51 protein-coding genes are annotated in these 57,671 nt (G+C 71.6%); 24 read left to right on the top strand and 27 right to left on the bottom strand.

What is annotated here, in order from left to right; translation table 11 throughout:
* The first annotated feature begins 23 nt into the window (after positions 1-23).
* The 3 genes from BU204_RS09545 to BU204_RS09535 all read left to right on the top strand — a co-directional run bounded on the left by BU204_RS09545 (position 24) and on the right by BU204_RS09535 (position 3,043).
* Positions 24-869: a metallophosphoesterase gene (locus BU204_RS09545; RefSeq protein WP_075125236.1), complete on the top strand. Its 846-nt coding sequence runs from the start codon at positions 24-26 to the stop codon at positions 867-869.
* A 7-nt stretch (positions 870-876) separates the two neighbouring features.
* Positions 877-2,526 carry an AMP-binding protein gene (locus tag BU204_RS09540; protein ID WP_075125235.1) on the top strand — a complete coding sequence of 550 codons (1,650 nt, stop codon included), beginning with the start codon at positions 877-879 and terminating at the stop codon, positions 2,524-2,526.
* 130 nt (positions 2,527-2,656) lie between these two features.
* Positions 2,657-3,043, top strand: a complete 387-nt coding sequence (locus tag BU204_RS09535) for a cold-shock protein (protein ID WP_075125341.1) — start codon at positions 2,657-2,659, stop codon at positions 3,041-3,043.
* 17 nt (positions 3,044-3,060) lie between these two features.
* Here the strand turns inward: BU204_RS09535 and BU204_RS09530 are convergent, their stop codons facing one another.
* The 3 genes from BU204_RS09530 to BU204_RS09520 form a co-directional block, all read right to left on the bottom strand.
* A complete protein-coding gene (locus tag BU204_RS09530) occupies positions 3,061-3,546 on the bottom strand; it encodes a DUF2771 family protein (RefSeq protein WP_083661149.1) in 486 nt (161 codons plus the stop codon).
* Between the two features lie 10 nt (positions 3,547-3,556).
* Complete coding sequence (locus BU204_RS09525) at positions 3,557-5,461, bottom strand: MFS transporter (protein ID WP_233159890.1); 1,905 nt, start codon at positions 5,459-5,461, stop codon at positions 3,557-3,559.
* 73 nt (positions 5,462-5,534) lie between these two features.
* Entirely contained in the window at positions 5,535-6,335 is an 801-nt protein-coding gene (locus BU204_RS09520; RefSeq protein ID WP_075125234.1) for a glutaminyl-peptide cyclotransferase, read from the bottom strand.
* Positions 6,336-6,374: 39 nt separating this feature from the next.
* Here BU204_RS09520 and BU204_RS38165 point away from each other — a divergent pair, with 39 nt between their 5' ends.
* Positions 6,375-7,931 (top strand): DUF3027 domain-containing protein, encoded by a 1,557-nt coding sequence (locus tag BU204_RS38165; RefSeq protein ID WP_083661148.1) that lies wholly within the window; start codon positions 6,375-6,377, stop codon positions 7,929-7,931.
* A complete protein-coding gene (locus BU204_RS09510) occupies positions 7,928-10,756 on the top strand; it encodes an ATP-binding protein (RefSeq protein ID WP_075125233.1) in 2,829 nt (942 codons plus the stop codon). Before BU204_RS38165 ends, BU204_RS09510 begins: the two co-directional genes overlap by 4 nt.
* Before the next feature lie 7 nt (positions 10,757-10,763).
* Here BU204_RS09510 and BU204_RS09505 read toward each other — a convergent pair whose 3' ends face one another.
* Complete coding sequence (locus BU204_RS09505) at positions 10,764-11,054, bottom strand: DUF2530 domain-containing protein (RefSeq protein WP_233159881.1); 291 nt, start codon at positions 11,052-11,054, stop codon at positions 10,764-10,766.
* Positions 11,055-11,074: 20 nt separating this feature from the next.
* Here BU204_RS09505 and BU204_RS09500 point away from each other — a divergent pair, with 20 nt between their 5' ends.
* The 3 genes from BU204_RS09500 to BU204_RS09490 all read left to right on the top strand — a co-directional run bounded on the left by BU204_RS09500 (position 11,075) and on the right by BU204_RS09490 (position 14,398).
* Entirely contained in the window at positions 11,075-12,529 is a 1,455-nt protein-coding gene (locus tag BU204_RS09500) for an NCS2 family permease (RefSeq protein WP_075125232.1), read from the top strand.
* Between the two features lie 31 nt (positions 12,530-12,560).
* Positions 12,561-13,010, top strand: coding sequence for a MarR family winged helix-turn-helix transcriptional regulator (locus BU204_RS09495; protein ID WP_075125231.1), 450 nt, complete (start codon positions 12,561-12,563; stop codon positions 13,008-13,010).
* A gap of 95 nt (positions 13,011-13,105) precedes the next feature.
* Positions 13,106-14,398: an MFS transporter gene (locus tag BU204_RS09490; RefSeq protein WP_083661147.1), complete on the top strand. Its 1,293-nt coding sequence runs from the start codon at positions 13,106-13,108 to the stop codon at positions 14,396-14,398.
* Positions 14,399-14,519: 121 nt separating this feature from the next.
* Here the strand turns inward: BU204_RS09490 and BU204_RS09485 are convergent, their stop codons facing one another.
* Complete coding sequence (locus tag BU204_RS09485) at positions 14,520-15,302, bottom strand: HAD-IIA family hydrolase (RefSeq protein ID WP_075125229.1); 783 nt, start codon at positions 15,300-15,302, stop codon at positions 14,520-14,522.
* A gap of 21 nt (positions 15,303-15,323) precedes the next feature.
* On the opposite strand from BU204_RS09485, the gene BU204_RS09480 reads away from it, so the two are divergent.
* On the top strand, positions 15,324-15,596 hold the full coding sequence (locus BU204_RS09480; RefSeq protein ID WP_143229409.1) for a MoaD/ThiS family protein: 273 nt from the start codon (positions 15,324-15,326) through the stop codon (positions 15,594-15,596).
* Between the two features lie 750 nt (positions 15,597-16,346).
* On the top strand, positions 16,347-17,009 hold the full coding sequence (locus BU204_RS09475) for a transglycosylase family protein (protein WP_075125227.1): 663 nt from the start codon (positions 16,347-16,349) through the stop codon (positions 17,007-17,009).
* 93 nt (positions 17,010-17,102) lie between these two features.
* Here the strand turns inward: BU204_RS09475 and BU204_RS09470 are convergent, their stop codons facing one another.
* From BU204_RS09470 to BU204_RS40670, 4 genes are read right to left on the bottom strand one after another with little or no spacing between them, the layout of a single operon-like run.
* The gene (locus tag BU204_RS09470; protein WP_075125226.1) at positions 17,103-18,017 is read right to left on the bottom strand and encodes a molybdenum cofactor biosynthesis protein MoaE; all 915 of its coding nucleotides are present in this window, start codon (positions 18,015-18,017) and stop codon (positions 17,103-17,105) included.
* Positions 18,014-18,493, bottom strand: coding sequence for a cyclic pyranopterin monophosphate synthase MoaC (gene moaC, locus BU204_RS09465; protein WP_075125225.1), 480 nt, complete (start codon positions 18,491-18,493; stop codon positions 18,014-18,016). Before moaC ends, BU204_RS09470 begins: the two co-directional genes overlap by 4 nt.
* 21 nt (positions 18,494-18,514) lie before the next feature.
* Positions 18,515-19,915, bottom strand: a complete 1,401-nt coding sequence (locus tag BU204_RS09460; protein ID WP_075125224.1) for an NAD-dependent malic enzyme — start codon at positions 19,913-19,915, stop codon at positions 18,515-18,517.
* Positions 19,916-19,917: 2 nt separating this feature from the next.
* Complete coding sequence (locus BU204_RS40670; protein ID WP_408607998.1) at positions 19,918-20,121, bottom strand: hypothetical protein; 204 nt, start codon at positions 20,119-20,121, stop codon at positions 19,918-19,920.
* 97 nt (positions 20,122-20,218) lie between these two features.
* On the opposite strand from BU204_RS40670, the gene BU204_RS09455 reads away from it, so the two are divergent.
* Positions 20,219-22,483, top strand: coding sequence for a helicase-associated domain-containing protein (locus BU204_RS09455; RefSeq protein WP_075125223.1), 2,265 nt, complete (start codon positions 20,219-20,221; stop codon positions 22,481-22,483).
* Positions 22,484-22,550: 67 nt separating this feature from the next.
* Positions 22,551-22,826, top strand: a complete 276-nt coding sequence (locus BU204_RS09450) for a hypothetical protein (protein ID WP_075125222.1) — start codon at positions 22,551-22,553, stop codon at positions 22,824-22,826.
* Positions 22,827-22,877: 51 nt separating this feature from the next.
* Here BU204_RS09450 and BU204_RS09445 read toward each other — a convergent pair whose 3' ends face one another.
* The 4 genes from BU204_RS09445 to BU204_RS09430 all read right to left on the bottom strand — a co-directional run bounded on the left by BU204_RS09445 (position 22,878) and on the right by BU204_RS09430 (position 27,675).
* Complete coding sequence (locus BU204_RS09445) at positions 22,878-23,486, bottom strand: GTP-binding protein (RefSeq protein WP_075125221.1); 609 nt, start codon at positions 23,484-23,486, stop codon at positions 22,878-22,880.
* Positions 23,467-24,084, bottom strand: a complete 618-nt coding sequence (locus tag BU204_RS09440; RefSeq protein ID WP_083661146.1) for a DUF742 domain-containing protein — start codon at positions 24,082-24,084, stop codon at positions 23,467-23,469. The genes BU204_RS09445 and BU204_RS09440 overlap by 20 nt, the downstream gene beginning before the upstream one ends.
* Positions 24,085-24,202: 118 nt before the next feature.
* Positions 24,203-24,628, bottom strand: coding sequence for a roadblock/LC7 domain-containing protein (locus tag BU204_RS09435; protein ID WP_075125220.1), 426 nt, complete (start codon positions 24,626-24,628; stop codon positions 24,203-24,205).
* Positions 24,625-27,675, bottom strand: a complete 3,051-nt coding sequence (locus BU204_RS09430) for a nitrate- and nitrite sensing domain-containing protein (RefSeq protein ID WP_233159878.1) — start codon at positions 27,673-27,675, stop codon at positions 24,625-24,627. The genes BU204_RS09435 and BU204_RS09430 overlap by 4 nt, the downstream gene beginning before the upstream one ends.
* A gap of 646 nt (positions 27,676-28,321) precedes the next feature.
* On the opposite strand from BU204_RS09430, the gene BU204_RS09425 reads away from it, so the two are divergent.
* From BU204_RS09425 to BU204_RS09410, 4 genes are read left to right on the top strand one after another with little or no spacing between them, the layout of a single operon-like run.
* A complete protein-coding gene (locus BU204_RS09425; RefSeq protein ID WP_075125219.1) occupies positions 28,322-29,359 on the top strand; it encodes an ABC transporter substrate-binding protein in 1,038 nt (345 codons plus the stop codon).
* Positions 29,360-29,363: 4 nt separating this feature from the next.
* Positions 29,364-30,137, top strand: coding sequence for an ABC transporter permease (locus tag BU204_RS09420; protein ID WP_075125218.1), 774 nt, complete (start codon positions 29,364-29,366; stop codon positions 30,135-30,137).
* Positions 30,134-30,955, top strand: coding sequence for an ABC transporter permease (locus tag BU204_RS09415; protein ID WP_075125217.1), 822 nt, complete (start codon positions 30,134-30,136; stop codon positions 30,953-30,955). Before BU204_RS09420 ends, BU204_RS09415 begins: the two co-directional genes overlap by 4 nt.
* 1 nt (position 30,956) lies before the next feature.
* A complete protein-coding gene (locus BU204_RS09410) occupies positions 30,957-31,832 on the top strand; it encodes an ABC transporter ATP-binding protein (RefSeq protein ID WP_075125216.1) in 876 nt (291 codons plus the stop codon).
* On the opposite strand, the gene mdlC is transcribed toward BU204_RS09410, so the two are convergent.
* Genes mdlC through BU204_RS09395 form a run of 3 tightly spaced genes read right to left on the bottom strand, consistent with a single transcriptional unit; the run spans position 31,829 to position 35,603 of the window.
* On the bottom strand, positions 31,829-33,409 hold the full coding sequence (gene mdlC, locus BU204_RS09405) for a benzoylformate decarboxylase (protein ID WP_075125215.1): 1,581 nt from the start codon (positions 33,407-33,409) through the stop codon (positions 31,829-31,831). The two genes, BU204_RS09410 and mdlC, sit on opposite strands and share 4 nt — an antisense overlap.
* Entirely contained in the window at positions 33,406-34,623 is a 1,218-nt protein-coding gene (locus BU204_RS09400; protein WP_075125214.1) for an acyl-CoA dehydrogenase family protein, read from the bottom strand. The genes mdlC and BU204_RS09400 overlap by 4 nt, the downstream gene beginning before the upstream one ends.
* 56 nt (positions 34,624-34,679) lie before the next feature.
* Positions 34,680-35,603, bottom strand: coding sequence for an LppU/SCO3897 family protein (locus BU204_RS09395; RefSeq protein WP_143229408.1), 924 nt, complete (start codon positions 35,601-35,603; stop codon positions 34,680-34,682).
* A 228-nt stretch (positions 35,604-35,831) separates the two neighbouring features.
* On the opposite strand from BU204_RS09395, the gene BU204_RS09390 reads away from it, so the two are divergent.
* Complete coding sequence (locus tag BU204_RS09390) at positions 35,832-37,472, top strand: DNA repair helicase XPB (RefSeq protein ID WP_075125212.1); 1,641 nt, start codon at positions 35,832-35,834, stop codon at positions 37,470-37,472.
* 169 nt (positions 37,473-37,641) lie between these two features.
* Here the strand turns inward: BU204_RS09390 and BU204_RS09385 are convergent, their stop codons facing one another.
* From BU204_RS09385 to BU204_RS09355, 7 genes are all read right to left on the bottom strand, one after another.
* Positions 37,642-38,070 (bottom strand): PPOX class F420-dependent oxidoreductase, encoded by a 429-nt coding sequence (locus BU204_RS09385; protein ID WP_075125336.1) that lies wholly within the window; start codon positions 38,068-38,070, stop codon positions 37,642-37,644.
* A gap of 2 nt (positions 38,071-38,072) precedes the next feature.
* Positions 38,073-38,903, bottom strand: coding sequence for a serine hydrolase domain-containing protein (locus BU204_RS09380; RefSeq protein ID WP_075125211.1), 831 nt, complete (start codon positions 38,901-38,903; stop codon positions 38,073-38,075).
* Positions 38,904-38,927: 24 nt separating this feature from the next.
* Complete coding sequence (locus BU204_RS09375) at positions 38,928-40,079, bottom strand: CapA family protein (protein ID WP_075125210.1); 1,152 nt, start codon at positions 40,077-40,079, stop codon at positions 38,928-38,930.
* Positions 40,080-40,116: 37 nt separating this feature from the next.
* Positions 40,117-40,866, bottom strand: coding sequence for an SRPBCC family protein (locus BU204_RS09370; protein WP_075125209.1), 750 nt, complete (start codon positions 40,864-40,866; stop codon positions 40,117-40,119).
* Between the two features lie 75 nt (positions 40,867-40,941).
* Positions 40,942-41,796, bottom strand: a complete 855-nt coding sequence (locus BU204_RS09365; RefSeq protein WP_075125208.1) for an FAD binding domain-containing protein — start codon at positions 41,794-41,796, stop codon at positions 40,942-40,944.
* Positions 41,793-44,237: a xanthine dehydrogenase family protein molybdopterin-binding subunit gene (locus BU204_RS09360; protein ID WP_075125207.1), complete on the bottom strand. Its 2,445-nt coding sequence runs from the start codon at positions 44,235-44,237 to the stop codon at positions 41,793-41,795. Before BU204_RS09360 ends, BU204_RS09365 begins: the two co-directional genes overlap by 4 nt.
* Positions 44,234-44,761: a (2Fe-2S)-binding protein gene (locus BU204_RS09355; RefSeq protein ID WP_075125206.1), complete on the bottom strand. Its 528-nt coding sequence runs from the start codon at positions 44,759-44,761 to the stop codon at positions 44,234-44,236. The genes BU204_RS09360 and BU204_RS09355 overlap by 4 nt, the downstream gene beginning before the upstream one ends.
* A 285-nt stretch (positions 44,762-45,046) precedes the next feature.
* Between BU204_RS09355 and rarD the strand changes: the two genes are divergently transcribed.
* The gene (gene rarD / locus BU204_RS09350; RefSeq protein ID WP_075125205.1) at positions 45,047-46,009 is read left to right on the top strand and encodes an EamA family transporter RarD; all 963 of its coding nucleotides are present in this window, start codon (positions 45,047-45,049) and stop codon (positions 46,007-46,009) included.
* 10 nt (positions 46,010-46,019) lie between these two features.
* Here rarD and BU204_RS09345 read toward each other — a convergent pair whose 3' ends face one another.
* Both BU204_RS09345 and BU204_RS09340 read right to left on the bottom strand, forming a co-directional pair.
* Positions 46,020-47,138, bottom strand: coding sequence for an XdhC family protein (locus BU204_RS09345; RefSeq protein ID WP_075125204.1), 1,119 nt, complete (start codon positions 47,136-47,138; stop codon positions 46,020-46,022).
* Positions 47,131-48,252 carry a vWA domain-containing protein gene (locus BU204_RS09340; protein WP_075125203.1) on the bottom strand — a complete coding sequence of 374 codons (1,122 nt, stop codon included), beginning with the start codon at positions 48,250-48,252 and terminating at the stop codon, positions 47,131-47,133. The genes BU204_RS09345 and BU204_RS09340 overlap by 8 nt, the downstream gene beginning before the upstream one ends.
* 49 nt (positions 48,253-48,301) lie before the next feature.
* Between BU204_RS09340 and BU204_RS09335 the strand changes: the two genes are divergently transcribed.
* Positions 48,302-49,252 (top strand): hypothetical protein, encoded by a 951-nt coding sequence (locus tag BU204_RS09335; protein WP_075125202.1) that lies wholly within the window; start codon positions 48,302-48,304, stop codon positions 49,250-49,252.
* Between the two features lie 432 nt (positions 49,253-49,684).
* Here the strand turns inward: BU204_RS09335 and BU204_RS09330 are convergent, their stop codons facing one another.
* Together BU204_RS09330 and BU204_RS09325 are read right to left on the bottom strand one after the other, a co-directional pair.
* The gene (locus tag BU204_RS09330) at positions 49,685-50,890 is read right to left on the bottom strand and encodes a hypothetical protein (RefSeq protein ID WP_075125201.1); all 1,206 of its coding nucleotides are present in this window, start codon (positions 50,888-50,890) and stop codon (positions 49,685-49,687) included.
* Positions 50,891-51,653: 763 nt separating this feature from the next.
* A complete protein-coding gene (locus BU204_RS09325) occupies positions 51,654-52,538 on the bottom strand; it encodes an AAA family ATPase (protein WP_075125335.1) in 885 nt (294 codons plus the stop codon).
* A gap of 91 nt (positions 52,539-52,629) precedes the next feature.
* Here BU204_RS09325 and BU204_RS38985 point away from each other — a divergent pair, with 91 nt between their 5' ends.
* From BU204_RS38985 to BU204_RS09300, 5 genes are all read left to right on the top strand, one after another.
* The gene (locus tag BU204_RS38985; protein WP_143229407.1) at positions 52,630-52,965 is read left to right on the top strand and encodes a hypothetical protein; all 336 of its coding nucleotides are present in this window, start codon (positions 52,630-52,632) and stop codon (positions 52,963-52,965) included.
* A 200-nt stretch (positions 52,966-53,165) separates the two neighbouring features.
* Positions 53,166-53,768 carry an RNA polymerase sigma factor gene (locus BU204_RS09315; protein ID WP_075125199.1) on the top strand — a complete coding sequence of 201 codons (603 nt, stop codon included), beginning with the start codon at positions 53,166-53,168 and terminating at the stop codon, positions 53,766-53,768.
* Positions 53,765-54,226: a hypothetical protein gene (locus BU204_RS09310; RefSeq protein WP_075125198.1), complete on the top strand. Its 462-nt coding sequence runs from the start codon at positions 53,765-53,767 to the stop codon at positions 54,224-54,226. Before BU204_RS09315 ends, BU204_RS09310 begins: the two co-directional genes overlap by 4 nt.
* A gap of 106 nt (positions 54,227-54,332) precedes the next feature.
* Positions 54,333-54,770 carry a hypothetical protein gene (locus BU204_RS41875; RefSeq protein ID WP_075125197.1) on the top strand — a complete coding sequence of 146 codons (438 nt, stop codon included), beginning with the start codon at positions 54,333-54,335 and terminating at the stop codon, positions 54,768-54,770.
* Between the two features lie 57 nt (positions 54,771-54,827).
* Positions 54,828-57,533, top strand: a complete 2,706-nt coding sequence (locus tag BU204_RS09300) for a CHAT domain-containing protein (RefSeq protein WP_233159871.1) — start codon at positions 54,828-54,830, stop codon at positions 57,531-57,533.
* Positions 57,534-57,671: the final 138 nt, after the last annotated feature.

Below are 57,671 nucleotides of genomic sequence, written 5' to 3'. Positions count from 1 at the left end.
CCCACCTGGCATATTGTCGCGTTGTGCAGGACGACGGACGCTCCACCTTCGTGGTCGGCGACGTGCACGGGCACCTGGACGAGTTGCTCGCCGCGCTGGCCGACGCCGGGCTGGTCGACGAGGAGGCGAACTGGTCCGGAGGTGACACGCACCTGTGGTTCCTCGGCGACTTCGTCGACCGCGGCCCGAACGGGATAGGCGTGATCGACCTGGTCATGCGGCTGTCCCGGGAGGCCGAGCAGGCCGGTGGGCAGGTACAGGCGCTGCTGGGCAACCACGAGATCCTGCTGCTCGGCATGCACCGCTTCGGTGACACGGAGGTGCCCTCCGACTTCGGTCCGCGCAGCTTCGCCCGGAGCTGGGAGATGAACGGCGGCCAGCCGGCCGACCAGGAGGCGGTCACCGACGACCACGTCGAGTGGCTGACCAACCGCCCGGCCGTCGCACTGGTCGGCTCCCACCTGCTGATGCACTCCGACACGGTCGAGTACCTGGTGTGGGGCGGGGACATCGAGGAGATCAACGAGGGCATCCAGGAGGTCCTCACGTCCGACGACCTGGTCGAGTGGTGGGAGGTCTGGCGCCGACTCACCACCCGGCACGCCTTCCGCGGCCCGCACGGCGCGGACATGGCCGGGCACCTGCTGGCCGTCCTGGGCGGCGAGCAGGTCGTCCACGGCCACAGCGTCATCGCCGACCAGCTCGGCATCGCGCCGGCGCTGGTCGAGGGCCCGTACGAGTACGCGGACGGCCGCGCCCTGGGGGTCGACGGCGGCGTCTTCGTCGGAGGGCCGTGCCTGGTCGTGCCGCTGCCCTGGCCGGGGAAACCAGACCTCTCCGCAGAAGAGGACAAGGAACTAGACATCTGAGGTAGGTATGACCCGCGTCCCCAGTTACGTCTCCGGTACCTCCGACACGCCGCTGCTCGGCGAGACCATCGGCGACAACCTCGACCGGACCGTCGCCGCCTTCGGGGAACGGGACGCGCTGGTCGAGCGGGCCAGCGGGCGGCGGTGGACCTACCGGCAGTTCGCCGAGGAGGTCAACGCGGTCGCGCTGGGGTTGGTCGACCTCGGCGTGGAGAAGGGCGACCGGGTCGGAATCTGGGCGCCGAACTGCGCGGAGTGGACGTTCACCCAGTACGCGACGGCCAAGATCGGGGCGATCCTGGTCAACATCAACCCCGCCTACCGGGTGCACGAGCTCGAGTACGTGCTCAACCAGTCCGGCATCCGCGTCCTGGTCGCCGCGGAGAGCTTCAGGACCTCCGACTACGCGGCCATGATCGACGAGGTCCGCCCGAGGTGCCCGGCGCTGGAGGAGGTCCTGCTGATCGGTCGAGAGGAGTGGACCGGCCTGGTCTCGATCGGTCGTGGGGGCTCGGTCGCGCTGCTCGAGGAGCTCCAGGCGGAGCTGTCGGCCGACGATCCGATCAACATCCAGTACACCTCGGGCACCACGGGCTTCCCCAAGGGCGCGACCCTCTCCCACCACAACATCCTCAACAACGGCTACTTCGTCGGCGAGCTGTGCGGCTACACCGAGCTGGACCGGATCTGCATCCCGGTGCCCTTCTACCACTGCTTCGGCATGGTCATGGGCAACCTCGCGGCGACCTCGCACGGGGCCTGCATGGTCGTGCCGGCGCCGGCGTTCGACCCGGCGCAGACCCTCGCCGCCGTCGCCGCCGAGCGCTGCACCTCGCTCTACGGCGTGCCGACGATGTTCATCGCCGAGCTCGCCGACCCCTCGTTCGGCGAGCACGACCTGTCCTCGCTGCGCACCGGGATCATGGCCGGCTCGCCCTGCCCGGTGGAGGTGATGCGGCAGGTGGTCGAGCGAATGGGGATGACCGAGGTGACCATCTGCTACGGCATGACCGAGACCTCGCCGGTCTCCACCCAGACCAGGGCGGACGACCCGCTCGAACGTCGAGTGTCCACAGTGGGCAGAGTGCACCCGCATCTCGAGGTGAAGGTGGTCGACCCCGAGACCGGCCGCACCGTCCCGCGCGGCACGCCCGGCGAGCTGTGCACCCGCGGCTACTCGGTGATGCTCGGCTACTGGGAGCAGCCGGACCGTACCGCCGAGGTGATCGACGCGGCACGCTGGATGCACACCGGCGACCTCGCGGTGCTCGACGAGGAGGGCTACCTCAACATCACCGGCAGGATCAAGGACATGGTCATCCGGGGCGGTGAGAACGTGTACCCGCGGGAGATCGAGGAGTTCCTCTACACCCACCCGGACGTGCTGGACGCCCAGGTGATCGGGGTGCCCGACGAGCGCTACGGCGAGGAGCTCATGGTGTGGCTGCGGATGCGGGAGGGCGCCGAGCCACTGACCGCCGAGGCCGTGCGGGAGTTCTGCCAGGGCCGGCTCGCCCACTTCAAGATCCCCCGCTACGTGCACGTCGTCGACGAGTTCCCGATGACGGTCACCGGCAAGGTGCGCAAGGTGGAGATGCGCGCCGCCGCGGTGGAGTTGCTCGGTCTCGGTGACGCCGCGACCACCCGGCACGCCTGAACGCCGCTCCGGGACGTTTCGCGCCCGACTGGGGGCCAACCCGCTACCCCTGGTGCCCCCGCGTGACATAGGCTGGACGGACGCGTCCTGGGTACGCCCCGGGGCGCGTTCGTATGTGGAGGTGACCGTTGTGCCGACCGGAAAGGTCAAGTGGTACGACTCGGAGAAGGGCTTCGGGTTCGTCACACAGGATGGCGGCGAGGACGTCTACGTCCGGTCGTCAGCCCTGCCGGCCGGGGTGCCGGGGCTGAAGGCTGGCCAACGAATCGAGTTCGGCGTCGCCGACGGGCGGCGTGGGCCGCAGGCGTTGTCGGTACGCCTGCTCGACCCGCCGCCGTCGGTGGTGGAGGCGCGGCGTCGGCCGGCGGAGGAGCTGCACGGTCTGATCGAGGACATGATCAAGCTGCTGGAGGCCAAGGTCCAGCCGGACCTGCGCCGAGGCCGCTACCCGGACCGCAAGGCCACCAAGCGGATCGCGGACGTGGTCCGCGCGGTGGCCCGCGAGCTCGATCCGTAGCGAAGCGTCAGGCGAGGTCAGGCCGGCGCCTCGATGCGGGCGGACCAGACACCGCGGCTGACCGCGGCCGGCTCCCCCGCCTCGTCCCGGACGAGCTTGGCGCCGGCCTGCTTCACCTCGACCGTCTGCAGCTGGTCCCCCTTGCCCGGGGGGAGCGCGTCGAACGTCGATGCCTTGTTCGGGGCGAACGTGGCGACGGTCTCCGGGGCCTTCTGCTCGCCGGCGGCGGTCCGGTACTGGATCACCACCGACCAGGGCGTCTCGGCGACCTCCTTCGGCACCCGCACCCGTACCGGCGTCCCCGGCGCGACGGTCAGGCGGACCTGGGCGGTGTTGTCCCGCTTGCAGGCGTTGACCTCGATGTCGCAGTAGAGGTACGGCTTGGCGCTGACCTTGGTGTCGGCGACCGAGAAGTCGATGCTGGGGTCCGCCGGCGGTGGTGGCGTGGACGAGCATCCGGCCAGCAGCAGGACCAGCGTCATCGGGACAGCCACGGTGCGCACGTCAGCGAGACTACGGGCGCTCGTCCGGCTGGCGCGGCGGGCCCTCCTGGAACGCGACGGCCGGCGTTCCCTGCGGGCCGGTACTCGTGCGCGGCGGGCGGACCGAGCGGTCCCCGCCGAACCACGGCAGTAGCGAGGCGCCCCGACGGGTCAGGATGGTCTGCACCATTCCGATCGCCAGCAGGACCGAGATCACGAGGAAGCCGAGCCAGAACGTCGGGGGGAGCAGGACGCCAAGCGCGCCGCCGAACACCCACGCGAGCTGGAGCACGGTCTCCGAACGGCCGAAGGCGGAGGCCCGCGACTCCTCGGGGAGGTCGTCCTGGATGACCGCGTCCAGGCTGTTCTTCGCGAGGGCACTGGCGGTGGCGCCGACGAGGCCGACGATCGCCGCGGTGAGCACGCCCTCCAGCACGATCGCGACGAGCGTCGAGGCCAGCGACCCGGCGATGCAGCCGAGCACCACCTGTTCCGGGTGCCCGAGGTGCATGCGCGCGCCGATGCCGTTGCCCACGAAGCTGCCGAGACCCGCCGCGCCGGCGATCACGCCGAGCAGCAGCAGCTGCTTGAACGCCTCGCCCTCGGTCTGGGCCCGCACGGCGAACGCGGCGAACATCATCAGGAAGCCGGTGAGCAGCCGGATCGTCGCGTTGCCGGACAGGGCGACGACCACCTGCCGCCCCATCGGTTGTCGTTTCGGCTTGTCCGGGCTGGCGGACAGCGACGCCGGAACCTCGCCCTCGGTCACCTCGACCCAGGCCGGGATCCGCATGGCCTGCACCGCACCGGCGACGCAGATGACCGCGGTGAACCAGAGCGCGCCCGGTGAGTCGAACAGCTGGAGGACCAGTGTCGCGACGGCGCCGAACGCCGCACCGCCCGCCAGGCCGAACACGGTCAGCCGGGCGTTGGTCTTGGCCAGGGTGATCTCCGGCGGCACGACCCTCGGCGTGACCGCCGCCTTGAGCACGGTGAACGACTTGGACAGCACCATCTTGCCGAGCGCGGCCGGGTAGAGCAGCCAGGAGTCGAAGTTCATCGCCATGATCACGCACATCAGCGCCTGACCGGCCGACGCCACGCCCATGGCGAGCCGTCGGCCGCGCTGGATGCGGTCGAGCGCCGGGCCGATCACCGGCGCCAGCAAGGCGAACGGCGCGACCGTGATCAGCAGGTAGAGCGCGACCTTGCCCTTGCTGGAGTCGGTGCTCGCGGCGGAGAAGAACAGGGTGTTGGCCAGCGCCACCGCCATCGCGGCGTCGCTGGCGTAGTTGAGCATCGTCGCGTAGGTCAGCGCGGTGAGACCGGACTTGTCGGCGCCGTCGGCGTTGGCCGCGCGGCGGAACGCCGTCACCGCCTTGCCGGTCAGCTCGCGGCCACGCAGCGCGGCGACCCGGGTGACCGTCAGCTTCTTGGGGAACTGCGGCGCGGCGGCCGGCCGCTCCGGCCGCTCCGGCTGGGGCGGCGGCGGGGTGGCCGGGACGTACCCGTCCGGGCCGTAGGTCTCCGGGTACTCCTCGCGCCGGGTGACCTGGCGGGTCTCGGGCAGGTGCCGGCGGGGCGGGGGGACGTCGCGCCAGTTGCGCCGCCCCGACGGGGGTTGGCGCTCGGGGTCCCATTCGGGGTCGCGGGGCGCGGGCGGCGGCTGCCGCTGGACCCGCTGGGTCCGCCGCTGGTCCTCGACCGGGTAGGGGTGAGCCGTCGGGATGGCGCTGGTCAGCGGCTCCTCCCGGGGCTGGTCCCAGTTCCCCATGGGAATCGCGTTGGTCGGCGGCTCCTCGCGGGGCTGTTCGACCGGGCGCCTGGGCTGGATCGACGGCTGCGGCTGGTCGGTCCAACGGCGACGCTTCCGGCCGGCGCCGAAGCGGCCACGGCGGCCACCCGACTGCTGGTCACCCGAACCGGAACGAATCACCCCCCCATCCTGCCGTACGGCGTGCCGGTCTGGCGCCACAACGGTGGACACGTCCCGGTGACGGGCGGGGAGGTCAGCCCTGGGCGGTGACGAACCTCACCCGGAACATCTTGGGCCAGAGCTTCCCGGTCACCAGGAACTCGTCGGTGTCGGGGATCGCGGCGATCCCGTTCAGCACGTCGGCGCCGACGCCGTCCTCCTCGGGCAGCAGCCCGGCGAGGTCGACGGTGGCGGTGACGTCGCCGGAGTCGGGGTCGATCCGGACGATGCTGTCGGTCAGCCAGACGTTCGCGTAGACCGAGCCGTCGACGCACTCGAGCTCGTTGAGCCGCTCGACCGGAGTGCCCTCGTCGTCGTGCACCTCCTGCCGGCCGGTCTCGGCGAAGGTCTCGGGGTCGCGGAAGGTCAGCTCGGCGCTGCCGTCGCTCATCACGAGGCGTTCGCCGTCGTGGCAGATCCCCCAGCCCTCGCCGGTGTAGCCGACCCGCTCCCGTTCGGCGAGGGTGGCCCGGTCGCGTCGAATGGCGACGCCGTTCTGCCAGGTCAACTGCCAGATGGTGTCGTCGACGACGGTGATGCCCTCGCCGAAGAACTCCGGCGGCAGGTCGACCTTCCGGGTGACGGCGCCGGTCTTCGGGTCGGTCGCACGCATAGTCGACTCGCCCTCGAGCCCGGTGCCCTCGTAGAGGACGCCGTCGGCGATCTCGAACCCCTGGGTGAAGGCCGTCCTGTCGTGCGGCCGCACCTCGAGCACCTCGGCCCGCATCACCTCGGCACCGTTGGACGGTGGGTCGGGGGCCGGTTCGGCCCCCCGGGCGGCGGCGGAGCAGGATGCGGTCGCCAGCACGGTGACGAGCACCAACGGAGCCCTCATGCGAACCAGTGTCACACGGGTACGGCACAATCGGTCACGATGAGTCTGCCGCAGTCCGACGAGCTGAAGGACCCCGCGCTGGTCGCGGAGGTCGATCTCGCGCGCGCCGCCGCCCAGCAGGAGGCCGGCGAGGAGGAGGTCGGTGCCCACGTCGGCACCCAGATCGAGGGTGAGGCCGCGGTCACCCACCTGTTCGAGGCGAGCAAACCCGGCTACCGCGGCTGGCGGTGGGCGGCGACCGTGGCCAGCGCGGGTCCGGAGACGGACGTGACCGTGAGCGAGGTCGTGCTGCTGCCCGGGCCGGAGGCCCTGGTGGCGCCGGACTGGGTGCCGTGGGAGAACCGCGTCCAGGCCGGCGACCTCGGTGTCGGTGACCTGCTGCCGACGGCGCCGGACGACCCGCGCCTGGTCCCGGCGTACGTGGAGTCGGACGACCCGGCGGTGGAGGAGGTCGCCCTCGAGGTGGGGTTGGGCCGGGTGCGGGTGATGGCCCGATCCGCGCGCGAGGACACCGCGGCCCGGTGGCAGGAGGGCGAGTTCGGCCCCAGGTCGGACATGGCCCGGAGCGCGCCGGCGCACTGCGGGACATGCGGCTTCTACCTCCCCCTGGCCGGCTCGCTGCGTGCGGCGTTCGGCACGTGCGCCAACGAGCTCTCCCCCGCCGACGCCCACGTCGTGCACGCCGAGTACGGCTGCGGTGCCCACTCCGAGGCAGAGGTGGAGCAGGTCTCCCCGGTCCTCGTGGCCAACCTCATCTACGACGACGCGCTGTTGGACGTGGAACCGCTGCCGGTGGCCCAGGAGCCGGCGGCCGAGCCGCCGCCGGTGAGCGACGCGGAGACCTACGCCCGCCCCGGGCCCGAGGTGGAGATCGCGGCGGACCCGGACCGGGCAGCGGACCTCACCACGCCCGGTCAGATCACCCCGCCCGCGCCGGTCGCCGACCCCGTCGAGTCCGGCGCCTTCACCGACCTGGCCCCGCTCACCGAGCCGGGCGTCCCGGAAGCGACACCCCCCGCGCCCCCGGCGGCCGCGGCGGCCGCGGCTCCTTCCGCGGAGGCTGGCGAGGCCGCCGAAACCGGCGATACCGCCGAGACCGCCGCTGTCGCCGCTGTCGTGCCGGAGCAGCCCACCTCCCCCGAAGTGGACGCATCCGCCGACCCCACCAGCCACGAACCCAGCGCCACCACCGGATCCGAAGAGGTGGGCAGCTCCTTCGACGTCGGCACCGCCACCCAGGCCTTCCCGGCCGCCAGCACCGAAACCGGCACCACGGCCGCCGAAGCCCCACCGGCCGACGCGACCAGCGCCTCGCCGGAACCCGAAGACGGCTCCTCCGTGACCGGCCCCGCCACCGACGCCGGAGTCACCGGCGAAGGCGCGGCCACCGAACCCGGCGCCGGGCTCGAGGCCGATGCGACCAGCGAGGCCGACTCCGCCCCCGGCGAAACGCACCCGTCCGAGGGCTTCTCCAGCGAGGCGCTTCAGGGCGCCGAGCCGATAGCGCCGTTGGAGCCGTTGGTCACCGCGGAGACCTCGGTCCCCGAGACGCGGCCGGGTCAGGACGAGGCGGACTCCCGCTCCTCGGACGCGTGAACGATCCCTTCGACACCGCTCGGCTTCGGGAGGCGGTGCTCACGGCGTGGCGGGGTTCCCCGACCCGGTTCCGGGAGGACGCCAACGCCGAGGAGGACCTCTACCTCGGCGGCTACCGGGACCGGCTGCTCGTCGAGCTGGCGCAGAACGCCGCCGACGCGGCCGGCTCGGACGGTCGACTTCGGGTGTCCTTTGTAGACCGCGAGTTACGGGTAGCCAACACCGGGCGGCCACTCGACGCGGCCGGGGTCGCCTCGCTCGCCTCGCTGCGTGCCTCGGCCAAGCGGGACGGCGTGGGGCAGTTCGGCGTCGGGTTCGCGGCAGTGCTCACGGTCTCGGACGCGCCCCGGGTCGTCTCGCGGACCGGGGGTGTCGCGTTCTCCGCGCAACGGAGCCGGGAGGCCGCCGGCGTCACGGGCCGGGTGCCGGTCCTGCGGCTGGTCTGGCCGGTCGACGACGCCGAGGACCCGGTGCCGGAGGGGTTCGACACCGAGGTGCGGTTGCCGCTCAAGGACGGCGTCGAGCCGGGGGCGCTGCTCGAGGAGTTCGGCGAGCAGGCGGTCGACCTGCTGCTCTCACTCGACGGGCTCACCCGCGTCGAGATAGGCGACCGGGTCTGGTGGCGCGAGGGCGAGCGACTCCACACCCCCGAGGGCGCCACGGACTGGGTCGTCGTGCGTGTCGCCGGCGAGCTGGATGAGGACCTCACCGCGGGGCTGGGTACCGAGCAGCGCGGGACCTGGACCGTGTGCTGGGCGCTCGAACGCGGCAGCCCTCACCGAGACCAGGTGCTGCACGCCCCGACCCCCACCGACGAGCGGCTGTCCCTGCCCGCCCGCCTGATCGCCACCCTCCCGATCGAGCCGTCGCGGCGACGGCTCATGCCAGGACCGGCGACCGACGCAGTGCTCGCCGCTGCGGCGCGCGCCTATCCACTCCTGCTCGACCGGCTCTCCCCCGCCGAGCGGACGGACCTCGTACCGCTCCCCGGGTTCCCGTTGTCCGAAGTAGACGATCAGCTGCGGCAGGGCGTGCTCGCCGAGCTGCGGACCACACCCTGGCTACCCCAGCCCAGCGGCGCGCTGGTGCCACCGAGCAAGGCCGCGCTCCTGCCGGTGGACAGCTCTCCGCTCGCCGAGCTGCTCGCCGACGTCGTCCCCGGGCTCGTGGACGCCGCGCTCGCCGCGCCCGAGCACGCGCCGGCGCTCGCCGCCCTGGACGTCACCCGGCTGCACGCGGCCGACGTCGTCGCCGCGGTGACCGGGATCGACCGGCCCCCGACCTGGTGGTACCGGCTCTACGACGCCCTCTCCCCGCTCGCCGAGGTGGACGCCGACGCGCGGGAGGCGCTCGGTGCACTGCCCGTGCCGTTGGCCGACGGGCGCACGATCCCCGGCCCACGCGGCACGCTGCTCGTCGAGGGGGAGCTCGCACTCGGCGGCGCGGTGCACCCGGACGCCGCACACCCGCTGCTCGAACGGCTCGGCGCCCGCCGCGGTGGGCCGGTGGACCTGCTCGAGTCGCTGCACGAGGACGTCGAGCGCAGCCTGGACGACGCCGAGTCCGGGATGGACGTCGACGGGCTCGCCGAGACGGTCCTCGGGCTCGTGGACCGGGCCGGGATCCGCCCCGGCGAGGTCCCCTGGCTCGCCGCTCTCGCCCTGCGGGACTCGTCCGGCGACTGGCGGCGGGCCGACGAGCTCGCACTACCCGGCGCCGCCTTCCTCGAGCTGCTCGCCGAGGACGCGCCGCTGGGCATCCTCGACGACGCCGTGGCGCGGGCGTGGCCGCCGACCGTGCTCACCGCTGTCGGCGTGCTCGAGACGTTCGCCGTCGTCGTCGACGAGGAGCCGACCGACCCCGACCACGACCTCGCCGACGAGCGGGACTGGTGGGAGTCGCTGCCCGAACCCCCCGCGCGGATGAGCGCCGTGCGGGACCTGGACCTCGTTGCAGACACTGCCTGGGACGCCGCAATCCGACTCCTGGTCTCGGATCCCCTTACCGCACAAGCACTTCGGGAGCCAGGTGGCTACACCGGCTGGTGGGTCGGGCATCACGGTCTGCTCGCCGGGCAGCCGCCCCGGGCGTTGCGCATGCCGGATGCGACGGAGCTCGTCGGCCTGTTCGACCCGGTGCCGCCGGTGGCCGTCGACCCCTCGGTGCTGCGGGCGATCGGCGTGCGGGACCGGTTGCATGTCGCGTCCGCCGACGACGTGGAGGACCTGGTCGAGCGCCTGGGTGACGAGCGGCGCACGATCTCGCTCGGCACGGCCATGCGTGCCTACACCGCGCTCGCGCGCGCCGTCCGCGACGGTGTGGTGCACACCGGGGACGTGCGGCCGCCGGTCGCGGTGCGGACGCTGACCGGTGAGGTGCTGCCGGCGGCGGAGGGCCTGGTGCTCGACGTGCCCTGGGTGCTCCAGGTGGTGGACCGCGAGCGGGTGGTCGCCGTCGGCGCGGAGTTCGAGCTGGCCGAGCCGCTGGCGGAGCTGCTGGACCTGCCGCTGGCCACCGAGGTCGTCGTCGGCACCCCAGCCGGCACGCCGTCCCCGGTCGCCTGGGCCGACCTCGGCGCCGTTGTGGACGCATGTGACCTGGTGGGAATCCCGGTCCCGGCAGGGGGGCCGATGGTGCACGAGGAGCTGACCGTGCGCATCGGACTGATCGACTACCGGGTGGCCTGGTGGGTCGTGGACGGCGTGGCCCACTGCACCGACACGACCGAGGGCATGTCCCGCGCGCTGGCCTGGGTCACCGACCGCTGGGCGGAACGCCACACGTTCGCCGCCCTGCTCGAGGACCCCGAGACCCTGCTCGACTAGAACGGCCCTACTGGACCTTCTGCGCTCCCCGTGACCCCCGCCGGCTGGCGCTGCTCTGCCACCACATGACCGGCACGCCGATCATTCCCAACACGAACCCGCACAGGGCCGTCCACATCCAGATCGGCGGCACCAGGTCGAGCACGTAGTGCCCCAGCGCGAGCAGGACGAACGCGAGCAGCCAGACCGCCGTCCCCACGTACACCACCGGCGCCAGCGCCAGCAGCCGGGGCGGCAGCGCGGGCGGAGGTGACTTCTGCGTTTCGATCCGCACGTCGGGTTCCGCTTCACCTGGCACGTTTGCGAGGCTACCGGCCCATGAGCACCAGGACAGCGCTGGACCGCTACTTCAAAATCTCCGAACGCGGCTCCACCCCCGCCCGGGAGATCCGCGGCGGGCTGGTCACCTTCGTCACGATGGCCTACATCGTGGTGCTGAACCCGCTGATCATCGGCAGCTTCTCCACCGATCCGGACAATCCGGCCACCCACGACGACGCCTTCGGCGACATCCTCCCGGCCGGACAGGTCGCGGCGGTCACAGCGCTGGTTGCCGGGGTCCTCACGATCCTCTTCGGACTCGTCGCGAACTACCCGTTCGCGATGGCCACCGGGCTGGGGATCAACGCGTTCGTCGCGGTCAGCATCGCGCCGCAGATGAGCTGGCCGGCGGCGATGGGACTGGTGCTGGTCAACGGGGTCGTCGTGCTCATCCTCGTCGTCACCGGGGTGCGGACGATGGTGTTCAACGCCGTCCCACCCTCGCTCAAGGCGGCGATCGCGGTGGGCATCGGGCTGTTCATCACGCTCATCGGGCTCGTCGACGCCGGGTTCGTCCGGCGCGTACCGGACGCGGCGAACACCACCGTCCCGGTCGGACTCGGGATCAACGGGTCGATCGCGTCCTGGCCGACGTTGGTGTTCGTCGTGGGGTTGGTCCTCACCGGGATCCTCGTCGCGAAGCGGGTCAAGGGCGCGATCCTGATCGGAGTGCTGGCCACCACGGTGCTGGCGATCCTCATCGAGGCCCTCGTGGACGCCGGCCCCTCGGCGGGGGTCGACCCGACCGGCTGGAACCTCGGCTACCCGGCGGTTCCCGAGGACGTCGTGGGGGTGCCCGACCTCTCGCTGCTCGGCCAGGTCAACTTCGACGCGTGGGTCCAGGTGCCGGTCGTCACCGCGTTCCTGCTCGTGTTCACGCTCGTACTGACCGACTTCTTCGACACCATCGGGACCATGACCGGTCTCGGCAAGGAGGCCGGGCTCGTCGACCAGGACGGCCGGCTCCCCGACGTCGGCAAGGCGCTGTTCGTCGACGGGCTCGGTGCGGTCGCCGGCGGGGCCGCGTCGTCCAGCTCCAACACCGTCTACATCGAGTCCGCCGCCGGGATCGCCGAGGGCGCCAGGACCGGGCTCGCGAACGTGGTGACCGGCCTGCTGTTCATCGCGGCCATGTTCCTCACCCCGCTCTACGCCTCGGTCCCGGTCGAGGCGGCAGCACCGGCGCTGGTGATCGTCGGCGTGCTGATGATGGGCCAGATCCGGGAGATCGACTTCGAGGACTTCACCGTCGCCCTCCCCGCCTTCCTCACGATCGTCGTCATGCCCTTCACCTACTCGATCGCCAACGGCATCGGCGCGGGCTTCATCAGCTACGTGCTCCTGCGCACGGCGACTGGCAGGGCACGCGGCATCCACCCGCTGCTGTGGGTCGTTGCCGCCTTGTTCGTGGTGTACTTCGCAATCGGGCCAATTCGGGCGGCGTTCGCCTGACTTCGCCGAATTCGTGAGGTAAGCTAACGATGTGTCGAAAAGTGAGCACGACGTAGCCCAACGCTCGCTCGCCAGCCGTCTGCGGCTGGCGACAGTGCGGCTCAACCGCAGGCTCCGGGTCCAGCGGACCAGCTCCTCGGTCACGCTCACCCAGCTCTCCGCCCTGTCCTGCCTGCACAAGTGCGGGCCGCTCACCCCTGGCGAGCTGGCGGCCAAGGAGGTCGTCCAACCTCCCTCCATGACCCGGGTGATCGCCGCGCTCGAGGAGTCGGGCTACGTCAGCCGTCGACCGCACCCCAGCGACGGCCGGCAGGCCATCGTCGAGATCACCGAGGAGGGGAGCGCGCTCATCCTGGCCGACATCTCCGCCCGCGAGGCCTGGCTGGACAAGCGGCTGGCCGAGCTGAGCCAGGCCGACCGGGACATCCTGTCCCAGGCGTCGGAGATCATCGACCGGTTGGCGAGCCAGCAGGATCCGTGACAGACAGTCGAAAAACGTGTGACCCCACCAGGACGAACGGTTCGCCTCGAGCCGCGCTCGTCGATCCGTCGAAGACCGAACGGAACCCTCGAGGCATGTTCGGATCACTGCGCGTGCGCAACTACCGGTTGTTCGCGTCGGGCCAGGTGATCTCGAACGTCGGCACGTGGATGCAGCGCATCGCCCAGGACTGGCTGGTGCTCGAGCTGTCCGGCTACGACCCGGTGGCGCTGGGCATCGCCGCGTCGCTCCAGTTCCTGCCCACCCTGCTGTTCACGCTGTGGGCCGGCGTGCTCGCCGACCGGCATGACAAGCGTCGGATGCTGGTCGTCGTGCAGGCGGGCATGGCGGCGTGCGCGCTGGTGCTCGGCACGCTCGACCTGACCGGGTTGGTGCAGCTCTGGCAGGTGTACGCGCTGTGCCTGGTGTTCGGCATGTTCACCGCCGTCGACCCGCCCGTGCGGCAGTCGTTCGTCGGCGAGATGGTCGGCAAGGAGCACCTGACCAACGCCGTCGCGCTGAACTCCTCGATGTTCAACCTCGCCCGGGTGGTCGGCCCCGCCATCGCCGGCGTGATGATCATCTGGACCGGCACCGGCTGGGTGTTCCTGGTCAACGCGCTCACCACGGTCGCGGTGATCGTGAACCTGGTCCGGATGAACCCGGCCGAGCTGTACCGCCAGCCACGACCCGCCTCGCGCCGGGGCCAGCTGCGGGAGGGCCTGCGCTACGTGCGGGGACGACCGGACATCCTGATCGTGCTGACCATGGTGCTGTTCGTCAGCACGTTCGCCTTCACGTTCTTCACCACGCTCGCCATCGCCGCGGCCAACGTCTTCCACCGCGACGCCGACGGCTACGGCCTGCTGTCCACGATGCTCGCGGTCGGCACGCTGTCCGGCGCCCTGCTCGCCGTACGCCGCAGCACGAAGAGCCGGCCGAGCATGGGTCTGCTGGTGGGTGCGGCCTTCACCTTCGGCGTGCTCGAGGTGGGGACCGGGCTGATGCCGACCTACCTCGCCTTCGGGCTGGCCCTGATCCCGACCGGGATCGCAATGATCACGTTCATGACCACCGCGAACAGCACGATCCAGCTCGCGACGGCGCCGGAGATGCGCGGGCGGGTGATGGCGCTGTACATGCTGGTGTTCGTCGGCGGGAACCCGATCGGCGCGCCGATGACCGGCTGGCTCGCCGCGGAGTTCGGCGGGCGGGCCCCGTTCGTGGTGGGCGGCGTCGTCGCGGCACTGAGCGCGGTGGTCTGCGGGGTCGTACTCGCCCGGCGGGGCGGTGTGACGGTGCGGGACCGGATGCGCACCGCGCGGTGGACCCGCGGCCGGGCCCGGCGGAACCAGGCACGGAACCTCGAACGAGCCGACGCCGCATAGCTTGCACAGATCCCTAAAGTTAGGCTAACCTTAGCGCGTCGCTTCGTGGTGGGAGCGGCAGTCAGTTCGGGAACATGCGGCACCCCGGCCGGTGGCTGGCACCACTGGCCGGGGTGCTGTGTTATTCGGGGAACGGGTTGTCGGCCTGCCCCACCAGGTCCGCCACCGAGTCGATGACCCGGCTCGGCCGGTACGGGAAGAGCTCCGCTGTCTGCGGGGTCGAGATGCCGGTCATGACCAGGATCGTGCGCAGACCCGCCTCCAGGCCGGAGCGCACATCGGTGTCCATCCGGTCGCCGATCATCAGCGTCGACTCCGAGTGCGCACCCAGCGCGCGGAGCGCCGAGCGCATCATCAGCGGGTTGGGCTTGCCGACGAAGTACGGCGCCCGCCCCGTGGCGCGTTCGATCAGCGCGGCAACCGAGCCCGTCGCGGGTAGCGAGCCCTCCCGGGAGGGACCGGTGGCGTCCGGGTTGGTGGCGATGAACCGCGCACCCTGCTCGATGAGCCGGATGGCCGTGGTGATCGCGGTGAAGCTGTAGGTCCTGGTCTCGCCCAGCACGACGTAGTCCGGGTCCCGGTCGGTCAGCACGTAACCGATCTCGTGCAGGGCGGTGGTCAGTCCGGACTCGCCGATGACGTAGGCGGAACCCTCCGGCCGCTGGGCTTCGAGGAAGGTCGCCGTGGCCAGCGCCGAGGTCCAGATCGACGTCTCGGGGACGTCCAGGCCCGTCCGGAGCAGCCGGGCCCGCAGGTCCCGGGGGGTGTAGATCGAGTTGTTGGTCAGGACCAGGAAGGAGAGCTGACGTTCACGCAGCTCCTCGATCAGCTTGTCCGCGCCCGGCACGAGGTGTTCCTCGTGCACCAGGACCCCGTCCATGTCCATCAGATACGTCCAGGCCATGCGCAACGCTAACCTGTGGGTGTGACCGCTGCTCCCAGCACTACTACGGTCCGTGTGCGGTTCTTCGCCGGCGCGAGGGCCGCAGTGGGGCACGACGAGGAAACCGTGCGGCTCCCCGGCGGAGCCACCCTGCACGACCTGGTGGCCGACCTCGGCGGACGGCACGGCGCGGGCCTGACGCGGGTGCTCACCGCGTGCAGCTTCCTGCTCGACGCTGTCGCTGTGCGTGACACGAGCACGGCGGTCCCGGACGGCGCCACCGTGGACGTCCTGCCCCCGTTCGCCGGCGGCTGAGCACGGCCCCGAGGCCCACCCGCCCGGCTCACCGGGAAGCCCTCTGCGGCCCTGAGAGTGACGTTCCGCGTCCGCGTTGACTACGGTGCGTGCCTCTGACGCTCGGCCCGCCTCCATGGCGACGGAAGACCGGCCAGCCACCCTCCGCGACCTGGTCACCGACCTGGGCGGACTCCCACGGTGCGCCTTCGCTCCAGCGGCTCACGCCACGCAGCGCGCCGTTCGACGCCACGCGGCCGGCGCGGGCGGCCGGCCGCGTCTGAAAACCTTTGTGACCTGCTGTTTTCCCGATCCACCTCGAGCTTGACTTCGACGGCCAATCCTCCCTCGAATTACGAGAGCACTCCACCGCGTAGCGAGCTGCTTTCACACTGCAGTGTCTGCGCTATTGTCCCAACCGATACGGAACGTGAAAGTTCTCAAGAAAACGTGACGCAGACCTCAGCTAGGGTGAACTATATCCCCAATGAAACGGGGAGATAACGATGAAATTCAGGCCTCTCACCAGGGGAAATGCCTCAATCGTTACCGCATCCGCCACGTTACTGTGACTCACGCCACGGCAACTTAAATTTCCTTTCGGCGTTTTTGCTACGTACCGTCGCTCTCGGTTGGTCCCGACCAGCCGTGCAGGAACCGAGCGCTCGTAACACCGAACCCGTCCGGCGGGCGCGCGGACGTTATCCCCGACTGAAAGAGACCCTCCGGACGGGGTTGGCACCCCAGACAGGTGTTGAGGGAGAGAGCACAATGGCGTACCAAGGCAAACACCGCAAGCCATCCACCACCCGACGCACCATCGCGCGCGTCCTCGTGGCCGGTGCTGCGGTCGGTGTTCCCCTGGGAGTGGCCGCTCCGGCACAGGCGGACCCCTCGGTCAACTGGGACGCGATCGCCGAGTGTGAGAGCGGCGGCAACTGGGGCATCAACACCGGCAACGGCTACTACGGCGGGCTGCAGTTCTCCCAGGGCACCTGGGAGGCCAACGGCGGTTCCGGCAACCCCGCGAACGCGTCCAAGGCCGAGCAGATCAGGGTCGCCGAGAACACCCTGCAGTCCCAGGGTATCGGCGCCTGGCCGACTTGTGGGGCTCGTGGCGGTTCCTCCGGCGGCAGCAGCAACGAGTACGCCGGTGCCCCCGCCGAGTCCTCCTCCTCCTACGAGGAGCCGGCTCAGCAGCAGGCGGCGCCGCAGCAGGCGCCGCAGGAGCAGCGGACCTACGCTCCGCCCAAGCCGATCCTGGCCAAGTCCAACCCGAAGGGCGACTACACGATCAAGGCCGGCGACACGCTGACCAAGATCGCGGAGCAGCTCAAGGTGCAGGGCGGCTGGCAGGCACTGTTCGAGAAGAACAAGCAGTTCATCGGCGACCCGGACCTGATCCTGGCCGGGCAGAAGATCGCCACGAAGTGACCAGCCGACAGGCATAGCAGTACCGAAGGGCTCCACCGCGTCATCCCCCGGCGGTGGAGCCCTTCGCCTGTCTGTCTGTCTGTCTGTCGAGCGTCAGGGGCAGTTGACCCATTCGTCGGTGCCGTCGGTGAAGTTCTGGTGCTTCCACACCGGCAGGCGCCGCTTCACCTCGTCCACCAGGTCCGAACAGGCCGCGAACGCCTCGGCCCGGTGCTCGGCGGCCACGGCGCAGGCCAGCGCGACGTCACCGATGGCAAGTGAGCCGAGGCGGTGGCTCACCGCCAGTGCCCGGACGCCGGGGTGCCGACCGGCCACCTCGCCGGCGACCTCCTCGATCACGGCCTTCGCACTCGGGTGGCCCTCGTAGTCGAGGTCGCGCACCCCCCGCCCCCCGTCGTGGTCGCGGACCACGCCGGCGAAGGTCACCACCGCGCCGGCCGCCGGGTCGTCCACGAGGGCCGCGTGCTCCTCGACCGACAACGGGACGTCGAGCACCTCGGCACGCAGCACCCGGGCCGGCACGACCGAGGGGCGCTGGTGGTCTCCGCCGTGCAGCTGGTCGAGCGCGTGGTCCAGCACCCCCTCCAGCACCCCGAGCCCGTCCCGAACCCCACCCGGCGACCCCGGCAGATTCACGACCAGGGTGGTGCCGGCCACGCCGGCCCGGCCACGGGAAAGCACCGCGGTGGGAACGGCGGGCAAGCCCGCGCTCCGCACGGCGTCGGCGAGGCCGGGGATCTCGTAGTCGAGAACCCGTGCGGTCATCTCCGGCGTGTGGTCGGTGGGGGTGATCCCGGTGCCGCCGGTCGTGATCACCAGGTCGACCCGCTCGCCGACCGCCTCACGCAGGGCACGCAGCACCGGATCGCCGTCGGGTACCACCGCCGGCGCGGGTACCTCGAAACCGCGGCCAAGCAACCAGTCCACGATCAGCGGGCCGGTCCGGTCCTCGTACACCCCGGCGGCCGCGCGGTTGGACGCGGTCACCACCCGTGCCGTGCGCGTCATCTGTCCTCCGGTCGCGTCCAGGTACCGGTCTTGCCGCCGTCCTTGCGCTCCAGCCGTACGGCGTCGAGCACCGCGGCCGGGTCCACCGCCTTGATCATGTCGTGCAGGGTCAGGCCGGCGACCGCGACCGCGGTCAACGCCTCCATCTCCACGCCGGTGCGATCGGTGGTCTTCGTGGTCGCCGTGATGTCCACCCGGTCCGACCCCAGGGTGAACTCCACGCTCACCCCGGAGATCGCGATCGGATGGCACAGCGGGATCAGGTCCGGCGTGCGCTTCGCGCCCATGATGCCGGCGATCCGGGCAGTGCCGAGCGCGTCGCCCTTCTTCAGGCCGTCCGAGCGGAGCAGCGACACCACCTCCTCGGTGGTCCGCACCGTCCCGGTGGCGACCGCGACGCGCGCGGAGGCCTCCTTGCCCGTCACGTCCACCATGTGGGCCGCACCGGAGGCGTCCACATGACTCAGCTCAACCACACACCGATGCTATGCCGCGCCCTACGCGGGGCGGGCGCCGACCGGTGCCGCCGCCCGCGACACCGCCTCGGCCACCGCCGGCGCCACCGCGGAGTCGAACACGCTCGGCACGATGAACGAGGCGTTGACCCGGTCGCCGTCCACGACGTCGGCGATCGCGTCGGCCGCGGCCAGCAGCATCTCGTCGGTGATGCCGCGGGCCTGCGCGTCGAGCAGCCCGCGGAACACCCCCGGGAAGGCCAGCACGTTGTTGATCTGGTTCGGGTAGTCGCTGCGCCCGGTGGCCACCACCGCGGCGTGCCGCTGCGCCTCCAGCGGGTCGATCTCGGGGTCCGGGTTGGCCAGGGCGAACACCACCGGGTCCGGCGCCATCGTGGCGACCGCGTCGGCGCCGAACAGGTTGGGCGCCGAGACGCCGATGAACACGTCCGCGCCGACCAACGCGTCGGTCAACCTGCCGGTGAGCCCCTCGTTGTTGGTGTTCGCGGCGACCCAGGCGAGGTTCGGGTCCATGCCGTCCCGCCCGGGGTGCACGATGCCGTGCACGTCGACGGCGAGCACGTCGGCCGGCTTCTTCTGCAGCAGCAGCCGGATGATCGCCGAGCCGGCCGCGCCCGCGCCGCAGACGACGACCTTGCAGTCGGAGAGCTGCTTTCCGACCACCCGCAGGGCGTTGCGCAGTGCGGCGACCACCACGATCGCCGTGCCGTGCTGGTCGTCGTGGAACACCGGAATGTCCAGCGCCTCGCGCAGCCGCGCCTCGATCTCGAAGCAGCGGGGCGCGGCGATGTCCTCGAGGTTGATGCCGCCGTAGACCGGCGCGATCAGCTTCACCGTGCGGATGATCTCCTCGGTGTCCTGGGTGTCCAGGCATACCGGCCAGGCGTCGACCCCGGCGAACTTCTTGAACAGCGCGGCCTTGCCCTCCATCACCGGCAGGGCCGCGGCCGGTCCGATGTTGCCCAGGCCCAGCACCGCCGAACCGTCGGTGACCACGGCCACCGTGTTGCGCTTGATGGTCAGCCGGCGGGCGTCGTAGGGGTTCTCGGCGATGGCCTGGCAGATCCTGGCCACGCCCGGGGTGTAGGCCCGGGAGAGGTCGTCGCGGTTGCGCAGCGCGACCTTCGGGCTGACCTCTATCTTGCCGCCGAGGTGGATCAGGAACGTCCGGTCGGACACCTTGCGGACGACGACACCGGGCAGCTCCTCGAGCGCGGTGGTGATGTCGCGGGCATGCGCGTCGGAGTAGGTGTTGGCGGTGAGGTCGACGACGATGCGGTCGGTGTGCGACTCGACGACGTCGAACGCGGTGATCACCCCGCCGGCCCGCCCGACGGCGGCGGCGAGGTCACCAGCGGCACTCGCGGAGGGCGGCGCCTCGACCCGGACGGTGATCGAGTAGCCGGGGCCGGGAACTGGCATGGCTACTTGTTGATCTCGGTGTCCGGGTGCTCGTAGCCGAGCTCGTCGGCCGGGAGCGGGAAGGTGAGGTCACCGTAGGGGGACAGCGCGCCCTGCCGGTCGGCGGCAAGCTCGGACACCGGGTGCTCGACGTCCGGCCAGGTCGGATCGATGCGGTGCGAACGCTTGGCCTTCGCCACTGGGGCCTCCAACGACTGGGACATCATTGCGGACATCACTCACGGCATCACTACTGTGACGCTTGACGGTGCTTGAGGCTACCGGACCTCCGCGACTGTCGGAGATCGCGTATACCGTGGTCACGTGCCCGCCGTCCCGCTGACCGAATGGCTGCGCGGTCAGGACGACCAGATGCTGGCCGACCTGCTGCGCGCCCGTCCCGACCTGGCCGCGCCCCCGCCGCCGGACATCGCGGTGCTGGCCGCCAGGGCCGGCAGCAGGGCCTCGCTGACCAGGGCCGCGGAGAGCCTGGACACGTTCACGCTCGCGGTGCTCGACGCGCTCGTCGTGGCCGACGCCGACCAGCACCCGGTGGCGGCCGAGCGGGTCGCCGAGCTGGTCGGGCCCGAGGCGTCCACGAGTCGGGTCCGCGCCGCCCTCGACCGGCTGGTGGCGCTCGCGCTCGCCTGGGGGTCGGCGGAGTACTCGGTCGCGCCGGCCGCGCGGGAGGCGAGCGGGCTCTACCCGGCCGGGCTCGGCCAGACCTCGCCGGTGCTCGAGGGTGTGGACGTGGCGGCGTTGCTGGAGACACTGCCCGAGGCGGACCGCCGCCTGCTGGCCACGCTCGCCCACGGCTCGCCGGTCGGCCGCACCCGCGACGCCGCCGTGGTGGTGCCGCTCGAGCGCGCCGAGACGCCGGTCCAGCGGCTGCTCGCCCAGGGGCTGCTGCTGCGTCGGGACGCCGAGACCGTCGAACTGCCCCGCCAGGTCGGCCTCGCCCTGCGCGGCGAGAGTCCACTGGGGACGGTTCGGCTGGACGAGCCGCCGCTGCGCACCACCAGGCGCTCCGATGTGGACGCCACCGGCGCCGGCGAGGTGCTGGAACTGGTTCGCCGGGCGGAGAACCTCGTCGCCCTGTGGTCGGTCGAACCGGCCGGCGTGCTCAAGTCCGGCGGGCTCGGGGTACGCGACGTCCGGCGGCTCGCGCGCGAGCTGGACACCGACGACCGGGGTGCGGCGTTCGTCGCCGAGCTCCTGTTCGGCGCGGGCCTGGTCGCCGACAGCGCCACCGCGACGAACCCGGAGTGGATGCCGACCACCGCGGTCGAGCCCTGGCTGGTGGCCGCGCCGGCCAACCAGTGGGCCACGCTGGCCGCGGCCTGGCTGGACCTGCCGCGCCTGCCCGGCCTGGCCGGGATGCGCGACGCAAAGGACAAGGTGCTCGCACCGCTCTCGGACGACCTGCGGCGCCCGCCGGCGCCGGTCGAGCGACGCCGGGTGCTCGCCGCGTTGGCCGAGCTGCCGCCGAACACCGGCGTCGCCTCACCCGACGAGCTGGCCGAGGTGCTGGCCTGGCGCGCCCCGCGTCGCGGCGGCCGGCTGCGCGACGAGATCGTGCGCTGGACCATGACCGAGGCCACCGCGCTCGGCGTGGTGGCGCTGGGCGCGATCACCTCGGCCGGCCGCGCGCTGCTCGACGACGGTCCCGCCGCCGCGGCGAAGGCCATGGCCGAGTCGATGCCGGAGCCGGTGGACCACGTCCTGGTGCAGGCCGACCTGACCGTCGTCGCGCCGGGTCCGCTCGAACCCACCCTGGCCATCGACATCGGCCAGGTCGCCGACGTCGAGTCGGCGGGCAGCGCGACCGTCTATCGGGTCACCGAGGCCTCGGTGCGGCGCGCCCTGGACACCGGCCGGACCGCCGAGGACCTCCACGAGCTGTTCCGAACCAGGTCCAGGACACCGGTCCCGCAGTCGCTGAGCTACCTGATCGACGACATCGCCCGCCGCCACGGCCGGCTCCGCGGCGGTACCGCCACGTCCTTCCTGCGCTGCGACGACCCGGTCCTGCTGGCCGAGGTGTCCGCCCACCCCACGGCGGCCTCGCTGGAGCTGCGGCGGATCGCACCCACCGTGCTGGTCAGCCCGCTCCCCCTGGCCGAGGTGCTGGATGAGCTGCGCAAGGTCGGGTTCGCCCCGGCCGCGGAGGGAGCCGACGGCCAGGTGGTGGACCTGCGCCAGGCCGGGCACCGGGTGCCGGCCACGGCGCGGGTTCGGCGCGGCGGTCCGCCGACCGCGCCCAGCGAGGAGCGGATGCGCGAGATCGTCGCGCAGCTGCGTGCCGGCGACACCGCGGCCGCCACCCGCCGCGGCCGCACCGTCTCGCTCACCGCGGGCGGCGGCGCGGCCGACACCGCGGCGACGCTGGCCCTGCTGCGGGAGGCCATCGAGCAGAACGGCCACGTGCTGATCGACTTCGTCGACTCCCGCGGCGTGGCCAGCCAGCGGGTGGTCACACCGTTCCGGGTCGGCGGCGGGATCCTCGAGGGCCGCGACAAGGTCAACGACACGGTCCGCCAGTACCCGCTGCACCGCATCACCTCGGCGTCCCTGATCGCGTCCTCCTGACCCGCCCACGCGCAGGTCTCGACCTGGGTGCGAGTCGTTCTCGAGCCGAGGCGCGCATCGTCGGCGTATGGGTGAGGACGAGCGGCGCGCCGCGCACCACCGGCTCCGCGTCGCGCGGGCGGGCCTCCTCGACCGCGCCGACGTCATCGACGGTGGTGTGCGGAGGTTACTCGCCCGGCTCGACCTCACCCGGACCGACGAGGAGCACGAGCGCGTGATCGACGCGCTGATGGGCGTCTGCCGGGCCGCCGACGCGCTGCGGGCACTGGCCCGCGGGGACATCGACGAGGCCGACGAGGCGACGTGCTCGATGGCCCACTACGCACGGCGCGCCCTCGGCTGAGCCGAGGGCGCGTCGTTGGTCCGTCTGTGGTCCGGTCCGCCTGGTGCGGCGTCAGCCGGCGCGGGCCGACATCCGCTGGTGCATCGCGTGCTCCACCAGCGTGATCAGCGTTTCCTTGGTGGACTCGCGGTCGCGCGCGTCGCAGGTGACCACGGGCACGGTCTGCTCGATCGTGAGCGCGTCCCGGACGTCGTCCACGCGGTGGTGCAGCACCCGGTCGAAGCAGTTGATCGCGACCACGTAGGGCAGCCCGCGGTCCTCGAAGAAGTCGATCGAGGCGAACGCGTCGGCCAGCCGTCGGGTGTCGACCAGCACCACGGCACCGATCGCGCCGCGGACGAGGTCGTCCCACATGAACCAGAACCGGTGCTGACCCGGCGTACCGAACAGGTACAGGATCAGGTCGCTGTCCAGCGACACGCGGCCGAAGTCCATCGCCACCGTGGTGGTGACCTTGTTCGGTGTGTTCGTCAGGTCGTCGACGTCGACGCTCGCCTCGGTCATGACGGCCTCGGTGGTCAGCGGAACGATTTCCGACACCGAGCCGACGAGGGTCGTCTTGCCGACCCCGAACCCGCCGGCGACAACGATCTTGGCCGAAGTTGTCGGCTGCGGTGCCGCGCCACGCGGGCTGAGGGGACTAGAGCCTGCGGAGACCACTGAGCACCCTTTCCATGAATTCGATCGACGGCCGGTCGCCGACGACCATGCCGCTCTGGTGGATCAGGACCAGTCCCATACCGGCCATGTCTCCGATCAACACCTTGGCCACCCCGAGGGGCAGCCGGAGGTGTGCGGCCACCTCCGCGACCGACCTGGTGTCCAGGCACAGGCCGCAGATCGACCGGTGCTCCGGAAGGACGGCCGCGTCCGGTGCCTTCCCCCTCTCGCTGGTGGAGACCAGCGCCTCGATCGCCAGATCGTAGTCGGACCGTGTACGGCCACCGGTCTTGGTGTACGGGCGGACGAGCGAGCCGCCCTCCCGTCCCGAGTCCCCGAGCAGGTCCGAGCTGCTGTTGAAGACCCCGCTGTTGAACCCACCGGTGTGGTAACCGCTGTGGTAACCACTGTCCTCGTTGGGCGAGACGGTCGGGATCTCCTTGCTGTCCCACGCGGACTGCGCCGGGATGCCGGAGTCGCCGTACAGCGTGGCCCCGGGCCCGCCGAACAGTCGGGCCCGGAAACCGTCGACGTCGAACCTGTTCGGCGCGTCGCCGACATCAGGCTCGGGGAGGTCCTCCCAGCCTCTTTCGGGCATCTCTACTCGCCTCCGCTCTGACTCTTCGGCGCGCGATAATCGTCGCTGCAGGTGTCCCCGAGTGGGTCGCATGGGGCCCTACCTCCGCTCTCCATCCGCATCCGGGCGGTGAGCACGACTACCTGCGCTGTGCGCCCTGTAGCTGCGCACGCAGTTCCGGAGTCATCTGCTGGCCAACCCGCTCGACCAGCAACGTCATCTCGTAGGCGACCAGTCCGATGTCGCAGTTCGGCGCGGCGAGCACCGCGAGGCACGAGCCGTCCGAGATCGACATCAGGAACAGGTACCCGCGGTCCATCTCGACCACGGTCTGGTTCACGCCGCCGGCCTCGAAGCACCGGGCCGCACCCTGCGTGAGGCTGACCAGACCGGAGGACACCGCCGAGAGTTGCTCGGCCCTGTCCCTCGGCAGGCCCTGGGACCCGGCCAACAAGAGCCCATCAGCCGACACGACGACGGCGTGTGCCACACCGGGCACTTGACGGACGAAATCTGTGATGAGCCACCCGAAGCTACCGGGCTGATTCGTGGACGGGGTCGTCACTCCTGCTCCTCGTCTTTACGGCTGACCTCGGGACCGGACTGGTCACCAGCGTAGGCCTCGATGAGAGCGTGCCTGCCACGGCGCACACCCTGCTGGAAGCTTGACATGCGACCGCGGACGGCGTCCGCGGTGCGCGGGGGCAACGGAGGGGCCACCTGCGTGTCGTCGGCGGTCTCCGATGTGCGCGGCTGCGCCGAACCCGGCACCAGGTGCGCCTTGGGCACCCGCTTGGGCAGCCCGGCGGTCGTGGTGGCGTCCGGCTTGTTCTCCAGCAGCGCCTGCGCGGCTAGCCAGCCCTCGTCACCGGGCGAGGTCCACGCCGCCGGCTCAGGCCGCTGCTCGGCCGGCGCCTCGGCGGGAGCCGCCGCGTGACCGTTGTCGGTCGCGGGGGCGACACCGTTGCCGTTGCCGTTCGCCGTGCCGTTGGCGTTCGCCGTGCCGTTGGCGGTGGCGCCGTTCGCACCGTTGGTCGAGCCGTTGCCGTTCTGCCGCTCGGCCGAGGGCTCAGCGCCCTGTTCGGCCGGCTGCCGCTGGTGCGAGCCGGTGTCCGCCGCCTCGAACCACTGCGACAGGACGGCCTCGTAGATCGGCAGGCGCTCGGTCGGCGCGTCCACGTTGTGGTCCTGCTCGGCGGGCGGACGGCCGGCACCGAGCGGCGGGTAGCCGGTGTCGGTCTCGCTGGTCTCCGGCAGCGGGCTGCCGAACAGCGTGGCCGTGTTGTCCTCGTCGTGCCGGCCGTTGGCACCGGTCGCCGACGGCGTGCCGTTGGCGGGGGTGGCGCCGTTACGCTCCGAGCCCGGCGAGTACGGCGGGTATCCCGCGACCTCCTGCGGAGTGCGGTCCTGCCGGGTCTCCTCGCCCATCGCGCTGCCGTCGGGACGCAGCCTCGGCATGCCGCCGGTGAACGCTCCGGCGATCCCGCTGTTGCGCACGGGCGCCGGGGTGTTCGGCACGTTCGGCATGCTCGAGCCGAGACCCATCCCGGGCGAGTCCATGGCCGCGGCCTGCAGGGACGAGGTCGTCGAGGTCGCCGACATCGAGCGCGGGGTCGCGCCGAGCGGCTGGACCAGGTCGGCCGGGACGTTGATCCGGGCGATGAGGCCGCCCTCGATGTCCTCGTTGTCCCGCAGCCGGACGACGATGTTGTGCCGCTTCGCCAGCCGGGCGACCACGTACAGACCCATTCGCCTGGTCACGGCGACATCCAGGTCGGGCGGGTCGGCCAGACGGGCGTTGGCCGCGTTGATCTCGTCCTCCGACATACCGACACCCTGGTCGGTGATCTGGATCGCGAGCTCCTTCTTGCGGGTCATCGCCATCCGGACGATGACCTTCTTCTCCGGCTCGGAGAAGAAGGTGGCGTTGTCCAGCAGCTCGGCGATGACGTGCACGAGGTCGGAGACCGCGCGACCCTGCACCGCGACGTCCGGTGCCGAGGCGACCTCGATCCGGGCGTAGTGCTCGACCTCGGAGACCGCGGCGCCCACGACCTCGGAGGCCGGGACCGGGCGGTTGAGCTGGCGGGACAGGCCGGTACCCGAGAGCACCAGCAGGCTTTCCGAGTTCCGCCGCATCCGGGTGGCCAGGTGGTCGAGCTCGAACAGGCTTGCCAGCTGGTCCGGGTCCTGCTCGTCCTGCTCGAGCCGGTCGATCAGCGAAAGCTGGCGTTCCACCAGCGCCTGGGACCGGCGGGACAGGTTGACGAAGATCGAGTTGATGTTGTCGCGCAGGAGGGCCTGCTCGGTCGCCATCAGGACCGCCTGCTCCTGGACCGCGTCGAACGAGCGGGCCAGCTGGCCGGTCTCCTCCCGAGTGAACACCGGCACCGGCTCGATCGCGTGCTTGGCGGCCTCGGCCGGGTCCGGATCGGCGAGGATTCGCTGCACCGAGGCGGGCAGCTTCCGGTTCGCGACCTCCAGCGCCTCGCGGCGCAGCACCCGCAGCGGGTTCAGCAGCGAGCGGGTCACGATCGCCATCAGACCCAGCGCCAGGAGCAGAGCGACCAGCACGACCGCCGCGTCGCGCCAGGCGGCGGCCGTCGCCTCGTCGGCGAGGGCGTTGGCGTCGGTGCGCAGCTGGTTGAGCAGTTCGCTCTCGACCTGCCGCATCTTCTCGAGTGCCTCGGAGCCGGTGTTGGCCAGGTCCGCGCCGTCGATCCGCAGCGGCAGCGGGATCTCACCGGTCGACTGCTCCGCGGTGGCGATCGCCTCGGCCTTGAGCGCCTCCCGCTCGTCCACCGCCGCGCCGCTGAAGGTGTCGCTGTAAAGCTGCGACTGCGCGATCGAGGCGTTCGCCTTGAAGTCCTGCTGCGCCGCGTCCACGTTCGCCTGCGCGTCGCGGATCCGGGAGAGCATGTCGGCCGGGAACGAGTCGTGGGCGGCGGCGATCTCGAGGATCGCGTTCTCCTTGCCCACGTTCTCTTTTTCCTCGGACAGCGACTGGATGACCGTGCCGTCACGCAGCAGGTCCCGGTCGTTGACCGCGCTGTTGACCTCGCGGCCGAGGCGGACCACGTCGTCGAGCACCTGGGAGTACACGGTGAACAACCCGACGTCGGGGTAGCTCGTGTCCTTGGCCGAGTCGCGGATCGCCCCGAGCGAGGACAGGCGCTGCAGGCCGCCGTTGTAGCGAATCCTGGCTTCCTCGTCGTCGGTCTCGAGCGCGGCCGCGACACTGCGCGTGGAGTCCACCGCCTCGTTGACCAGGCGGATCTGGGTGTCCAGCACGGTCCGGTCGCCCTGGCGGTCGCCGGCGACCCAGGCCACCGCGAGGGTGCGTTCCTTCTGCAGCTCGTGCACCACGTTCGTCAGGTTCCGGGCCAGGTCGACCTGGCTGACCGTCTGCCGGAACTCGGCGGCTCGGCCAAGGTCGTCACTGGCCCGCAACGCGCCGAGGGCGAGTGCGGTCAGCGTCGGGACCACGATGACGGCGATGACCTTCGTACGCAGCCGCCAGTTGCGCATGCGGAGGGCGGAGCCGCCCTTCACCACGCTGGCGGACGGCGCCGACGGGCGGCCGGGTTTGCGGTCCGGGTTCTGCTCGGGCACGGCGGCACCATAGACGGTGGCGTTTCCGGCACGGGGTGGGACGTCAGCAGTGTGGTCGGGCACTCCCAGCACTCTCCCTGGTTGTCAAGCCGGTAGCCCGCCAGCTCGAACGGACAAGTACCCCAGTGAGGACCCCGACTCCTCGCGCGCCCCCAGCGGCGCGACACCCCTGTCGCTCGTCTTCCCAGCTCCCACTGCTGGGAAGCACGCGCAAGTACATCGGGGCGTGCTCCTTAACCGCTTCGATGGATGACTACCTCACTGTGGCCACAGAAGGTAGCGGAAGCTCTCTCGCGATGTAAGTCCTCCGGACGGATGGTCACACATCAGGGTCTGAAACGTCACGCGGAGGCAACAATTTTTCTCGATCGGTTTAGCTCGGCCAAGGTCACGATCGGGTGACGAACGTGCCCAATCGGGTATCTGTTGGCCCGCAGGTCGCACGGCACGTGCGGAAGTAACCGGCACCCTACGCGCACGGAGACACGCGCTCACCACCCGGTTCTCCTGGGGACCGTCACTGGGAAGAGAGATACCGGGCACTCATTGTGACCCGGGGATGAAGGTCTCTAGAGTGGCGACCTGGTGTACGGGGCACCACCACCTATCGGCTTTCGCAACCTCACTCCCTGAGGAGAGGCTTCAAATGCCCAAAGGCAGTACCGGGCGCGGTCTGCGCACCCGTCTCCCCAAGGTCGCAACGACGTTGACGCTGGTCACGGCGTTGTCCAGCTGCGGGCTGCTTGGCGGCTCGGACGACGAGACCGAACCGCAGTCGAGCGGGAACGGCAAGCTGGAGAAAACAGAACTCACAATTTCGATCATGAAGACCACCGACCTGACGCCGTTCCACCTGGCGCGGAAGGAAGGCTTCTTCGAGGAGGAGGGCCTGTCGGTAAAGACCGTCGACGCGCCCAGCGGTAACGCCTCCGTGCAGAAGCTCCTCGGCGGCGAGTCGGACATCTCCTACTCCAGCTACACGCCGCTGTTCCTCGCCGAGAGCAAGGGCGCGGCGGCGAGCAAGGGCGGGGTCAAGCTGGTGGCCGACGCCGCGTCGGCCGGTCCCAACTCCACGATGGTCGTCGCGGTGCCGGACTCGCCGGTGAAGAGCGTCCGGGACATGGCGAACAAGCGGGTCGCCGTCACGGCCCCCAACACGATCTCCGACCTGCTCACCAACGCCACCCTGAAGACCAACGGCGTGGACTGGAAGAGCGTCACCTACGTCCCCACCCCCTTCCCGCAGACCGCGCAGCAGCTCAAGAGCGGCAACGTGGACGCGGCGTTCGTGACCGAGCCGTGGATCGTCGACACCCAGCGCAACGCCGGGGCCGTGCCGATCTTCGACACCGCCGTCGGTCCGACCGCCGACATGCCCGTGGCCGGCTGGGGCGCGCTGGGTGACTTCGTGGAGAAGCATCCGAACACCATCGCCGCCTTCCAGCGCGCCATGCAGCGGGGCACCGACCTCGCCCTGTCCGACCGCAGCCTGGTCGAGCCGCTGCTCGTCGAGTTCGCGGGCGTGGACGAGCAGACGGCGAAGATGGCGACCCTGCTGACGTTCCAGTCCAAGCTCGAAGCGAGCCGCATCCAGCGGGTGCCGGACCTCATGCTCGAGTTCGAGGTCATCAAGACCGAACTCGACGCGGAGAAGATGATCGTTCCCACCGCACCCGTCACCTGAGTCGTTGCGTCCCTTAGTCCGGAACCTGATCGGGCTGGCCGGCTTCTTCCTGCTCTGGGAAGGAGTCGTCCGGCTCGGCCTGGTCGAGCGGGCCTTCCTGCCCACTCCCACCGACGTGTGGGGTGCGCTGGTCGACCTGCTCGGCCAGGAGGCGTTCATCCGCGACGTGATCGCGACCGTGCTGGCCTGGCTCGTCGCCCTGGCCATCGCGGTCGCGGTCGCGGTGCCCGCCGGATTGCTGCTGGGCAGCCTGCCGTGGCTGCGCACGGCGACCCGGGTACTGATCGAGTTCCTCCGGCCGATCCCGCCGGTCGCGCTCATCCCCCTGGTCATCGTCACGCTCGGCTCCGGTCCGGAGGCGAAGATCACGCTCGCCTTCTACGCCTCGGTGTGGCCGATCCTGTTCAACATCATCTACGCCCTCGACGAGATCGACCCGCTGCTGCTGGACACCGCGCGGTCGTTCGGCACCCGCCGGTCCAGGGTCCTGGCCGCCGTCGCCCTGCCGCACGTGGCGCCGTTCGCGTTCACCGGCCTGCGCCTGTCCGCGGCGATCGCACTGATCGTCACGGTCTCGACGGAGTACCTGGCCGGCAGTGAGGTCGGCGTCGGCGCGTTCATCATCGACGTGTCGAGCACCATCGGCGCGATGGACCAGGTGCTCGCCGGCACGGTCGTGATCGGCCTGTTCGGCTACCTGGTCAACGAGAGCCTGGAGCGGGTCGGCCGACGGCTGTTCCGGTGGAGCGACACGACCCGCACGGAGGCCCTGTCATGAACCGCGTGGCGGCCTTCGCACAGCGCTGGGTCATCTTCGCCGTCGCCGTCCTGGCCTGGCAGCTGGCCACCGCGGCGGCCGACGACGTGTTCTTCCCGTCGCCGTGGCAGATCGTCCACCACGCGTGGGCCATCTGGTTCACCGACGGAAACGGCAACGTCGCGCTGAGCGACAGCATCGCCGACGACATGGTGCCGAGCATGCTGCGCCTGCTCGGCGGCTGGCTCATCGCGGTCACGCTGGGCGTCGTACTCGGCACCGCCCTCGGACGCTCCCGCACCGGGATGCAGTACGTAGGACCATTGTTCGCGTTCTTCCGGGCCCTTCCCTCGCCCGCGCTGCTGCCCGTGTTCATCGTGCTGTTCGGGCTCAACCAGGACATGCAGCTGGCGCTGATCGTGTTCGGCTGCCTCTGGCCCATCCTGCTCAACACGGTCGACGGCGTACGCTCGGTGGACTCGGTGAAGACCGACACGGCGCGCTCGTTCCGCACCTCGCGCACCCAGTGGGTGACGATGGTCGTGCTGCCGGCCGCGCTGCCGAAGATCTTCGCCGGCCTCCGGCTGAGCCTGGCGATCGCGGTGATCCTGATGGTCGTGTCCGAGATGGTGGGTACCCCCAACGGCATCGGTGCCCAGCTGCGCATCGCCCAGACCGCGTTCAACTACCTGACGATGTGGGCATGGATCGTGCTGCTTGGCATCATCGGGTATGGCCTGAACATCGCGCTGCTCGCCGTCGAGCGCCGCGCACTCCGCTGGCAGCCGACCCGCTCCACGGTGGCGAATGCCAAGCAGACCGCAAGAGCAGGAGGATGACATGCCGACAATGCTGGAGGTGCGCGGGCTCGCGCACCACTACGGCGCCGGCCCCGGCGCGCACGTGGCCGTGGAGGACCTGTCCTTCACCGTGGCCAAGGACGAGCTGGCCTGCATCGTCGGCCCCTCCGGGTGCGGGAAGTCGACCCTGCTGCGCTGCATCGCCGGTCTGATCAAGCCGACCGCGGGCGAGGTGTCCCTGCACGGCGACCGGGTGGAGGGCGTGCCCGCTGACCTGGCCGTGGTGTTCCAGGACTACAGCCGCTCGCTGTTCCCGTGGCTGTCGGTGCGCGGCAACGTGGAGTTCCCGTTGCGGGCGCGGGCGCGGGGCCGAGCCCCGCGACGGGCCAGGGCCATGGAGGCGTTGAGCTGGGTCGGGCTGACCGACGCGGCGCACAAGTACCCCTGGCAGCTCTCCGGCGGCATGCAGCAGCGGGTGTCCATCGCCAGGGCGCTGGCCTGCCAGCCGGCCCTGCTGCTGATGGACGAGCCGTTCGCCTCGGTGGACGCGCAGACCAGGGCCGACCTCGAGGACCTGCTGCTGCGCGTACGCCGCGAGCACGGCAGCACCGTACTGCTGGTCACCCACGACATCGACGAGAGCGTGTACCTCGGGGACCGCGTGCTGGTGCTGTCCAAGTCGCCCGCGTCGATCGTGGCCGACCTCACCGTCGGCCTGCCGGCCCAGCGTGACCAGATCAGCACCCGCGGCTCGGCCACGTTCGTCGAGCTGCGCACGGAGATCGCGCGCCTGCTGCACGACCGCCCGCACTCCACGCCCCAGCCCGCCCACCCCTCACCCGCGAACGCCCAGCTGGCAGCCCAACGCTTCCTGGAAGCAGAACGCCAGGAAACCCGGAAGAGCACCACTCGCTAGTAGAGCGTCGTGGGCTTGGGGTCCACGGGGATGTGGACGAGGGTGGGCTCGGCGGTCGTGAGGGCGGTGGCGATCGTCGGCTCGAGGTCGTCGGGGTGGGTGACCCGGTGGGCTCGGCAGCCCAGGGAGGTGGCCAGCGAGGGGAAGTCGATGCCGCCCAGCTCGACGCCCGGCATCTTCCCGCCCTCCGGGCCGGCGAGGATGTCCACCGCTGCGTACTGGGCGTTGTCCAGGACCACGAACGTGACCGGCAGGTGCTCGCGGGCCGCGGTCCAGAGTGCCTGGATGGAGTACATGCTCGAGCCGTCGCCCAGTACCGCCACCACCGGGCGGTGCGGGGCGCCGATCGCGGCGCCCACCGCCGCCGGCAGGCCGTAGCCGAGGGCACCGCCGCCCGTGCTGAGCAGGCCGGTCCGGGGGGCGCGCACGGGCAGGTACTCCCGGCGCACCAGCAGGTGGCTGGGGATCTCCTCGACCAGCAGGACGTCCTCGGGCAACACGTCGGCGAGCACGGAGAACACCCAGTCGACCGTGAGCGGCGTGCTCCGCGGCGGCCGCGGCCTGCGGGTTCGCCCGGTCGGTGCGGGGCGGGACGGCTCGGCCGCCACGGCGGTCAGGGCACGCACCGCCGCGCCGACCCCCGACCGGATGCCGACGCCCGCACTGGCCCTGGCCAGCACCTGCTCGTCGTCGCTGACCAGGTACAGCGGGGGCAGCGTCAGCTCGGCCGCGCCGCGGAAGACGTGGTACAGGAACGCCGGGGCGCCGAGCACCACGACGAGGTCGTGGTGGCTCAACGCCTCCACCGTGCCGCGCTCCTCCGGCGGCAGGAAACCCGCGAACTGCGGGTGGTCCTCGGGAAAGCAGCCGCGCCAGGCCATCGGGCTCGCCCAGACCAGCGAGCGCGTGCGCTCGGCCAGCGCCACGAGGTCCGGGATCGCTCCCTCCGCGTCCACGCCCGGGCCGGCGACCAGGGCCGGCCGTTCGGCGACGGCGAGCGCGGCGGCCAGGCCGGCGATGGCCTCGGGGTCGGGCCAGAAGCCGGGGACCGGCGGACGCAGGGGCAGCGGCGCGCACTCGGCGTCCCAGTCGTCGGCGGGTACCGAGACGAACACCGGGCCCCGGGGCGGTTGGGTCGCGACCCGGTGGGCATGGGCCAGCGCTGCCGGCACGTCCTGCGGGCGGGCCGGCTCGACAGCCCACTTCACGTACGGGCGGGGGAACAGTGTCGCGTCCATCGCCCCCAAGAACGGCTCCCCCGGCATCAGCGACCGCACCTGCTGCCCGGCCAACACGATCATCGGCGTGTTGTTGCGATACGCGGTGAACACGTGCCCGAGCCCGTGGCCGACACCACCCGCCGAATGCAGGTTCACCAGCACCGCCGAGCCGCTCGCGTGCGCGTAGCCGTCGGCCATCGCCACCGCGACCGACTCCTGCAGCCCGAGCACGTAGCGGAAGTCGTTCGGGAAGTCCCGCAGGAAGCCGATCTCGGTCGTCCCGGGGTTGCCGAAGATCGTGGTCAACCCCAGCTCCCGCAACAGCTCCCGGGTGACGTCGCGGACGGTCTGTCTCATGCCTTGGGCCTGCTGTCCGGGCCGGTCTCGGGGAAGTCGATGACCGGCGCGACCGGGACGCCGAGCGCGCTGGCTCCGATGATCTTGCGCGCCGCCTGGTTGCCCATCGGCATGAAGGTGCCGGCCTGCGCGTCGCGCCACATGCGTTCGTAGGGCAGCTTGCGGGAGTAGCTCGCTCCGCCGAGCACGTCCACCAGCCTGCGCAGCACCTGCGTCGCGTTGTTGCTGGCCACGTACTTCACCAGCGCGCAGCGGGCGATGCCCTCCTGCACACCGAGCTCGAACAGCCGCCGTGAGGTGACCTCCTGGGCGTGCCGGTAGGCCAACGCCCGCGCGCTCTCCACCAGGATCTCGCACTCCCCCACCGTGTCCTGGACCAGCGGGTCGGTCCCCTTGCCCCGGGCGGCGAGCTGGGAGGCCGCCCAGTCGAGGGCGCCGGCCGCGATCCCGGTGTACACCGCGGCGAACGCGCCCATGGCCCAGGACCAGACGGTCTCGAACACCAACGCGTCGAGGTGCCCGACCGGCAGCGAGTGCACGACGTCCTCGTCGGCGACGAACACGTCCTCGTAGACGACGTCGTTGCTCTGGGTCCCCCGCATGCCCATGGTGTCCCAGGTCTTCTGGGTGGCGACCCCGGGAGCGTCCAGCGCGATCCGGCACAGCAGCAGGCGCGGGCCGCCTGGCGCGTCCTCGTACCGCGCGGTGGTCGAGCAGTGGGTGGCCACCGCCGAGTTCGTCGCATACGCCTTGCGGCCGGTCAGCCGGTACCCGCCGGCCACCCTGACCGCCGCGGTCCGCGCGTCGGTCATGTCGTTGCGCATGCCGGGCTCGCTGGTGATCGACGCCCAGATCAACTCGCCCCGCGCCGCCCGGCCCAGCATGTCGGCCAGGCGCGGGTTCCCCGTGCGCCGCCACACGCTGGCCCACTGGCCGATCGGCGAGATGTGCATCGCCACGGCCAGCGCGGTGGCCCCGTCGCCCATGGCCAGGCGCTCCAGGACCGGCACCAGCTCCTCGAGCGAGGCGCCCTGACCACCGAGCTCGGTCGGCACGGTGAGGCCGAGGAAACCGGCGGCCCGCAGGTCGTCGTAGTTCTCCACCGGGAAGGTGTTCTCCCGGTCGTGCTCTGCGGCCCGCTCGGCGAAGACGTCCGCGAGCTTCCCGGCCACGTCGACGAGCTCTTGCTGACGTTGGGTAAGACAGCGGTTCACCCGGTCAAGCTACCTCAGGTGAACCAGCGACCGGCCGTGTTCGTCGGGCCCCGCCGTCAGGTCGCCGCGGCGTCCGGAGCCACCCGACAGATGGTCATCGCCGGCTCCGGATAGGTGAGCGCGTTGTCGGCGAACTCGCCGCACCGGGACGCGTCGTCGACACCGGGGATCACCTGGGAGACCCGGAACATGGCGTCCGGCGAGGCGCAGTCGACCTTCCGGTGGCTCTGCGGCGTCGCCTGGAAGCACTCGCCCTCATCGGCGTTGAGCGCCAGGCACAGCAGCAGCTCGTTGCGCCCGGTCTCGCTGTAGGCCAGGTAGGCGCGGGAGGGGCAGCCTGCCTCCGCGTCCTCGGTGGTGACCGCGACCTTGTAGAGCGCGTCCTCGGCGGCGCAGTCGACCTTGTCGATGTCCGCCGCGGCCACATCGTTGATCTTGATGCAGTCGCCGACCTTCGCCGACGAGGGCGAGGAGCTCTGCAGCCACAACGCCACGCCGGCGACGACGGCGAGCAGCACGACGATCCCGACGACCTTCACGATCTTGCCCGCGTGCGGGGAGGAGGACCGCCCCGGTTCCCCGGCCGCGGCGGGCGGAACGGCCGGCTGGCCCTCCTCGGTGCGGCGGGACCGTGCCGGCGGCGGAGGCGGGGGCCCGTCGTAGACCACGGGAAGGGTCTCCGGACCGTCGTCGGGCCGTGGACCGCGCGGGCCGGCGATGTCGGGGCCGGTCGGGGGATGGTGCGGGCGGGACTGCCCGGGGAAGGCGGGCCGGGGTCCCGCCGGACCCGGGCCGTGGCCACCCGGGCGCGGGTCGACCGGGCCGGGCCGGCCGCCGGCGCCCCCCGGCCAGCGCGGGTCCGCGCCCGGGTACCCACTGCCGGGGGCGGGCCGCCGGACCTGCGGGGCGGGAGCGCGGCCGGGGCCGGGCTGGCCCGGGCGGGAATACGGGCCCGGCGGCGGGTGGTTGGGCGTGTTCATGTGCACCTCGTGGTAGTCCGGCGTGCGCCCAGGAGGTTCCGTGTCCGGGTCGGGGCAGCAATGTACCGAAAGTGCACCCGCTACCGACACAGCGTCAGCGGCCGACCTCCCGGACAGGCCGGGGCCGCGGCGCCGGACGTATGGTGGTTGCTGCCGCCGCCGGCCCGCCGGCGAGCGAGGGCTCCGGCGTCCGACGTCGAGCCGAGGTGGGGAAGGGGACAGGCAGAGGTGACCGAGGGTCCGCTGATCGTGCAGTCCGACAAGACGCTGCTGCTCGAGGTCGACCACCCGAGCGCGGACGATGCGCGGATCGCCATCGCCCCGTTCGCCGAGCTGGAACGCGCCCCCGAGCACGTGCACACCTACCGGGTCACCCCGCTCGCGCTGTGGAACGCCAGGGCGGCCGGTCACGACGCCGAGCAGGTGGTGGACGCACTGACCCGCTTCTCGCGCTACCCGGTGCCGCAGCCGCTGCTGATCGACATCGTGGACACCATGGGCCGCTTCGGGCGGCTGACGCTGCAGAACCATCCGGCGCACGGGCTCACGATGTCCACGATCGACCGTGCCGTGCTCGAGGAGGTGCTGCGGCACAAGAAGATCGCCCCGATGCTGGGAGCCCGGATCGACGATGACACCGTCGTCGTCCACCCGAGCGAACGCGGGCGGCTCAAGCAGGTGCTGCTCAAGGTCGGCTGGCCGGCCGAGGACCTGGCGGGGTACGTCGACGGCGAGCACCATTCGATAGAGCTCGAGGAGAACGGCTGGCAGCTGCGCGACTACCAGCGCAGGGCCGCCGAGGCGTTCTGGGCCGGCGGTTCGGGTGTCGTCGTCCTGCCCTGCGGCGCCGGCAAGACCCTGGTCGGCGCCGCCGCGATGGCGCACGCCAAGGCGACGACGCTGATCCTGGTGACCAACACCGTGGCCGGACGGCAGTGGAAGCGGGAGCTGGTCGCCAGGACCTCGCTCACCGAGGACGAGATCGGCGAGTACTCGGGCGAGCGCAAGGAGATCCGTCCGGTCACGATCGCCACGTACCAGGTGATGACCCGCCGGTCCAAGGGCGAGTACCGCCACCTCGACCTGTTCGACTCGCGCGACTGGGGCCTGGTCGTCTACGACGAGGTGCACCTGTTGCCGGCGCCGGTGTTCCGGATGACCGCCGACCTGCAGTCCCGTCGCCGCCTCGGGCTGACCGCGACCCTGGTGCGCGAGGACGGGCGCGAGGGCGACGTGTTCTCGCTGATCGGTCCCAAGCGCTACGACGTGCCCTGGCGCGACATCGAGGCACAGGGCTGGATCGCGCCCGCCGAGTGCGTCGAGGTGCGGGTGACCCTGACCGACAACGAGCGGATGACCTACGCCACGGCCGAGCCCGAGGAGCGCTACCGGCTCTGCTCCACCGTGGACACGAAGCTCCCGGTGGTGCGCAGCATCCTGGAGCGACACCCGGAGGAGCCGACCCTGGTGATCGGCGCCTACCTCGACCAGCTCGAGGAGCTCGGAGCCGCGCTGGACGCACCGGTGATCCAGGGCTCCACCCGCAACGCCGAGCGGGAACGGCTGTTCGACGAGTTCCGCCAGGGAAAGCTACGCGTGCTGGTGGTGTCCAAAGTGGCCAACTTCTCGATCGACCTGCCGGAGGCCACGGTCGCCGTGCAGGTGTCCGGCACGTTCGGCTCGCGGCAGGAGGAGGCGCAACGGCTGGGCCGGCTGCTGCGCCCGAAGGAGGACGGGCGCCAGGCGCACTTCTACTCGGTCGTCTCGCGGGACACCCTGGACACCGACTACGCCGCCCACCGCCAACGCTTCCTGGCCGAACAGGGCTACGCCTACACCATCAGAGACGCCGAAGATTTCCTGGTCTGAGCCGCCTCCCCGGAATTTCAAGTGTTGGTCAACTTGCGGAGCTGGGTGTGAGGGGCCGACGTGGAGTGTGGCTGGGTGGCGTCACGTTCCCCTGAGGTAGCTGTTGATCGCGTGGGGGCTTGCGCACAAAGATTGACTGGGTTGGTCCTGGGTTGGTCCTGGCCGGGGGTCAGTCGGCTACGTTGGCGATGGCGACGACCTTGGTGATGGGGGCGAGGACCAGTAGTTCGCCGGGGACGGCGTTGCGGCGGCCGAAGCGCTCGCCCTGGTCGGCGCCCATGTAGCGGGCGCCGAGGCGGGTGGCCCAGTCGAGCATGAGGTCGAGGTCCTCGCTGAGCTCGGCCTCGGCCTGGAAGGTGACGAACGAGTAGGGCGGGTCCTCGCTGTCCACGCAGAGGGCGAACCGAGGGTCGCGGCGCAGCGCCTTGCCCTTGACCGTGTCCGCTCCGGTCGTGAACACCAGGCGGTCGGCGTCCCCGGTGGTGTCGACCAGGAACCAGACCGGCGCGATGTGGGGCGCCCCGTTCGCGCGCACCGTGGCGAGCTTGCCGGTGCGGGTGCCGTGCGTGGCGAACTCGAGCCACTCCTCGCGGGTCATGTTCATGCGCCCATCCTGCCCGCTCGGAGGTCGGCGAGCACCCCGTCGGTGAACTCGGGCCAGGCGTCGACGGCCCACTGGCCGAAGGCCCGATCGGTCAGTACGACGCACGCCACGCCGGCGTCCGGGTCGACCCACAGGAAGGTGCCGGACTGACCGAAGTGGCCGAACGTCCTCGGCGAGCTGTTCTTCCCGGTCCAATGCGGACTTTTGTGGTCGCGCAGCTCGAAGCCCAGCCCCCAGTCGTTCTCCTTCTGGTAGCCGAAGCCGGGCAGCACGCCGGCCAGACCGGGGAAGGCCACGGTCGTCGCCTCGTCGAGCGTCTGCTCGGACACCAGCGTCGGCCGCTGGAGCTCGGCCGCGAACCGCACCAGGTCGTCACATGTGGACACGGCACCGGCACCGGCCGTGCCGGCCAGCCGCGAGGAGCCCATTCCGAGCGGGGAGAGCACGGCCTCGGTGAGGTACTCGGAGAAGGGGATGTCCGTCGCCTCGTGCACGGTGTCGGCCAGCACCTCGAAACCCGTGTTGGAGTACAGCCGCCGGTTGCCGGGCGGGGCGAACACCTTGTGCTCGTCGAAGGCCAGGCCGGAGGTGTGCGCGATCAGGTGGCGCACCGTCGAACCCTCGGGACCGGCGGGCTGGTCCCACTCGACGGCGCCCTCCTCGACCGCGACCAGCGTGGCGTAGGCGGTGAGCAGCTTGGTCACCGAAGCCAGCTTGAACTCCCGGTCGAGGGGTCCCTCGGCGGCTCGCACCGAGCCGTCCGCGTCGACCACCGCCGCGGCCACGTTCTCCACCGGCCACCCGGCCACCGCCCGCACACCGTCCATACGCTGACGGTACCGAGCGCACGGTCACCCGATGACGGGGCGGGTCAGGCCCTCATTGATGCCGGCACGCGCCCGGACCACCTGGTCGATGCGGTCGATCGCCACGTCCGCGCGCGCCGGGTCGAACTCGATGTTCCTGGACAGGTCCTTCAGGCGGATCGGCGGCCCGAGGTCGACGAGCGTCGGCAGGTACTCGGCGCTCTGGGCGGTCCACCCGTCGGCCTCCTTGACGAACCGGAAGCGGGCCATCACACCCTCCTCCGTGGTGCCGCGCGGCTGCTCGTGCCGGGCGACGTGGTTGCCGAGGCCGTAGGCCACCCACTTGCCGTGCAGCTTCTCGAAGGGCTGTACGACATGGGCGTGGTGGCCGATCACCAGGTCGACCGCGGGATCGGCGAGCAGCCGGTCGGCGATGCTCCGCTGCTCGGGTGTCGGATCCGCCCGGTGCTCCTCGCCCCAGTGCAGGCTCGCGATCACGACCTCGGCGCCGGCCCGTTTGGTGGCCCTGGCGGCGGCGAGGACGGCGTTGACGTCCAGCTCGTTGGACATCCAGGGCTCCGGCTCCCTCGTGCCCAGGTTGAAGCCGAAGGTGAACGACACCTGGCCGACCTTCACCCCGTTGGCCTCGCTGATCAACGGGGTCAGGGCCTCCTGCCGGGTGCGGGCCGAGCCCGTGTGCCGGATGCCGGCGCGGTCCAGCGCGTCGAGGGTGCTGCGCACCCCGGCCGCGCCGTGGTCGAAGGTGTGGTTGGACGCCGTGGTGCAGGTGTCGTAGCCGGTCCTGGCGAGCGCGGTGGCCACCTCGGGCGGCGCGTAGAACAGCGGGAAGCCCTGGAACGGCCCGTTGGGACCGGCGAGCGGCACCTCGAGGTGGCAGATCGCGAGATCCGCTGTCTGCACAGCCGGCCGGACGCCGGCGAACAGGTTGGTGAAGTCCCGCCGGCCGCCGCCGTCCTCGATCGCCTGCGCGGTGAGCGCGGGGTGGATCAGCACGTCCCCGGTCGCGAGCACGGTGAACGACGGCGGAGGCGCCGAGGTCGGTGGGGGGAGCACGGTCTCCGACCGGAACGGCGCGACCACCTCCCCCGGCGCGTCGTCGGCCGGTTCTGGCGCGCAGGCGGCGACCAGGAGGAGTAACCCACCCACAAAGCCCATCGACGCGCGCACGCGCGACATCCTCCCCGCGTGGCACTGGGTGTTCAAGGGGTGGCGCTCACCGTTTTCCGCGCCGTCTGGTCACCACGGCCACGACCGCGATCACCGCGGCGAGGACTGGGAGAACACGTTTGAGCACCGAGGGACCGGCGTAGGACAGCAGATCGATCGGTTCGGAGCCCGGTTCCGGGCCGACCGCCGTGAGGACCGGCTTCTTTGCGGACGCACCGGCTCGCGCGGCCGCTTCTCCCGCCTTCGCACCGATTTCCACCGCCTCGGCACGTTCCGCCTCGTCCACGACCGAGGCGGGTGCTTCGGGCGTCGGCACGGCAGTGAGCGTCGGCGGCTCGACCGGTGGATCGGGCGCGGGAGCCAGCTCCGCGGCCAGGGAGGTGGCGAACGAGCTGAGGATCTTGCCACCGACCTCGGAGATGAGCCCGCGGCCGAACTGCGCCGGCTTGCCGGTGATCGACAGGTCGGTGTGCACCGAGCCGGTTGTGCCGGCGTCGTCCTCCCGCAGCGTCACGGTGACCGTGGCCGAGGCGGTGCCGTTGCCTCGGGTGTCCTTGCCCGCCGCCTTGATGACGACCTTCCGAGCCGCCTCGTCCTTCTCGAGGAACTCACCCGAGCCCTTGTACTGCAGCGAGATCGGCCCGACCTTGACCTTCACGGTGCCCCGGAAGGCGTCCCCGTCCACCTCGGTGAGGGCGGCACCGGGCATGCACGGCGCCACCCGTCGCGGGTCGAGTACCGCCGCCCACACCGTGTCGAGATCGGCCGGCACGCTGAACGAGTGCTCGAGCTTCACTGGGTCCTCCTCACAAAGCCCCGCCGGACGCCTCCGCCGAGCTGGTGCCGGCGGAGGCGTCCCGGCGGGTGCATTTTATGCGCCTACCGCGGCTGACACCGCTCGAGACGTGAGTACCCGGGCGAGGTGCTGGCGGAACTCCAGGTCGGCGTTCCCGTCGACGGAGGGGCTGGTGCCCTCCGCCGCGTGCTGGGCGGCCGCGGTGATCGCCTCGGTCGTGGCCGGCTGACCGACCAGCGCCTGCTCGACGGCCGTGGCGCGCAGCGGGGTGGCCGCCATGTTGGTGAGACCCACCCTGGCCTCGGCGATCGTGCCGTCCTCGGTGCGCACCGCCGCCGCCACGGCGACGATCGACCACGCCTGGGCGACCCGGTTGAACTTCTCGTAGTGGGCGTTCCAGCCGGTCCGCTTCGGCACCCGCACCTCGCACAGGATCTCGTCCTGGCGCATCGAGGTGGTGAAGATGTCGGTGAAGAACTCACCCGCCGGCACCGTTCGCCGCCCGTCCACACCGGACAGAACCAGCTCGGCGTCCAGCGCCAGCGCGGGGGCGAGCAGGTCCCCGGCCGGATCGGCGTGCGCGAGCGAGCCGCCGAACGTGCCGCGGTGGCGGACCTGCGGGTCGGCGACCGTGTCGGTGGCCAGCGCGATCAGCGAGGCGTGCTCGCGCACGAGCGGGTCCCGCTGCACCTCGTAGTGGGTCGTCATGGCGCCGATGACGATCGCGTCGCCGTCGTCGCGGACCCCGCGCAGCTCCGGGATCCGGCCGAGGTCGACCAGCTTCGCCGGGGCGGCGAGGCGCATCCGCAGCACCGGCAGCAGGCTCTGCCCGCCGGCGATCACCTTGGCCTCGTCGCCGGCCGCCGCCAGCTCACGCACCACCTCGTCCACACTGGACGGCGCGACGTAGTCGAAAGCGGCTGGGATCACCGCGCACCTCCCGAGGAGTCGATGGAGCCGAGCCCGCCGCCGGCCTCGTTGCCGAGCCCGCCCGCGTCGGTCTGCCCGGTGCGGATCGCCTGCCAGACACGCATCGGCGTGCACGGCATCTGGATGTCGGACACGCCGAGGTGGCGCACCGCGTCGACGACCGCGTTCACCACCGCGGGGGTGGACGCGATCGTGCCGGCCTCGCCGACCCCCTTGACCCCGAGCACGTTGGACGTGGCCGGGGTCTCGGTGCGGTCCGTGGTGAACGTCGGCAGATCCGCCGCCGAGGGCACCAGGTAGTCGGCGAACGTGCCGGTCAGGAGCGTGCCCGACTCGTCGTGCACGGCCTCCTCGAACAGCGCCTGCGCGATGCCCTGGGCCAGGCCGCCGTGCACCTGGCCCTCGACGATCAGCGGGTTGACCACCTTCCCCACGTCGTCCACCGCGACGTAGGAGCGGACGTCGACCCGGCCCGTCTCGGTGTCGACCTCGACCGCGCACAGGTGGGTCCCGTGCGGGTAGGAGAAGTTCTCCGGGTCGAACGTCGCCTCGGAGTCGAGGTTGGGCTCGACGCCGTCGGGCAGGTCGTGCGCGGCGAACACGGCAAGCGCGACGTCCTGGATGCTCACCGACTTCGCCGTCGCGCCGGCACCCCTGACCCGGAACGCGCCGGCCTCGAACTCGACGTCGCCCTCGCTCGCCTCGAGCATGTGCGCGGCCACCTTGGCGGCCTTTGCCTTCACCTTGTCCGCCGCCCGCACCACGGCCATCGCACCCACGGTGAGGGACCTGGAGCCGTAGGTGTCCATGCCCTTGTGCGAGGACTGGGTGTCACCGTGCAGCACCTCGACGTCCTCGAACGGCACGCCGAGCTGGTCGGCCACGATCTGGCTCCACGCCGTCTCGTGCCCCTGCCCGTGCGGCGAGGAGCCGGTGACCACCTCCACCTTGCCGGTAGGCAACATGCGGATCGCCGCGTGCTCCCAACCGCCGGCCCCGTAGGACAGCGAGCCGAGCACCCGGGACGGAGCGAGGCCGCACATCTCGGTGAACGTGGAGGTGCCGATGCCCAGCTGAACGCTGTCCCCGCGCTCTCGGCGCTCCCGCTGCTCGGCCCGCAGCGCGTCGTAGCCGAACAGCTCCTTGGCCTTCGCCGTGGCCGCCTCGTAGTTGCCGGAGTCGTAGGTGAGCCCGGCGACCGTGGTGAACGGGAACTCCTCGTGCCTGATCCAGTTCCGCTCGCGGACCTCGATCGGGTCGACGCCGAGCTCGGCGGCCAGCTCGTCCATCAGCCGCTCGATGGCGAAGGTGGCCTCGGGTCGGCCGGCGCCGCGGTAGGCGTCGGTCGGGGTCTTGTTGGTGAACACATTGGTGCACACGAACCGGTAGGCCGGGAACTTGTAGATGGCATTGAACATGAACGCGCCCAGGATCGGCACGCCGGGGCTGACCAGACGCAGGTAGGCACCCATGTCGGCGAGCAGCTCGACCTTGAGCCCGGTGACCGTGCCGTCCCGGCGGGCCGCCAGCGTGAGCTTCTGGAGCTGGTCGCGGCCGTGGTGGGCGGCCAGGATGCTCTCGCTGCGGGTCTCGGTGTACTTCACCGCCTTGCCCATCCGACGGGCGACCAGGAAGGTCAGCACCTCCTCGGGCGTGACCTGGAGCTTGCCGCCGAACCCGCCGCCGACGTCCGGGGCGATCACCCGGACCTTGTGCTCGGGCACGGACAGCGTCATCGCCAGCATCACCCGCAGGATGTGCGGAACCTGGGTCGCCGACCACATGGTGAACTGCTCGCCGGTCGGGTCGACCACGACCGAGCGGGGCTCCATGAAGGCGGGGATCAGCCGCTGCTGCCGGTAGGTGCGCTCGATCAGCACCTCGGCCTCGGCGATGGCCTGCTCGACGTCGGAGCCGGTACCGGCCTCGGCCGAGTCGAAGACCCAGGTGGCGCTGGTGTTGGTGCCCAGGTCCTCGTGCACTAGGTCGGCACCCTCGGCCACCGCGGCCTCCATGTCGAGCACCACCGGCAGCTCGTCGTAGTCGACGTCGATCGCCTCGAGCGCGTCGGCAGCCTCGTAGGCGCTGCGGGCGACCACGACGGCCACCGCCTCGCCGGCGAAGTTGACCCGGTCCACCGCGACCGAGGGGGCCGACGGCGACTTCATGTCCTCGGTGATCGGCCAGGCGCACGGCAGGCTGCCCTGCTCGTCGGCGAGGTCGGCCCCGGTGAACACGGCGAGCACGCCCGACATCTTCCTGGCCACGGTGACGTCAATCGCGGTGATCCTGGCATGCGCCATCGGGCTGCGCAGGATCGCCATGTGGAGCAGGCCGGGCAGGGTGAGGTTGTCGGTCCAGCGGGTGCGGCCGGCGATCAGCCGCGCGTCCTCCTTGCGGAGCCTCGCCCGACCGATCTCGGGCTCGACGGTCGCGGTCATCGGTCCCCGCCCCCCGCGACGTTGCTCGCCGGGGCGACCTGTTCGGCCTCGGGTCCGGCACCGCCGCTCATCGTGCTCGCCGCGGCGCGGACCGCCCGGACGATGTTCTGGTAGCCGGTGCACCGGCAGAGGTTGCCCTCCAGCCCTTCCCGAACGGCCTGTTCGTCCGGGTCCGGGTTGTCGGCGAGCAGGTCGATCGACTGCATGATCATGCCCGGCGTACAGAACCCGCACTGCAGGGCGTGGTTGTCGTGGAACGCCTGCTGGACCGGGTGGAGCCGGCCGTCCCGGGCGAGACCTTCGATCGTGGTGACCTCGCTCCCGTCGGCCTGGACGGCGAGGACGGAACAGGACTTGACGCTGTGGCCGTCGAGATGGACGGTGCACGCTCCGCAGTTGCTGGTGTCGCAGCCGACGACGGTGCCGACCTTGCCGAGCCGTTCGCGCAGGTAGTGCACGAGCAGCTGGCGGGGTTCGACGTCGTCGGTGAAGGTGGTTCCGTCAACGGTCACGGTGATGCGCATAGGGCCTCCAAATACGACACAGACGGCTCCGGCTGGTCGGTTCGGGACTGGCGTGAGCGGGCTCACAGCTAGTGAGCCTGCCCCCGCGAAGCCCGCGCGACAAGACCCGCGGCGGGAAAGTGGACACCGGCGGCGAAGCCGGGAGGGCCTCGGTTGCGGAAACTGACTGACCTGATCGGGACGTCGACGGGCGGCCACGTCGCTGTGTCGAGGACCTCTTTCGACGGGGTGTGATCCTGCGCCGCCTCCACCCTGACGATCGTTAGGCAAGCGTACGATCGTGCGGTGTCCACAGTCGTAGAGCCACGGCTCGAGCCCTACCCCGAGTACCAGCGCGGAGTGCTGCTCGGCGCCGTCGCCTACGGGCTGTGGGGGGTGTTCCCGCTGTTCTGGACCCTGCTCGGGTCGGCGGGAGCGGTGGAGACGCTCGCCCACCGGATGGTGTGGTCGCTGGTCGTGATGGTCGGCGTGCTCTGGTTCCTCGGCCGGCGTCGGGGCACGGGCTTCTCCACGGTCCGGCAGGTGCTGGCCAACCGGCGCCGGCTCGGGCTGTTGTCGCTCGCGACCGTGCTGATCGCCCTCAACTGGGGTGGCTACATCTGGGGCGTGAACCACGGCCGGGTCGTGGAGACCGCGCTCGGGTACTTCACCGGGCCGCTGGTCGCGGTGCTGATCGGCGTCCTGCTGCTGGGCGAGCGGCTACGGGCCTGGCAGTGGGTCGCCGTGGCGCTCGGCGTGGTGGCGGTCGTGGTGCTCGCGATCGGGTACGGCGAGGTGCCCTGGCTCGCGCTGCTGCTCGCGTTCAGCTTCTCGATCTACAGCCTGGTCAAGAAGCTCGCCGACGTCCCCGCGGTGGAGTCGGTCGGCATCGAGGCCGGGCTGAGCTTCCTCCCGGCCCTTGCCTACATCTCCTACCTCGAGATCTCGGGCAGCGGCACCTACTTCTCACTGGGGGTCGGCCACGCGTTGCTGCTGATGGCCGGGGGCGTGGTGTCCACCCTGCCGCTGTTGGCCTTCGGCGGGGCGGTGGTGCGGATCCCGTTGTCGATGATCGGGCTGCTCCAGTACCTGGCGCCGGTGCTCCAGTTCGCGTTCGGGGTGCTGGTGTTCCACGAGGCCATGCCGCCGGAGCGGTGGCTCGGCTTCGCCATCGTGTGGCTGGGGCTGGTCGTGCTGACCGTGGAGGGCATGCGCCACGCCCGCACCTCCCGCACGTCCGCCGGGACCGCGCCGGCGCAGCCGCTCTGAGGACGGCCGGTCAGGACTCGCGGTGGATACGGCCGCTGGCCTCGCTCAGCCGGGTGCCCGCACCGCCCCAGCGCAGCGAGATGATCTCGGCCGCGATCGACACGGCGGTCTCCTCCGGGGTGCGGGCACCGAGGTCCAGACCGATCGGTGAAGCCAGCCGGGCCAGCTCGTCCTCGGACAGGCCGGCCTCCCGCAGGCGGGCCATCCGGTCGTCGTGGGTGCGCCGGGACCCCATCGCCCCGACGTAGCCTGCCTCCGAGCGCAGCGCGACCTCGAGCACCGGTACGTCGAACTTCGGGTCGTGGGTGAGCACGGCGACGACCGTGCGCCGGTCCACCCGGCCCGCCGCCACCTCCGCCGCCAAGTAGCGGTGCGGCCAGTCCACCACCACCTCGTCCGCCTCGGGGAACCGGCTCGCGGTGGCGAACACCGCGCGCGCGTCGCAGACCGTGACCTGGTACCCGAGGAACGCCCCGAGCCTCGCCATGGCCGCGGCGAAGTCGATCGCGCCGAACACCAGCAGCCGCGGCGGCGGCTCGAACGAGCTCACGAACACCGACAGGCCCTCACCTCGCCGCTCCCCCTCGACGCCGTAGTGCAGGGTCCCGGTCCGACCGGTGGCCAGCACGCCGCGGGCGTCGTCGGCCACCGCCGCGTTGATCCTGGCCGTCCCGAGATCGCCCAGCACGCGGTCCGGCCAGACGACGAGGCGCCGGCCCACCCGCTCCGGCTCGGGATGGTCGACCACGGTCGCCAGCGCCACCGGCTCCCCGGTCTGGATGGACTTCGCCAGGTCGGCGAACTCCGGGAAGTCGGCCGCGCTGACCCGCTCGATGAAGATGTCGATGATCCCGCCGCAGGTCAGGCCGACCGCGAACGCGTCGTCGTCGCTCACGCCGAAGCGCCGGAGCACCGGGGTACCGGTGTCGAGCACCTCGCGGCCCTGCTCGTAGACCGCTCCCTCGACACACCCGCCGGACACGCTGCCCGCCACGGTGCCGTCCGCGGCGACCAGCATCGCCGCCCCCGGCGCGCGCGGCGCCGAGGAGAACGTCGCCACGACGGTGCCCAGGGCCACCGCCTCCCCTGCCGAGTACCGGCCCACGAGTTCGTCCAGCACGTCACGCACGGCGCACCTCCGTCAGCAACTCCCGCAACGTCGCCAGACTATGTCCGGCCAGCAACCGGTCCAGGTGTGGCAGCGCGGCGGCGATCCCGGCCTGGACCGGTGCGTACCCGTCCCGGCCGGCGTGCGGGTTGACCCAGAGCACCGCGTGCGCCAGCCGGCGCAGCCTGGCCAGCTCCGAACCCAGCAGCGACGCGTCACCCCGTTCCCACCCGTCGGAGAACAGCACGACCACCGCACGCCTGGCCAGCCCTCGCTGCCCCCAGCGGTCCAGGAACACCCGCAGCACCTCGCCCAACCGGGTGCCGCCGGCGAAGTCGGGCACCGCGCGGGCGGCCGCGCGCAGCGCCTCCTCCGGGTCCCGGGCCCGCAGCTGCCTGGTCAGCCGGGTCAGCCGGGTGCCGACGGTGAACACCTCGGTACTGGCCGGCGCGGCCCTGGTCACCGCGTGCGCGAACCGCAGCAGCGCGTCCGCGTACGGGCTCATCGACCCGGACACGTCCACCAGTAGCACGAGCCGGCGTGGGCGGCGGCTCCGGTCCCGGTAGGCCAACCGGACGGGCTCGCCGCCGGTCGCCCGCATCCCTCGCAGCACCCGGGCCGGGTCCAGCCGGCCGGCCCTGGACGGGTGCAGCCGCATGGACACGCGCAGCGGCGGGTCGAGCCGCAGCGCCGCGAGCAGCGAGCGGAGGTGCTCGCGTTCGGCGGTGGTGAGCGCGGCGATGTCGCGGTGGCGCAGCACCTCCTCCCCCGCGGCGGCCACCCGGAGCTCCTCGGTCTCCCGGTCGGTCCGCCCGCCGGCGCTGGGTACCTCGGTCAACGCGGCCGTGCTGGTGCGCCTCGGCACCGTCCGGGCGGGCGGCCGCCGCCGGGTTGGCGGCGCGGCGGAGAACCAGGCGGCGAACGCGTCGTCGTAGCGCGGGAGGTCGTCCGGCTCCGAGCACAACGTCAGGCGACCGGCCCAGTACAGCTGGTTCGGCCGCGCGGGGTCGAGCTCGTCCACCGCACGCAGGTAGGCCTGCACCCGGTGCGCGTCGCAGGCCAACCCGGCCTCGCGCAGTGCCGAGGCGAACCCGACCAGACCTGGCAGCGGGTCGGCGGAGTCAGTGGACGGCACACTCGTATTGTTACTCTTCGGATCCCGTTCGCCTCAGGCACGGAAAGCGATGCTTGACGACCACGCGACGCTCGCCGACGAGCTCAAGCACCTGCGCAAGGGCCGCGGGGTGCAGGCGACCAACATCGTCGACCGCGCCGGCCCGGCGCTGCGGCGACTGTGCGGGATCGGCCCGGAGGACCCGCCGAGCACCGTGCGGGACCGGCTGACCGCCACGCTGACCGACCTCGCCGAGCGGCTGCCGCCGGACCTGCGGCTGGCCGCACTCGCCGCGTTCGCCCTGCACCCGGACGCCAGCCAGCCGCGGCTCGGCGAGCGGCTGTCCTGGCTGTCGCAGCGGCTGGCGAAGAACGACCGCACCGCGCGCCGGCGGACCGAGGCGGCCTGCGCGCGGCTGGCCGAGATCGCCGCCGGCCTGCCAACGGCGCGCGGCGCCGACGGCGAGGGCTGGTACGTCCGGCAGTTCTCCGCGCTGGTCCGGTTGGACGGCCAGTCCCCCGAGGTCACCGAGTCACGCACGGTCGTCGCAGCCCGGGACGGGATCGCCGAGCTGGACACCGAGTTCAGCCTGCCGCGCCACCCCGCCGACCGCCGCCCGATCCACGACCTGGCGGTCACCATGCTCTACGGCGGTCGGCTGGTCCGCCGCGAGCGCCCGTCGGAGAGCCACTTCCGCTTCACCGTCGAGCTGCCGCTCACCCTGGCCCACGGGCAGAGCCACGACTACGCGATGCGCCTGCGGGTGCCGCCGGGCCAACCCGTGCGACCGCACTACCTGTTCGTACCGCACCGCCGCTGCGACCTGTTCGAGCTCCGGCTGCGCTTCGAGCCGAGCCGCGTGCCGCGCACGCTGTGGCGGGTGACCGACAGCCCGATCCGGGTCATCGACGACGGCCAGCCGTCGGGCGAACTGCTCGTCGCGAACTCCGCCGGGGAGATCCACGAGGTTTTCCCCGGGCCGCGCCAGGGATTCGCGTACGGCGTGCAATGGCGCGCCTGAGAAACCCCTGACCACAAAACAGGTGGGCCGCGCCGGAATGGCTTTCCGGCCGGCCCACCTCACCCCCAGTCGTCGACGACTGGCCCTACCTCATCTCGTGTGACTCCATGTCCGCGCCCTTCGTTCGTTGTTCCTCATTCCCGTGGCCCCGGCAGCACGTCGGCCACCTGGGTCAACGGCGCTCGGGAAGGCTCGGAGCCGGCCGCGCTGCCACTCCACACGGCCGCACTCAGCCACGCTCCGACGACTACCCCGACAAGCAGGCAGAACGCGGCAAGTTTGAGTGCGAAGGAGACGGAGCAGTATGCCTGCATCGTTCCTCCCCCCTTCTTTCCCGAAGCGCCTCGACTATTCGAGCCTCACACGGGGAGGGGAACTGCTCTGCGTCACCTGACACACAGGGAGGAACTACGCGGTCGCGGTGCGCGACCGTCAGCGGGAGTTCAGGTGCCGTACACCGGGATCGGCGCCGTCGCCGTCCGCACCGGGTGGCCCGAGCGTGGGGAACCCACCGGGGAGCCGGCCGGTGGCCGCGGCCGGCAACCAGGCAGCGGCGGCGGCCTCCTCCGGGTCGGCCAGCTCACACAGCTCCCGCAGCGCCTGTGGGACGCCCTCGGCGCGCCAGACCTCGTGCCCACCCCACCGGGGTACGCCGAGAGCGCGCAGGCTGGCCAGGGCGACACCCTGGTCCCGCGGTGAGACCGGACGCTCGACGACGCAGGACTTGCCCGGGACCTGTTGGGCGATACCGCGACCGATGCGCTCGGCAACACCGTGGGCGAGGCACTCGTCGAGCGGGCCGAGCGTCGCCAGCGTGATCCTCGTCCGGAGCACGGTGCCGCGGTAGCGCTGCGCGGCGTCCCGGTAGAACCGCTCCGCCTCGGCGGCGAACGGGTCGCCGTCGATCCGGTCCGGCATCCCGTAGCGGGCAACGGTTCCACCGGACCTGCCCGGCCGCCCGAGCGCCGCGTACTGGTCGGCGACCAGCGAGAGGAACTGGCCGAAGGTCGGCGCGACGGCCGTGGGCACCAGGCCGACCGAGAGCATCGCGGGCTGGCCGGCCGCGGCGAGCAGCTCGAGCACTCCGGGCCAGGCGCTGGACACCGGGCGCAGCCGCGGTACGGCGAGGTAGACCCGCATCGGCGCGTCCGCGCGCCGGGGACGGCCGATCAGGCAGGGCTTGCGCACCTCGGCCAGCCCGGTTGGCGCCACCCGGAACGGGGTGAACGCCCGCTCGACGGCGAGCCGGGTCCGCAGCGGCTCGGCCACGACGTGCGCGGGCACCTCGGCCAGCTGCTCGAGCGCCTCGACCGCGTCCGCCCTCGCCCGGGCCCGGTCCTGGCGGTCCACGCGGCCGAGCAGGGTCAACGTGATCGGCCTGCCCGGCACGGCGAGCCACCGCACCTCGAACGCGGCGTTTTCCACAGTGGACAGACGACGGAGGTACTCGACGTCGTCGCGGTAGGCCCGTCGCACCCGCTGCTCCAGCGCGCCGCCGGCCTGATCGTCCAGCGGCCCGTCGGAAGCACGGTCGGAGGCACGGTCGGACGCGGACAGGTCGACCGCGGCCCGGACGCGCACGGCGAACCGGGCAGACCAACCGGTGATGTCCTCCTCGAGCAGCACCTCCCCGCTCATGCCCGCCCAACCGAGGGCGGGTCGCACGGCACACCGGCGCCCGCGGCGCCCGGCGGACCGGATCGACGGCCGGCGGTTAAGCGGTCCGCGCGCTTGTCACCCACGGACGCATACCGGGATCTCGGGCGCCGCCCACGGCTGGTCTCGTTCTGGCTGAACGGATCCACGCGAATTCCCCGATCGGATCAAGTTCGGACTGAAAAGTTACCCTGCTCAACGCCTGGCGATGAGACCATAGCGGAGCAGCTAATTCCTCCGACAGGACGCCCGGACCTGGCTGGAGAACTGACAAACGGCCATACTCTGGCCATCTCCGCACGCGATTAATCCGCAATCACCAAATCGCAAGCGAACACTGTTCCAGATTCGACAAGTTGTCCTACCATCTCATCGCACCGACCGTGCCGTCACCATTCCGGCGAGACGGGGGGCCGCGGTCCGGCCAACCCTGGCGCCGGCCGGATCACGGCCGGCGCCAGGCGGGCCTCCCACAGCGACCAGGGCCAGGTAGCGGGGCCGGGCGCGGGAGGGCGAAAGTGGCTCGAAGGGGAACCCGCCGGACAAGGCGGGAGAACCGAGTGGTGCCGCCGCGAGCGGGCACCGCGACCGGCCCGGACATCGCGGCGGCACCACCGGTGAGGACCACCGAACTACCGCGAACTCCCCCAGGCAGCGGTGTTCATCCTGGTCCTCCTTGGTTGACGCGCGTCGGGACAACTATGCGCCGCGGCCCCGGGGCGGGGCGAACGATTTTTCGCGGTGCTCAGCCGGCGAGGATCGTGTCCAGCCCGGCGACGACGCGCTGGGCGTCCTCCCGGTACTTCAGCACCGCGCCGAGGGTCGCCGCGGCGGCGGCCGCGTCCAGCTCGGTCCTGCCCAGCGCCGCCAGCGCCTCGGCCCAGTCGATCGACTCGGCCACACCGGGCGGCTTGAGCAACTCGACCGCACGGAGGCGGCGCACCGCGCCGGCCACCTGCTCGGCCAGGCGCTGGGACAGCTCCGGCAGCCGGCGGCGGAGGATCGCCACCTCGCGGTCGAGACCCGGGTGCTCGAGCCAGTGGTACAGGCACCGCCGCTTGAGCGCGTCGTGCACCTCCCTGGTCCGGTTCGAGGTCAGCACGACCAGCGGCGGCACCTCGGCCCGAACCTCACCGAGCTCAGGCACGGTGACCGCGTTCTCGCCAAGGACCTCGAGCAGGAACGCCTCGAACTCGTCGTCCGCCCGGTCGACCTCGTCGACCAGGAGCACGCACGGGGCCTCCTCCAGGGCCCGAAGCAGCGGCCGGGCAAGCAGGAAACGCCGCGTGTACAGCGAGCGCTCGGCGACGTCCGCGTCCAGTGCCGCTCCCGACGCCGCTTCGAGCGCCCGCAGGTGCAGCAGCTGGCGCGGGAAGTCCCAGTCGTAGAGGGCCTGGCTGAAGTCGATCCCCTCGTGGCACTGGAGCTTGATCATCGGGACGTCGAGCGCCGTGGCCAACGCGACGGCGAGGGAGGTCTTGCCGGTACCGGGCTCGCCCTCGCAGAACAGCGGCCGGCCCAGCCGGAGCGCCAGGAAGGCCGCGGTGGCGACGCCCTCGTCGGCCAGGTAGCCGACCCGGTCCAGCGAGCCGGCGAGCTCCTCGGGCGAGCCGACCGGCGCCCACGTCATGTCCGCCACGCCTCGAGGGTAGATGGTGTGCCCCGCCCGGAGCGGCATCGCGGCCGGTCGGGCGCTGTCACCGACCACGTAGCCTGCCGGCGTGGACGAGCAGCCGAGGGAAGTCTCTCGCGTGGGCACCGCCCGGGCGCTGGTGTCGCTGGCCGCGGTGCTCGCGGTGGGAGGCTCGGTGCTGCTCTGCGTCGCCGCGCTCCTGGTCGGCCCCGCGCTCGCCGAGCGACCGGGCCTGCCGGGCGCGCTGATCGGCGCGAGCGCGGTGTTCGTCGGGGTGGTGCTGGTGTTCGCGGCGGCGGCCGGGGTGGTGGCGGCCAGGGCACGTTCGGTGCGCCGCGTCGTCCTCGGTGGCTGCGGCGCCCTACTGGCGGGTATCGTCATTGGTCTCGCGGCGTTGTTGCTGTTGATCTCGAGGATTGCCTGATACCCGCTGGTAACCACCCGAATGGCCGGTATCTGGACCTGTCAGCTCGTCTCTTGAAGGATGAGAAGATCTCTCGTTGGCGGTCGCTCGGACGAGCGATCGGAGGACAGCAGGGCAATGAGGACAACGAACGCGCCGGGGGTTGGCACGATGGACTGGGTGCCATCACGACATCAACCCACGAAGCGGGGTGGGAAGCGGTGACCGAGGTGCAGACAGCAAGCATGGTCAAACCGTGGGAGGGCCTGGAGGGACGGGACCGGCACGCGGCATGCATGATCGCCGCGCAGGCCGGGGACCGCTCCGCCTTCGACGTCCTCGTGGCCGAGCTCTCGCCGCTCGTGTGGCACGTGGCGCGGAGCGGCGGTCTGGACCGCACGAGCGCGGAGGACGTGGTCCAGACCGTGTGGCTCGCCCTGGTGCGGCACATCAACCGCCTGTCCGAACCGCGGGCGCTGGCCGGGTGGCTCATCACCACCACGCGCCGGGAAGCCAGCCGGGTGCAACAACGCGGCTCCGGGCAGGTGGAGCTGTCGAGCGAGATCACCGAACAACTGCCGACGACCGATCCGTCGCCCGAGCACGAGGTGCTCCGGGGTGAGCGGGACCGCCAGCTGTGGGCGGCGTTCCACCAGCTGACGCAACGGTGCCAGGAACTGCTGCGCCTCACGGTGCTCGCCGGGCGCGCGGAGTACCGAGCGGTCGCCGAGGCGCTGCACATGCCACACGGCAGTATCGGACCAACCAGAGGGCGCTGCCTGAACACGCTGCGCACCCTTTACCACGGGGACAGTGGATCATGAGAACGCACCAGTCTGACGACGAGCTGATGTCCGAGGTGGCTCGGTTGGTCAACGTACTCGACCCCATGCCGCCCGGTCTGGTGGAACGAGCCCAGTTCGCGGTGGCGATCGACTCGATCGAGGACATCGAGATCGAGGTCGCGCAGTGGGCGAACACGAACATGCTGGCCGGGGTGCGCGGGGGACTGCCGGGAACCATCACGTTCTTCGTGGGCGACCTGACCGTCATGGTCAACGTAACCCGGACGGGGGAGCGCCAACGCATCGACGGCTGGCTCGTGCCGGCCGGGGCGCACGGCGTCGAGGTCCGCGTGGCCGACCACGGCTCGACGGCGACCACAGCCGATGAGGGCGGGCGATTCGTGCTGACCGAGGTGCCGCGCGGAACGACCCAGCTCCTGGTGCGCATGAATGCGGAGCAGTCACGGACCGTGGTGACTCCTACCGTGGATTTGTAATCCGATCGGAGTCTTCTACGACCCATTCGGCAGATAGTTTGTATCTCACTGTGAGCGCCCGCCTCTTGTGTAGGTGAGTTGCCCAGTTCTGCTGAGGGGAGTAGTCATGACTGACTCGATCACCAAGCCCACCTTCGACCCAGAGGTCCCGCCCCCGGGTGGCGACGACGGCCATGTGGGCACGGGTAGCGCACCCGAGGGCCACGTGGGCACCGGGAGCGCACCCGAGGGTGGTGCGGGCAGCACACCGGACGGACACGTGGGGACGGGCAGCGCACCCGAGGGCGGCACCGGCGCCACCCCGAACGGACACGTTGGAACGGGCAGCATCCCCGAGGGCCACGTCGGTACCGGCAGCATCCCCGAGGGCGGCACCGGCAGCACCCCGAACGGGCACGTCGGAACCGGCAGCGCACCCGAAGGCGGCACCGGCAGCACGCCCAACGGGCACGTCGGCACCGGCAGCATCCCCGATGGCCACGTCGGCACGGGGAGTGCCCCCGAGGGCGACTCCGAGGCCGAGCCGGTCACCGCGAAGAACTAGGTGCAATACACCGAGGCGGGTAGGGCGCGAGCGGCATGATGTGCTGACATTAGTACCGTGTCCCGTTCGCGCCGTTCCTCCGCCGTGACTCCGGAATCCACTCCGGAGGCCGCGAGGCGCGCGGCCGCTCTCGAGGAGAGCATCGAGGCCGCCGGTGCGCTGCGCAAGAAGGCGGTCGACGAGGCGCAGGCGGGGCGCTCGCCGGAGGCGATCAAGCTCCTTCGGCTGGCGCTCCGCTCGCTGCCGGTCACCTCCGGCCACCCCGACGTCGCCGCCATCCGAGCCCGGGTGCTGGCGACGTTGGCGTTCTGCGAGGCCGAGACCGGGTCCGTGGCCGACGGGCTGATGCACCTGGGCACGGCGAGCGACCTCGTGGCGGGTCTGCCGGAGGGGCCGTTGCGGTCGGCGTTGCAGGGGTTGGTGGACCACCAGCACGGGGTGATCCTGTTGCGTGCCCGGCGGACGGTCGATGCGTTGGCGTTGTTCGACCGGGCGATCCCGTTGCTCGAGGAGGCGGAGGGGACGCCGGCGGGGAATCCGGAGCTGCTCGCTGTCGCGTACATGAACCGCGGGTTCGGCTACGCCGAGCTGGGGAGGCCGGGGCCGGCGGAGCGGGACCAGAAGCGCTGTCTGGAGCTGGCGGTCGAGCACGACCTGCCGACGATCCAGGGCAAGGCCCTGGGCAACCTGGGCGAGATCGCGCAGCTGGTCGGGGACATCCCGGGTGCGTTGGTCCACCACGAGCAGGCCGAGCAGTCCTTCCGGCTGATCGCGCCGGCGCTGGTGCCGCGCACCCAGATCGACCAGGCCCGGGCGCTGCTGTCGGCGGGCGTCCTGGACGACGCGGCCCGTCACCTCGACGAGGCGTTGCCCGTCCTGCGGGAGCACCGCAACGGTCAGGACCTGGCCGAGGCGGAGGTGGCGCGGGCCGCGGTGGCGTTGCTGCAGGACGACCGGGAGCTCGCCCGCCAGCTCGCCGGGTCGGCCCACCGCCGGTTCCTCAAGCGCGGCAACGAAGCCTGGGCCGAGGTCGCCGCGCTGACCAGAATGCGCGCGGAGGTCGACCTGGCGCTCAACGGCCGGCCGCGCAGGTCCTCCTACGCCAAGGCCGAGCAGCTCGCCGAACGGCTGGCCGAGGTCGGGCTGCCCGACGAGTCGGCTATGGCGCGGATGTTGGCGGTGCGGCTGGCGCTGCGCCGCGGCGAGATCGACACCGCGGAGGCCTTCCTGGAGCGGGTACCACCCCCGCGCAAGCTGAGCCCGATCGACCACAAGATGCTGCTGCGGCTGTGCCGGGCGGAGGTGGCGCTGGCACGGGGGCAGACCCGCCGCGCGCTGGCCCAGGCGAAGGCAGGGCTGGACGAGCTCGGCACCGCGCGGGACCGGATGGGTGGGCTGGACCTGGTGTGCGGCACCGCCGTGCACGGCCTGGAGCTGGCCCGCCTCGCGGTGAACGTCGTGCTCGCCGACGCCAGGACCGAGGCCGACGCGCGTCGCGTGCTCAGCTGGCAGGAGAAGACCCGGGCCCAGGTCTACCGCTACGAGCCACAGCCGGCGATCGAGGACCCGGAGCTCGCGGACGCGGTCGCCGAGCTGCGCACGGTGCTGCGCACTATGCAGCAGGCGCGACTGGAACGCCGACCCACGGCCCACCTGGAACGCCGCTCGACGGTCCTGCAGCGGGAGGTGAGCCGGCTGGGCTGGCACACCAGCCACTGGGGCAAGCCGCGGCCGGTCTGCCCGCCGGACGAGGTCGTGGCCCGCCTCGACGACCGGGCCATGATCAGCTTCGCCGGGCCGGGCGACGAGCTGGCCGCGGTCGTGGTCAGCGGCGGGCGGACCCACCTGTTCCGGCTCGGGTCGCAGGAGAGGGTGCTCGAGGTGGCCAGGCAGCTGCATGCCGACCTGGACGCGCTGGCCCCGGACGACCTGATCGAACCGCTGGTCAACGCCGTCTCCCGGTCCGCGGCGAACCGGATCATGAAGCTCGACGAGTACCTGTTCGGCCCGAACGGCATCCCCCAGGAGCTGATCGAGGGCCGCGAGCTGGTGATCGTGCCCTTCGGCGGGCTGTACTCGGTGCCCTGGGAGTCGCTCCCGGCCCTGCGCGGCCGCGCGGTCTCGGTCGCGCCCTCGGCCACCGCCTGGATCAGCGCCGCCGACACCCACCGCACCGGCGGCAAGGTGGTCCTGGTCTGCGGGCCCGACCTGCCCGAGTCGGTCTCCGAGCTGGAGCACCTGCGCACGGTCTACCCCGACGCGATCATCCTCGAGGGCGAACGCGCCACCACCGGCGCGGTGCTGGCGGCCATGGACGGCGCCAAGCTCGTCCACATCGCCGCCCACGGCACCCACGAACCCAACAACGCCATGTTCTCCCGACTCGAGCTGGTCGACGGCGGCCTGCTCGCCCACGAGGTCGCCCGACTGCACCGCCCACCCGAGCACATCGTGCTCGCCGCCTGCGAGCTCGCCCTGTCCCACATCCGCCCCGGCGACGAACCCCTCGGCTTCGCCGGCGCCATGCTCGCCAGCGGCTCACGCACCGTCGTCGCCGCGGTCAACCGCGTCGGCCACCGCTCCGCAGCCCGCACCATGACCGACTACCACCGGCTGCTCTCCACGCTCAGCTCGGACCTGGCCGAGGCCATGACCGACTACCACCGGCGCCTCGCCTCCGGCATCACGCCGGCCCGCGCCCTGGCCGAGGCGACCGCGACCGACCCTCTGCGCCGCCCGTTCATCCTGCTCGGCGCGGGTTGAGGACAGGTCCCACGAACGGCCGAGGGCCCGGACACCACACGGTGTCCGGGCCCACGGGTCTCGCTGTCGACTAACCAGCCGGCTGGATCAGAAGTCCATGCCGCCGGTGGGGTCGCCACCGGCCGGAGCGGCGGCGGC

The organism is Actinophytocola xanthii, assembly GCF_001921205.1.
Taxonomy (GTDB): domain Bacteria; phylum Actinomycetota; class Actinomycetes; order Mycobacteriales; family Pseudonocardiaceae; genus Actinophytocola; species Actinophytocola xanthii.
This window is presented reverse-complemented; position numbering and strand designations above follow the sequence as displayed.

Coding starts and splice junctions, on each gene's coding strand:
- BU204_RS09500 (WP_075125232.1), top strand. CDS start 11,075: ATGAGCACCAGGACAGCGCTGGACCGCTACTTCAAAATCTCCGAACGC.
- BU204_RS09540 (WP_075125235.1), top strand. CDS start 877: ATGACCCGCGTCCCCAGTTACGTCTCCGGTACCTCCGACACGCCGCTG.
- BU204_RS41875 (WP_075125197.1), top strand. CDS start 54,333: ATGACTGACTCGATCACCAAGCCCACCTTCGACCCAGAGGTCCCGCCC.
- BU204_RS09375 (WP_075125210.1), bottom strand. CDS start 40,079: ATGTCGCGCGTGCGCGCGTCGATGGGCTTTGTGGGTGGGTTACTCCTC.
- BU204_RS38165 (WP_083661148.1), top strand. CDS start 6,375: ATGAGTCTGCCGCAGTCCGACGAGCTGAAGGACCCCGCGCTGGTCGCG.
- BU204_RS09310 (WP_075125198.1), top strand. CDS start 53,765: ATGAGAACGCACCAGTCTGACGACGAGCTGATGTCCGAGGTGGCTCGG.
- BU204_RS09520 (WP_075125234.1), bottom strand. CDS start 6,335: ATGAGGGCTCCGTTGGTGCTCGTCACCGTGCTGGCGACCGCATCCTGC.
- BU204_RS09490 (WP_083661147.1), top strand. CDS start 13,106: ATGTTCGGATCACTGCGCGTGCGCAACTACCGGTTGTTCGCGTCGGGC.
- BU204_RS09410 (WP_075125216.1), top strand. CDS start 30,957: ATGCCGACAATGCTGGAGGTGCGCGGGCTCGCGCACCACTACGGCGCC.
- BU204_RS09415 (WP_075125217.1), top strand. CDS start 30,134: ATGAACCGCGTGGCGGCCTTCGCACAGCGCTGGGTCATCTTCGCCGTC.
- BU204_RS09485 (WP_075125229.1), bottom strand. CDS start 15,302: ATGGCCTGGACGTATCTGATGGACATGGACGGGGTCCTGGTGCACGAG.
- BU204_RS09325 (WP_075125335.1), bottom strand. CDS start 52,538: ATGACGTGGGCGCCGGTCGGCTCGCCCGAGGAGCTCGCCGGCTCGCTG.
- BU204_RS09335 (WP_075125202.1), top strand. CDS start 48,302: ATGCTTGACGACCACGCGACGCTCGCCGACGAGCTCAAGCACCTGCGC.
- BU204_RS09460 (WP_075125224.1), bottom strand. CDS start 19,915: ATGCCAGTTCCCGGCCCCGGCTACTCGATCACCGTCCGGGTCGAGGCG.
- BU204_RS09380 (WP_075125211.1), bottom strand. CDS start 38,903: ATGGACGGTGTGCGGGCGGTGGCCGGGTGGCCGGTGGAGAACGTGGCC.
- BU204_RS09440 (WP_083661146.1), bottom strand. CDS start 24,084: ATGCCCGAAAGAGGCTGGGAGGACCTCCCCGAGCCTGATGTCGGCGAC.
- BU204_RS09425 (WP_075125219.1), top strand. CDS start 28,322: ATGCCCAAAGGCAGTACCGGGCGCGGTCTGCGCACCCGTCTCCCCAAG.
- BU204_RS09355 (WP_075125206.1), bottom strand. CDS start 44,761: ATGCGCATCACCGTGACCGTTGACGGAACCACCTTCACCGACGACGTC.
- BU204_RS09385 (WP_075125336.1), bottom strand. CDS start 38,070: ATGACCCGCGAGGAGTGGCTCGAGTTCGCCACGCACGGCACCCGCACC.
- BU204_RS09475 (WP_075125227.1), top strand. CDS start 16,347: ATGGCGTACCAAGGCAAACACCGCAAGCCATCCACCACCCGACGCACC.
- BU204_RS09470 (WP_075125226.1), bottom strand. CDS start 18,017: ATGACGCGCACGGCACGGGTGGTGACCGCGTCCAACCGCGCGGCCGCC.
- BU204_RS40670 (WP_408607998.1), bottom strand. CDS start 20,121: ATGATGTCCCAGTCGTTGGAGGCCCCAGTGGCGAAGGCCAAGCGTTCG.
- BU204_RS09360 (WP_075125207.1), bottom strand. CDS start 44,237: ATGACCGCGACCGTCGAGCCCGAGATCGGTCGGGCGAGGCTCCGCAAG.
- BU204_RS09395 (WP_143229408.1), bottom strand. CDS start 35,603: ATGAACACGCCCAACCACCCGCCGCCGGGCCCGTATTCCCGCCCGGGC.
- BU204_RS09330 (WP_075125201.1), bottom strand. CDS start 50,890: ATGAGCGGGGAGGTGCTGCTCGAGGAGGACATCACCGGTTGGTCTGCC.
- BU204_RS09450 (WP_075125222.1), top strand. CDS start 22,551: ATGGGTGAGGACGAGCGGCGCGCCGCGCACCACCGGCTCCGCGTCGCG.
- mdlC (WP_075125215.1), bottom strand. CDS start 33,409: ATGAGACAGACCGTCCGCGACGTCACCCGGGAGCTGTTGCGGGAGCTG.